Source organism: Streptantibioticus rubrisoli (assembly GCF_024436055.1).
GTDB classification, from domain to species: Bacteria; Actinomycetota; Actinomycetes; order Streptomycetales; family Streptomycetaceae; genus Streptantibioticus_A; species Streptantibioticus_A rubrisoli.
This window is the reverse complement of record NZ_JANFNH010000009.1, coordinates 111,033-153,902: the sequence shown is the minus strand read 5'-3', so window position 1 is coordinate 153,902 and position 42,870 is coordinate 111,033. Positions and strand designations below refer to the sequence as shown.

Here is a 42,870-nt window from a genome sequence, read left to right as displayed (position 1 = left end):
GAACGGGCCGGTCGGTTCGGCGTTGTCGAGCCGGGTCATCTGGTCGAGGACGAACCGGGTGGCGGCGGACCACAAGGCGATCAGTCTGTCGCTGCGGAGGTCCTGCTCGGTAGTCGACAGGCGGGCCTCGCCCGGGTTGCCCGCGGCCGTCTTGGTCACCACCTGGCCGTCTGAGAGCACGACCACGGTGGTGCTGTACGGCGCGTCCATCCCCACCACGACGTAGCCATGGCTGGCCAGGTCCTCGGCCAGGGTGGTGTAGTCGGTGGCCAGGGCACCGATGCCGGATCTCATGCGACCTCGGGCGGCGTGCCCTGGAAGCCGGAGTCGATGCCGTTGTAGCCGATCCAGCAGATGAACAGCGCGCTGACGGTGATGGCGGTCCAGCGCAGCCACACCGGCGCGGCGCCCTTGACGATGAACCAGCATGCGGCGCGCAGCCACTTCCTGCGCATCGGCCCGGCCTCCGCCACGGCGGCCTCGGCGAGCATGGCCCGCCCCAACTCCTGCCGCCTGGTCGGTAGGAACCGCAGGCCCGCCTCAGCGGCGCGCCCCACCCGGTCCCCGGTCATGACTGGCCGTCCGCGAGTCGAGTGCGGTAGCCGACCGTCTTGGGGGGCGTCACCGGCTCGGCGGCCAGGTTCGCCGCGTGGACCGCTCCCTCGGTGCTGAGCCGGTACAGGTGTCGGCGCGGTCGGCCGGTGGGCGGGTCCTGCTCCCACTGGCTCTCCAGCAGCCCCCGGTCCGTCAACCGGGCGAGGATCGGGTACAGGGTTCCGGGCGCCAGACCGGTCTCGCTGGCGATGTCGTAGCCGTACCGCCAGGTCTGCCCCCCGGCCCGCAGCGCCCGGAAAACCAGTCTTGTCTGCGCGGAGTCACGTCGAGTTGGCATGAGCAAAACTCTATATAGGTAGACTTCCTCCCGGCAAGGGTGTCGAGCAGGTCAACGTGAACCTGGACCGCGGCCACGACAGCGACAAGTCCCGTACCCCCTGGCAGAGTTCGGCTTCACCGGCGAGATCGCCCGCAAGGGCCTGCCCGCCCCATCCAGGCCAGCAAGCGCTGAGGGGTCGAACGCGGGCACGCGTGGATGAACGGCTCCGGCATGCTGCGGCGCGCACCGAAAGACGCGGCCGCATCGTGGACTTCTACCTCTACCTGTCCGCCGCGACGGTCACGCTGCGCATGCCCATCCGCCGCGCGGCCCCGCGCTACCGCTGGGACAACCGGCCCACCAACCGGCGCCTCAGGTAACGCCTACTGCCGGACCCTCTCAGCGCTTCAGTTGGCGACCACGCGCGAGTGAAGCAGGCTGCGTAGGGGGCGACCCGGCAGCATCAGCTCACAGGCTTCGAGTCTGTCTCGGCGGGGCCGACGCGTGGCCCGTGCTGGAGCATGGGCGCCTATTGGCCATTCGCCCTGCGCGACTTTCGAGCGCAGATGGCAGCCGGTGCTGCACGGTGCGCCCGGGCATCCCATCGGATACGGTGACGGCGCCGTTGCGCCAGTGTCGGCAGACCAGTGGCTACCGCTTGACCCGACCCCGCAATGGCAACACCGCCAGGCAATACCAACACCACCAGTAGGAGCAGGAACGGCTCCAGCAGCCAGGAGGCGACGTTTGGACTTTCCGACGGCGGTTTGCCGCGACCGCAGTGTTGGGCAGGGTGGCAAGTAGAGGCTGATTGTGATCCTCTTGGCCAGGTGATGGACAGGTCGGCGAGTTCGGCGCTGCACAGGCTGACGGCTCCCGCGCGGGCCGAGTCGGACACGACGGGGGGCTCTTTGGTGGGGAGTTGGCGCCCGCAGACGCCGACGGTCTCGTCGTCCAGCATCGAGTGGCGTTGGATCGCTTGGCCCAAGCGGGCCTGGGTCCGGCCGGGTTCGCGCTTGAGGTGTTTGCGATCTCGCTCGGTCCGGCCGCGCAGCCCGTACATCTGATGATTCCGGCTTGTCATGTCGGCGGGCGGCAGCGGCCAGTTTTCAGGGCGTGGCATCGCGGCAGCGTCGGGTGACATGGCGTCAACGGCCCCGATTGGAGGGGGAGGTGTATCGCATCTGCCGGATGGTCTGCGATGGTGTGCGGGCTTTGCCCCGTCGCGGTCATGAGTGGGGTGTTCGGATCGGCAGGCACTCGTGGCAGGGTGGGAGTCGGCTGGTGAGGCATGGTGTGCGGCGCGGGCAGCAGCGGGTCGATCCGCCGGTCGTTGAACCACTCGTGATCCCACGGGAACCGGGACACACAGCAGTTGTGCGCATGGCAGACAAGAAGGTCACCGAAAGCAGGCCGGGCCGTCTTCAAGTCGGCCTGGCGCAGGGGAAACAGAAGGCCGCTGATTCTGGGCTGCCCACCGGTCGGATGCAGGACCGCATCCTCCCCCTGTCTCAAGAAGCCAAGATCCGGAACACCATCTACCGATCCCGGCGAAGCACCGCAGTTCCACCGGACGCGGTGGGCGTGTGACCGGCCAGTCGGCGCCCGCGCTGCTGCCGCTATCGCTGCGCGCGCGGCTCGGGCTGATCGCGGCCCTCGCCACGCTGGTGGTCGTCGTGCTCGGTGTCCGGTACGCCGGTCAGAGCGAGCCCAGCAGGGTGGACAGGTGGATCATCCAGCCGACGGCGGACAGTGTGCGGCCGCCGTGGCGGCGCTTCGCTGTGGTCCTGGACTTCTTGGGGCAACCCGCCGGAGCGGTGATGCTGGTCGTGGCCACAGTGATGGGCTGCCTGCTGCTTCGGCGTCCTCGCGCAGCGGTGCTCGTCGTTGCGGGCGCCGCCATGGCCGTGGGGACGGCGTCGCTGCTCAAGCATCTGGTGGGACGCACCATCCACGGCGGCGGCAACCTGTCCTATCCGAGCGGGCACACCGCCTTCCTCACCGCGCTGGCCCTTGTGCTGGCGCTGCTCGCGACCGGCCGGTTCGGCCTCGGCAGGACGGTCGGCACGTCACTCGTGCTCGCCGCGGCGCTGGGTGCCGGGGCCGCCATGGGCTGGGCGCAGGTGGCCCTGGGCGCGCACTACCCGACCGACGTCCTCGGCGGCTGGTGCACCGCGCTGGCGGTGGTACCGGCGACCGCGTGGCTGGTCGACCGGATGGCTGACCGGCTGGTCGATCGGATGGCCGAGGCCGGTCGGCGGGAGCGTCGCTGACGTCACGTCACGCCAAGCGGCGGAATACGGGCTTCACCGGTCGTCCGGCCAGGTACGGGGTGGGGTCAGCGGCGTCCAGTGCTTTCCGGTACACCGCACATGCCTGGGCCACCACGTCGACGGTGCGATCGATGTCGGCGTCGTCGAGCGCGCTGCTCACCACGAACGACGGGGCCAGCACACCGCCCGCGAGAAGCCAGCGCAGGAACAGGGTGCGGTACCGCTGTGACGGCTGCCGGTTCTCGTCGAGGGTGGCGAAGACCAGGTTGCTGGCCCGTCCCCGGACGACGACGTGGTCTCCGACGCCCATGGCTGCCGCGGCGTCGCGAACCCCCGCGGCCAACCGCTCGCCGAGGGCGTGCAGCCGCGCGGTGACGCCCTCTTCGACGTAGGTGGTGAGCACGGCCATCGCGGCTGCCAGGGAGTGCGTTTCCGCACCGTGCGTGGTGGACAGCAGGAACACCCGGTCGCCGCGGTGACGCAGCCCGCCCCGCTCCATCAGATCGCGGCGCCCGGCCAGCGCGGAGACGGCGAACCCGTTGCCCAGCGCCTTGCCGAACGTGGAGAGGTCGGGCACGACGCCGTACAGGCCCTGGGCGCCCGCCTCGGACCAGCGGAAGCCGGTGATCATCTCATCGAAGATCAGTACGCAGCCGTGCCGGTCGGCCAGCTCGCGCAGCCCGGCGAGGTACCCGGGAGTGGGGTCTCCCCCGCTCGAACTAAGTGGAGAGCTTGGGGAAGGCTCGGTGTGGGTGGCGGGTTCGAGGATCAGGCAGGCGACCTCGTCCTGGTACCGGGTGAGCAGTTCCTCCGTGGCGGCCAGGTCCCCGTAGGGGAACGCCACGGTGAGCTCGTTGGTCGCCGCCGGAACACCGGCGGACATCGGCGTGGTGCCGATGAACCAGTCGTCGACGGAGAAGAACGGATGGTCGGCGCAGATGGCCACCCGCGGGCGCCCGGTGGCGGCGCGTGCGAGGCGTACCGCGGCGGTGGTGGCGTCGGAGCCGTTCTTCGCGAACTTCACCATCTCGGCGGTCGGCACCGTGGCCAGGAAGCGTTCCGCGGCTTCGACCTCCACGATGGACGGCCGGACGAAGTTGCTGCCGCGGTCGAGTTCCCGCCGCACCGCCTCGATCACGCGCGGGTGGGCGTGGCCGAGGCTGACGGACCGCAGGCCGGAGCCGTACTCGATGTAGCGGTTGCCGTCGATGTCCCACACGTGGGCACCGCGGCCGTGACTGATGACCGGGGCCAGGTTCTCGGGGTACTGGTCGTCGCCCTTGGCGTAGGTGTGCGCGCCGCCGGGGACCAGGGCGTGCAGCCGCTCGTTCGCCATCCGCGACCGGGGCAGGAGGAACCCGCCTGCGTCTTCGGTGTCCACTCCGACCTCAACTCTCCTGTTGCCGCAGGACCTCGGCGAGGCTCGGCGCCTCCCGGTCCCGTGGGGACATCGATATGACCGGCAGCGGCCAGGCAATGGCGAGCTCCGGGTCGTCGAAGGCGATCGTCACGTCCTCGGCCGGATCGTGCGGGCGGTCGATCCGGTACGAGACGTCGGCGGTTTTGGTCAGCGCCTGGAAGCCGTGGGCGCATCCCGCCGGGATGTACAAGGTCATCTGCGTGTCGTCGGACAGCTCGAAGAAGGCCCGGCCCAGGTATGTCGGCGAGTCCGTCCGCAGGTCCACGACGACGTCGAAGATCTTCCCGTACGAGCAGCGCACCAGCTTGGCCTCGCCAGCGCCGGAGCGCAGGTGCAGGCCGCGCAGCACGCCTCGGGCCGAGCGGGACACGCTGTCTTGGACGAAGGCGTGCGGGTCGAGGCCCACCGAGCGGACCGCGTCGGCGTCGAAGGTGCGGCAGAAGAAGCCGCGCTCGTCGGCGTGCGGCGTCGGCTCGAAGAGGTACGCTCCGGCGATCTCCGGGACTTCGGTCGCTTTCACGGGGCCTCCTGCCGGGCGTGGGTTCGGGCGTGGTCGGCCGCCGGGAACAGGGCCGTGGTCAAGGCGGTGAACTGGCGCTCGAGGTGCCGGACGGCGGCCAGGTTCCGCTCGGTGAGGGTCTGCCGCAGCTGTGCCGATTGCTGCTCCAGCGCCCGGAACTGCTCCAGCAACCGGTCGGCGTCGACCTCGCGAGCCGGGTGGCAGTACTCGCCGAGGCCCATCCGCGCCATGAGCGCGTCGCTCTTCGCCGCATAGCAGAGTGCGAGCGTCGGCGTGCCGACCTTCAACGCGCAGACCAGGTTGTGGTAGCGGATCGCCACCACGGTGTCGGCAGCCGCCGTCTCCTTCATCAGGTCGGCCAGCGACGCCACGTCGGCAGCCGAGACCAGCGGTGAGTCCACCGCGTCGAGGACCGCGGCGGCCACCGGCGCGTCGACCCGGTCTCCGGTGAGCAGCCGGACCGGCCTGCCGTCCTCGACCAGTGCGTGGACGAACCGAATCGTCCCGTCGAGGTAGCGCCGGTGGATCTCCTCGGCGCGGGCGCGGTCGTCGTTGCTCCCGTGGAAGGCCATGACGCCGACGCAGACTGTGCCCGGCGGACCCGAGGGCGCGCTCGCCGGCGGCGTCGGCAGGCAGAACGCGAGGTCCGGGTAGACCTCGTCGCGTGCGGTGTCCACGCCCATCCTCCGCATCGCCTCGCGGGACGGGGTGTCCCGGTACGACCGGTACACGGCCAGCCGAGCCGACCAGCGCACCAGGGCCCGGGTCGGCCGGTTGCCGATCGCGGCGGCGCCGACGCTGACCAGCGCGACCCGGGCGCGAAAGAGCCGACCGGACGCGCAGAGCAGGAACAGGGAGTACGGGAAGCCCCACGGCCGCAGCGGCAGCGTGGCCTCCAGGACGCCCATGCCCGGCACGATCACCACGTCGTGCCGTCGCACCCAGGCGGCGGTGCGGAAGGCGTCGACGAGTTTGCCCAGACCCTTGGCCGCGATCGCGGCCACACGCGACGCGGTCCGGTACTCCCCGCGATACCAGTGCAGCCGCGTCGCGGGGATCTGGTACCGGGTCGAGACGACCTCGGGTCCGCCGCACAGCGCGTCCACGATCGCCTCCGGGTGCTCGGCGCGCAGGTACCCGAGCACGGCCTCGAGCGACCCGTCGTTGCCGAGGTTTCCGGAGCCGAGCAGGCCGAACACCCCGACGCGCACCGTGGGTTCGTTCGCAGGCTTCATGCCTGCCTCCCCTCACGGCCGGCGACGAGGGCGTTGACGCAGACCGTGAGCTCGGCCGGGTCGACCGGGGCGCGGTCCTCGACCCGCTCGCCCGCGCCCGGCCGGACCCGGCTGGTCATCCATGCGGCCAGGTGGCGGTAGCACGCGCGCCGGTCGGCCGGGGACAGCGGAGCCCGCCCGATCGCCGCGACGAAGCCCCAGACGTACTCGGCGAGCAGCCGGGGTGTCGGGTGCAGTGGGCCTGCCCGGCGCGGGTCCAGGTTGACGCACCGGGAGCGCTTGGAAGGGTTCGCCCGCTCGGCGCGGGTGGGGTGGTCGCGGCGGAAGTACAGCAGCTCCGGCACCTGGTGGAAGGGCCCGTGCAGGGCGATCTCGGCGACGAACGTGCGGTCGGCGTGGTGGTAGCTGTCGTGCGGCTTCACCCGGCGCAGCACGTCGGCCCGCATCACCCCGTAGAAGTCGTCACCGCCGGGCTCGAACAGCATGCTGCGGAAGCGCTCCGGCGCGTGCGGCGAGTCGGTGGCGAGCCCGTACTCGTACGGGACCTTCACCTGGCCGCCGCCGTCGATGACCGCCTGGCCGGAGTGCGCGAGCACGACGTCCGGCCGCTCGTCCAGCGCCTGGACGCAGCGCTTGAGCAGGTCCCGGGCGTACAGGTCGTCGTGCGAGGCCCACTTGAACAGTTCGCCGCGGCACTCGGTGAACACGTGGTTGTGGTTCGGCGCGGCACCGATGTTCCGGGGCAGCCGGATGTACCGGATGCGCGAGTCCCGCGCGGCGTAATCGCGGCAGATGTCTCGCGTCCCGTCGGTCGAGGCGTTGTCGGAGATGACCAGCTCGAAGTCCTCGTAGGTCTGGCCGAGCAGGGCGTCGAGCGATTCGGCGAGGTACTCCTCGCCGTTGTACACGGGCAGGCCGATGCTCAACCGGGGATGGGCGGTCATGGCGTCCTCACTTCGCGGATGGGGATGTGGTGGCGTTCGCGCAGGGCGGACCGCAGTTGCAGCCACCACACGGCCGAGCCGCCGACGGTCGCGGCGGCGACGCCCCAGGCCGAGCCGACCGTGCCGCCGACGGCCGCACCGCCGAGCCCGCCGATGACATAGCAGGTGGAGGCGGAAAGCTGGCAGCGCAGGCTGCGCCGCGCCGCGGCGAGCGCGCGCAGCCCGGCCGCCGCGCCAGTGCCGAGGCCGGCGCCCGCGACGCCGAGCGTGACCGGCACGATGAGCTTCGAGGCGAAGTGCCACACGTCGCCGAGCACGAGCTCGCCGAACCGGTCCGGCATCAGCAGCAGGGCCCCGCCCCACAGCAGTGCGGCGACGGCTTGCCCGCCGCCCAGCACGAGGCAGAACGCGCCAAGGCGGTGCGGGGCCCGCCGCAGCACCTGTGCGGCCTCCGCGACCGTGACCAGGGAAAGCCCCATCAGCACAGCCATGAACGGGCCGAGCAGGAGCTCGGCGCCCCGGACCACACCCACCGCGCTGACCCCGACGATCGCGCCGAGCCCGTACGCCCGCAGCTGGCTTGCGCCGCTGACGCCGACGTTCTCGACCAGGTACCGGTAGCCCAGGTCACGGTGCTCGCGAAGCCACTCGCGCGCTCCGGTCATCCGGGGCCGGATGCCGGACTGGAAGCAGCCGTACCCCGCGGCTACCGCGGCGGATCCGCCCCAGGCGAGCACGAAAGCGGCCACGCTGCCCACGCGGGCCGCCAGCACCATGGCCGGGACGAGCGCGACGCCCCACACCAGGTCGTTGACGAACGCCTTCCGCCCGGTACCGGCGGCGAAGAACGCGAACCGCCAGGCGTCCTGCAGCAGCAGCCCCGGCACCATGACGCCGAGGCCGGCGAACGCGGACCCCACACGGCCGCCGACAGCAAGGCCGACCATCAGACACGCCGCGCCGATGACCCCGCCGACGCCGAGCGCGGTACCCGACGAGCGGGCCACCGCCCCGCGCCAGGACACGTCCGACACGCCGCTGAAGCGCACCACGAGCGGATCGGTGGCAAGGCCGCGGGAGACGCTGAGCACCACGCCGTAGGTCACCCAGGCCAGGCTGAACACGCCGAACGCGGTCACCCCCAGCGAGCGGGCCACGTAGACGCCCACCACGAAGTTGGACAAGCTGGAGGCCGCCTGGTCGGCAAGTCCCCAGGACAGCCGGCCGGCTATGGCACGTCTGGCCGGGCCTGTCGGTGCCGTCGTCTTCTCCCCCTGGGCGGACATCGCCGTCATGCCTTGACCAGCCCGGCGCCGTGCAGGGCGTCGGCCGCGGCGGCGACGGTGTCGAACGGCAGCCCGGACCGGTCAGCGACGTCCAGCAGACTGTGCTCGCCGTCGGAGAGACTGAGTACCCAGAGCATGGCCATCTCGGCCTGCTTCGCGTCGCTGCGGCCGCCGAGCGAGTCGTACAACCCGCGTCGCCCCAACTGCGGTTCGCCGTAGGGGCTGAGGTTGACGTACCGCCGGTTTCGGTCGAGGACGGCGAATGCCTCGCGGCAGACGGCGAGCGTGTCCGCCATCGCCTCCGGGGAGACGAAGTCCAGGTTGTCCGCCGAGGTGTGGTACTCGGGGTAGCGGGCGTACGGTGTCCGGCTGAGCGAGCCCACGCCGAGATCGAACCCGGGCGAGCAGAACTGCCGCTCGTCGTAGCCGTACGGAGTGAACACGGCGATGTGGTGCGGGCGTTCGGACGCGCGCAGCACGTGCCGCATCACCCGGTCGATCTCCGCGTCGCCGCGCCTGCTCTGCTTGTACGTCAGTTGGCCCGGGTCGCCCGCGCAGGCCAGCACCAGCCCGTGCTTGACCCGCTCCACCCGCTCGGCGTTGCGGGCCAGCCAGGTGATCGCCCCGATGGTGCCGGGCACGAAGAGGAACCGGTAGGTGTAGTACGGCGTCCGCTCGGCCAGCGCACGGGCCAGGAACGTCGCCACCGCGATGCCGGCCAGGTTGTCGTTGGCCAGCGACGGGTGGCAGACGTGGCAGGAGACGATCACCTCGTCAGGAACCCGGCCCGGGACCACATGCTCGGCGTAGGTGAGGTGGCCGTCCGCGAGTGTGGAGTCGATGCGTACCTCGTACTCGCCGTCCGGCAACGCGTCCAGGGTCTCCTGGGCCAGGCAGAACCCCCATTCCGGCTGGTAGTAGCTGGTGCGGTACGGCACCCAGGACGGCTGGTCCGGCAGGGTGTGCAGGTGCGCGCGAAGCTCGGCCAGCGGCATGGTCGCCGACACCGGCACGCTGTAGCCGAGCACGTGCAGGCTGGACGCGGCGAAGTCGACGATCCGGTTTCCGGCGGTGTCGGCGATGTACGCGTCGCGGATGTTCCACTCCTGCGGCACCGTCCAGTCGAGCACCTGGGTCCCGGTCGGCACCTCGTGCACCCGCAGCGGGACGTACTCGCCGACGATCTCCAAGGTGGCGCGCACACCGTCGCCGGTGATGCTCCGGCACAGCGGGTACAGCCGCGCCACCAGCGCGTGCATCGCTTCGCCGGGCGCGGTCATCGGCGCCACCGCAGGGTGTCGTCGACGGCGCCGGTGTCGGACGCCGCGCGCAGCACGGCAAGCCGGGTGAAGCGTTGCTCGAAGTCCTCCCGGGTCAGTCCGTGTTTCCGGTAGGCGTCGGCGAGTTCGAGCGCGCCCCGCTTCACCGTCCACTCGCAGTCGAAGCCGGGTATCGCGGCGCGGAACCGGGAGAAGTCCACGCGGTACGACCGCGGATCGGCGCCGGTCTCTGCGGTGATCACCACCTTCGCGCCGGGCACCGCCTCGGCGACCTGCTCAGCGATCTCGGCGACCGTGACGTTGTTGATCTCGCTGCCGATGTTGAACGCTTGGTCGTGTACCGCTTCGCGCGGCGCGGTCAGCGCGGCCGTGAAGGCCCGTGCGATGTCGGCGGCGTGCACCAGCGGGCGCCAGGGGGTGCCGTCGGAGAGCACCAGGACCTCGCCGGTCAGGAGTGCGTGGCCCACCAGGTTGTTCAGCACGATGTCGGCGCGCAGCCGGGGTGAATAGCCGAAGGCGGTGGCGTTGCGCATGAACACCGGGCTGAAGTCGCCGTCGGCCAGCACGTGCAGGTCGTCCTCCACCCGCACCTTGGACTCCGCGTACGGCGTCACCGGGCGCAGCGGGGCATCCTCGGCCACCAGACCGCCGCCACCGGCGGCGCCGTAGACCGAGCACGTCGACGCGTACAGGAAGCGCCGCACTCCGGCGTCGCGGGCCAGCCGGGCCAGCCGCACGGACGCGTGGTGGTTGATGTCGTAGGTGAGCTCCGGCGCCAGCGAGCCGAGGGGGTCGTTGGACAGCGCGGCCAGGTGGATCACGGCGTCCACCCCGGCCACGTGTTCGGCCGTGACGTCGCGCAGGTCCACCCGCTGCCCCGGAGCGTCCGCGGGCGGCGGGCCAAGGACGCAGTCGGCGAACAGGCCGGCGTCCAGACCGACGACCTCGTGCCCGGCGGCCGCGAGGACAGGGGCCATCACGGTGCCCAGGTAGCCCTGGTGCCCGGTCAGCAGTACGCGCAAGGTTCAATCCCCCAAGGTGAGAGCGAGTTTGGTGACGGCGAACGCCTCGGCGTAGCGCGCGTGGCATTCGATACCGCGGATCCGGGCGAGACCGAGGAAGACCTCGCGGTCGTACCAGGGCCGGTGCCGCTGCGAGGGGTAGTGCTCGTGCAGCAGCCGCACCTTCTGTTCGGCGATCTCCGGCGCCAGCGGCTGGTACGCCGACGGACGGCCGAGATCGCCGTCCCACTTGACGATCTCGTAGCCGAGCACGAGGTGGTCGCGGAACGCGGTGGGTATCAGCTGCGCCAGGCCGCGGTGATCCTGGTGCGCGTCATCGGTCCGCGGAGCCAGCACGAGATCCGGCTCGGTCCCCGCGCGCAGTTCCTCGACCGCGGCCTTGGCCTCCTCCCAGTAGGCGGGCAGTCGGCCATCGGGCAGTTTGTGCACGGTCAGGCGCAGTTCGGCGCCCGGGCAGAAGGCGGCGAGCGCGGCCTGCTCCTCCTGCTCCCGCTCGCTGCCCCCGCCGGAGAGCACCAGCGCGTCGACGCGGATGCCAGGGCGCGCGAGGCACAGCGTCAGCAGCGTGCCGCCAGCGCCGATGGCGATGTCGTCGCAGTGCGCGCCCACCGCGACGATCCGCTCCAGGCGTCCGGCCCCGAGCCGGATCACGCGCGCACCCCCGCGCCGTCCTCTTCCCACACGGCCCACGGGCGGTCGCCGCGGGCGTAGGCGGCGTCGAGCGCGGCCCGCTCCTTCACGGTGTCGGTCGGCTTCCAGAAGCCGCGGTGCTGGTGCGCCACCAGGCGCCCCTGCTTGGCCAGTTGGGCGCATCCGTCGGCGACCAGGTCCCCGTTCTCCGGTATGTGGTCGAAGACCTCCTGGCGGAGCACGAAGTAGCCGCCGTTCTCCCACAGCGGCAGTTCGCTCACCGCGGTGATGCCCCCCACCAGGCCGTCCTCGCCCAAATCCACGCAGTGGAACGAGGACTGCGGCGGCACCACCATCATCGACGCACCGGCGTCGCGCCGCGCGAACCGGTCGATCATCTCCGGCAGCGGGGCGTCGGTGAGCACGTCGGCGTAGTTGGCGAGGAACATCTCGTCGCCAGCCAGGTGGTGCCGCACCCGGCGCAGCCGCTCCCCGATCGGTGACTCGATGCCGGTCTGTGCGAACGTGATCGTCCAGTCGGCGATGTCGGTGGACAGCAGCTCGGTCCGCCCGCCGCGCAGCACGAAGTCGTTGGACGTCGTCTCCTCGTACTTGAGGAAGTAGTTCTTGATGTGGTGCGCCCCGTAGCCGAGACACAGGATGAACTCCGTGTGCCCGAAGTGCGCGTAGTAGCGCATGACATGCCAGATCAGCGGTCGCGGGCCGACCATCGCCATCGGCTTGGGCACGTCGTCGAAGGCACCCTCGCGCATCCGCATCCCGTAACCGCCGCAGAACAGAACGACCTTCATGACTTGACCTCGACAATGCTCAGTTCGGGGATGGGGAAGACCAGCCGGCCGCCCCAGTCGTGCACGAAGGACAGCTGCTCGACCAGTTCGGCCCGCAGGTTCCACGGCAGGACGAGGACGTAGTCCGGTCGGTCGGCGGCGATCCGCTCGGGCGGCAGGATCGGGATGCGGGTGCCCGGGGTGAACCTGCCATGCTTGTAGGGGTTGCGGTCGACCGTGTACGCGAGCAGGTCGGGCCGGATGCCGCAGTGGTTGAGCAGGGTGTTGCCCTTGCCCGGGGCGCCGTAGCCGACCACCGTCTCACCGCGCTCGGCCGCCTCGATCAGGAACCGCAGCAGGTCCCGGCGCACCTTGGCCACCCGAGCGGAGAACTCGGTGTACCCGGACAGCTCCTGCAGCCCGGCGGCCTTCTCCCGGTCCAGCACGTCGGCCACCCTTCCCCAGGCTCTCGGCTCCGTCGGCTCACCGGCCACCTCGACCGGCCGGGCCCACAGCCGGATGGAGCCGCCGTGCGTGGGCAGCAACTCGACGTCCACGAGGGCGAGTCCGCCGCCGGCAAGGGCTCGGATCGCGGACGCGACCGTGTAGTACTGGAAGTGCTCGTGGTAGATCGTGTCGTACTGGTTGTCCTCGACCAGGGTCAGCAGGTGCTGCACCTCTATGGAGACCCACCCGTCGTCGGCGACCAGGGCGCGCAGCCCCTGGGTGAACCCGACCACGTCGGGGATGTGCGCGTACACGTTGTTGGCCACGACCAGGTTCGCCGGGCCGTGTTCGGCACGGACGGCCGCCCCGGTGGCCGGGCTCAGGAACTCCGTGAGCGTGGGCACGCCCGCCTCCCGCGCCGCGGCGCCGACGTTCACCGACGGCTCGATGCCGAGGCAGCGGATCCCCCGGTCCACCACGTGCCTCAGCAGGTACCCGTCGTTGCTCGCGACCTCGACCACGAAGGCGTCGGTGCCCAGACCCAGCCGCGCTGCGGTGTCGGCGACGAACGTGCGCGCGTGCTCCACCCAGGAGGTCGAGAAGGAGGAGAAGTACGCGTACTCGCTGAACGTCTCCTCCGGCGTGATCAGCGGCGGGATCTGCGCGAGCCAGCAGTCGGTGCAGACCCGCAGGTGCAGCGGGTACGCGGGCTCCGGCTGGTCCAGTTGGTCCGCGGCGAGAAAGCTCTCACATGGTGGCGTCGCCCCAAGGTCGACGACGCTCGCCAGTGTCGCCGAGCCGCAGAGTCGGCATCGTGTCATTGACTGCCCCCCATTGATTCCGACCGAGCCGCGATCGCGGTGCGGTACTCATCCACCAGGCGCTCAAGGCCGACGGCCGGGCTGAAGCCCTGCTCGTAACGGCGCCGGGCCGCCTGGCCCATCTCCCGGTTGCGCGCCGGATCGGCCGTGATCCGGCGCAGGCAGGACGCGAGCGAGACGGGCTCGCCCGGCCGGTGCAGCAGCCCGGTCACTTCGTCCTCGACGAGTTCGACGAAGGCGCCGTGACCTGCGGCGACGGCCGGGACGCCCGCCGCCATCGCCTCCACCACCACCAGGCCGAACGCCTCCAGCCACGTCGAGGGGGCCACCACGGCCACCGACCGCGCGACGGCCATCCGGCACTCCTGCGGGCCCAACAGGCCGGCGTACCGCACGTCGTCGCGGCCCGCCGCCCAGGCGGTCACCTCGCGCTCCAGTGGCCCCGCGCCCGCGACCACGAGCGGCACGCCCACACCGCCGCTCGCCGCGATCTCGTCCCACGCGGCCATGAGCAGCCGCACGCCCTTGGCCTGCGCGAGCCGGCCGAGATAGAGCACATGCTCGCCGGCGTCGGCTCGGCAAGTGCCCGGCTCCGGCACGAAGTTGTGCTTCACCACCAGCCGCTCGGGCGGCATTCCCGCCCGCACCAGGACGTCGCGCTGCGCCGCGGAGATGCACAGGAACCGCTGCACGCCGGACCACCACCGCCGCCGGTTGACCGACAGGCTGACCGCGAGCGGCACCGTCGCAAGCCGGGAGTTCCGGTAACAGCCGTGCCGGACGGCGGGCAGCGGTGCGGAGCCGACGCACTCGGTGCACGGTCGGCCGTCCCGCTGCAGCGTGCCGGGCGGGCAGATCTGGGTGTAGTTGTGCAGCGTGGCGACGGCGGGCACTTTGGCGTCGGCGCAGGCGGCGAGGACCGCGGGCGACAGGAGCGGGAAGACGTTGTGGACGTGCACCACGTCCGGTCGCTCGGCGCGCAGTCGGGCGGTGAGCTCCGCGCGGACCGCCGGGTTCCAGGGCACGAGGAGCGGCACCGCGGCCTTGGCGAGGAGGGACCGGGCGGCGATGTCGTCGCTGCGCCGCTCGAACACCTCGACCTGGTGGCCTGCCGCGCGCAGCAGTCCCACCTCCTGTTCGACGACCTTGTTCTCCCCGCTCGGCTGCGCCGAGGAGTAGTGGTTGTGCACCACGAGGACGTGCATGCTCAGGTCAACTCCGGTCTGCGGGCTCAGTGTGTGATGGGTCGTCGAGGAACTTCGGGCGTCGGGAAGGGCGTGGCCGCGGCGGGTGCCGCGAGCAGTGCGGCGGCGACGGCCAGATGCAGCAGATACGGCGAGGCGTCGCCGAGTCCGGCCTCGGTGTACGACGCGATCGCGCAGTAGCTGATCAGGAAGATCGCGCAGGCCCTCTGCAGTGACGGTGGCCGCAGCAGCGCGACGCCGCCAAGGACGATGATGATCACCGCCACGAGGGCGACACCGATCAGACCCTGCTCGTTGTAAACGGCCAGCCAGCTGTTGTCGATCGGCAGTCCGCCGAACGACTTGTCGCCCAGGCCAACGCCGAAGAACTGCTCCACGGTCGACCGGGGTGCTGCCAGCAGGGCGTCCCAGACCTTGGCCCGACCGGTGAGGCTGGAGAAGTTCTCCTTGCTCTGCCCGCGCAGGAACCACGCCTGAAGCACGGAGCCGAGCGCCACCGCGGCCACCGCGGCGCACAGCACCGCCCAGGTGAAGAACCGGCGGGCGGCGGCGCTGGTCAGGATGAGCGAGCCGATCGCCAACGCAAGGCCGATGAGCAGGCCGAGCGTGGCCGTGCGGGTATGGGTCAACGCGAGCAGGACGAGTGACGGCACGATGACCACGGCCGCGCTGGTCCTGTCGGTCCGCCGGTCCAGGACGAGCAGCACGGTGAGTCCGGTGATCACCGCGGCGTACTGTCCGATCTGCGGGGGGGTGAGCGGCCACAACGCGCCGACCAGCCGCCCGCCGTAGAGCTCGGGCATGGCCGCGCCCGGCGAGGCGACCAGGCCGGCGGCCACTGTCCCGAGCACCGCGAAGTACATCCGGATGTGGTGCCGGACGAAGGTCAGGCTGCCGTTCCACCAGCGGCTGACCAGCCACAGCGTGCCCACGAAGAGGGTCAGCCGGAAGCACCGGAACAGCGCGCCGAGCCCCGACTCCAGCTGCGCACTGGAGATCACGCTCGACACCAGCAGCACAGTGAGCAGGAACAGCAAGGCGCTGGGTCGGACACGCAGCCGGAGATTGAGTGCGAGCGCCAGCGCGAACGCTAAGGCCAGCGCGCCCATGGTGACCAACTGGATGACGGAGCGGGGCAGCGGAATGATGGTCTTCGCCCCGGCGGAGCCGAGCGTGTTGAGGACGAGCAGCCCCCAGACCGTCCCGACGACCTTCGGCGTGTGGTCCGCGCCCATCTCAACCACCGTCCACTGCGCGGAAGGTGCTGTCCGCGTCCTGCTGGTACGGCGTGCTCTGCCACTGCCCGGAGTCGAGTATCCGGCTCGGGTCGTGGGCGACGAATTTCCATGGTCCGACGTAGACGTTGTCGTGCCAGCGGTTGTGCTGCTTGAGGGTGATCGCCTCGGCCACCCGCTCGCCCTGGTACGGCGACCAGTCCGGATAGGTGCCGTAGTTGGCCAGCACCGCCATGCGGTCGCACTCCACCGTGCAGTCGACGACGGACTTGTCGAGCACGAAGCGGTTGTCGTGGATGTCCACCCGCTGGGTCTTCCACCGGCAGTCGGCGTAGAGCGGTGCGGTGGCGATGGCTGGCTGTGCGCAGCGGTCGGTGTTCTTCACCAGCAAGGTGCAGTCACCGGACGAGGTGTTGGCCGGGCTGTGGCAGAACCGGTCGGCGTTTTCCCACAGGGTGATCCCGGACCAGTTGTTCTCCAGCACGTTCCGGTAGATCTCGATCTTGTCGGTGCGGGCTGGGATCCGTGGTTCGCCGCCGGACTCGGACAGGTAGATGGTCGCGAACGGGAAGGTGTCGCCGCTGTCGGCGTACTTGCGGCCCTCGACCCAGTTGTTCCGCCGGAACGTGTTGTTTCGGATGACCGCGTTGTAGCTGGTCTCGTAGATCAGCGCGGCACCGTCGTTGGCCTCGAGCACGTTGCCCTCGATGCGGAAGTCGTTGTTGTTGGTGTCCGCCCACAACCCGGCTCCGCGGTTGTCGTGCACCCAGTTGCCGCGTACGTCGGCGCCGTTGACGGCCCAGAACTTCACGCCTCCGGTGCAGCCGCAGCCCGGCTTGCGCCGCTCCCAGTCGCCGGTGTTGTTGCCCACGATCTCGTTGCCCTCGACCACCAGGTCGCTGATACGGCCGGTGGTCTTGTAGGCGTTCATGCCGTACTGGCCGTTGCCGCGCAGGCAGTTGGCGAGGACCCGCTGGCGGGCACCGGCCATCAGCCCGGCGCCGGAGTTGTACTGGATGGTGGCGTGCTCGATCACCCATCCGTCGGCCGAGTCATGGTTGACCACGCCCTCGTCCTGTGGCGCGACGAAACCCTGCACGCTCAGGTAGCGGATGGTGACATTGCGGGCGGTGCCGCCGAACGCGTACTGGTTGGTCTTCCGGCCGTCGAGCACCGCGCCCGGCGCGCCGAGGTAGCTGTCCCCCTCCTTGGGGATCACCTGGGCGTAGCGGTCCGGCTCGAGCCTGTGCGTGCCCGGTCGAAGCCAGAACGTGGTGTTCGGCGGGCTGCTCTTGGTCTTCGCCGCCAGGTCACCGGCCACCGCGGGGTCGACCGTCACCGCGCCCGTTGGCGCCTTGGCCGGCCCGGCCGCGGGCCTGGCGCACACCCGGGCCACAGGCATGGATGTGGGTGTGGATGGCGCAGCGGTCGGCTTCTCCCGGCCGCTCGGCGTGCCCTGACAGCCGGTCACCGCCAGCAGGGCAAGCGTCAGCAGTGCCGCCGCCCACGCCCAGTGCCGCCTCTTGATCCCCACGCGTCCCCCTAGCCGCGGAACCTGAGCACGGTGGTGAAGCCCTCCGCGCCGTCGGCGAAGCCGGTACCGACCAGTGTGGTGGCGGGTTCCTTGCGCCCGAATCCGGCGGAGTACCAGCCCAGCGGCGGCTGGGTCTCGCCGCGATGAGCCCGCCAGGAGAGCTGCCCGGGCAGGTCGAGCACCGCAAAGCGGTCCTCGCCGTCCCGGGTCCAGGTGAGCACGGCCTGGTTCCCCACGAGGTCCGCGGCGATCGCCGGGCCGAGGTGGAACGCCAGCCGCACGGTCCGGCGCGGGCCGCGCACCTCGTCGACCACCCTCAGCTCCTGGCTCGCGGCCGTCAGCTCCACCCAGCGGCGGTGTACGCAGGACGGGTAACCGTCGTGCTCGGCACACCAGCGGGCCACACCATCCCCGGAGGTGTCCACGGCCAGGACCCGGCTGCGGGCATGCCGGGTCCACAGGAAGGGGCCGCCGGAGACGGACTGGTCACCGCTGTCCAGTTGCAGGGTGTTGTGGCCGAGGGTCGACCGGAAGTACTGCCGCCACTCGGGCTGCCCGTGGTAGCAGTACGTCCCCGGGTCGGCGAGCACGTCGACCCCGTCGTGCCGGACCTCCACGGACAGCGCGTCGGCATGGGCATGCGCGGCGATGGACAGGAAGCCGTGCGGACCACCGTCGCAGCGGCACCAGATCTCCTCCGGACCACGCAGGATGGTCATGCCAGCGTCGGCGAAATGCGCCGGTCGGCTTGCCGGGCGGGTCACGGCCGGTGCGGTTCCACCTTTCGCGTACGGCTTGATGAGCGCGGCCAGCAGCGGGGTGCGCACATCGGTGCCGGTCACTACCGGCCACCAGCCGAGCCGACCGAACACGGCGTCGCCGGTGGCCAGCAGCGAGGCCCGGCGGTCGGTGCCCGCGCCGTCCACGACCAGACCGTGCCCGTCGTCCGCGTCCCCCTGTCGCGGCGGCCGTAACCGGCTGTCCACGACGGCCGCGAGCGCGTCGGTCATCCGCAGCAGCACAAGACGGATCGACGTAGGGACCGGCGTGCCTGCGGCATCCGCCTCGGCCACCGCGGCCAGGCCGAGCTCAAGGACCAGTCCGTGATACTCGGTGGCCAACTCGCGGTTGAGGCCGGAGCCGAAGGTGTTGCTGCGCAGATGCCGCTCCAGCGACCGCAGCGCGTCGGCCCGCCAACGTGCCGAGGTGGGGAACCACCCGAACGCGCAGGCTGCGGCGAACTGCCCGGCGGCCTCGGCGATGACGTGGTTGTTCGCCGACGACCCCCGGCTGGGGAAGGCGGCCAGCCAGCGCTGGTGGTGCCAGATCTGGTTCAGCGCCACCGGGTTGTCCTCGAAAAGACCGGCCGCGCCCGGCCAGCCGTCGAGCAGCCTGCGGATCCACACCCAGGAAAGGAGGCGGATCCCCAGCTCGATGCCGCTGGTCCAGTGCACTCCGCGCAGCGGCGCGTTGGCCGCCCACCACGACCGCAGGTGCTCGGCCACTCGTTCGGCGTACCGCTCGTTCCCGGTGATCGCGTAGGCGGCGGCGAGCACGGTGAGGTACTGGTGCCGGGACAGCTCCCAGATCTGCTTGATGTCCCCGACCTCGTCCTCGTTCCGGTACGGCACGTCGAAGGCGTAGCCCCCCGGAGCCCGGCGCCCGGTCTTTGGGTCGTACCACCAGTCCGGGTCGGCCAGGTCGTCGCGGACCACCCCGAAATACCCGGCGTTCCCCGCCATCAGCCGGTCCGCCTCGGCGATCAGACGTTTCGCGGCGTCCGGAGGTATCGCGGCGATCGTCCCGGCGGGCAGTACCGCGGTGAACCGGGCGCCGGTCACACGCGGGCTCTGCGGCCGCGCCGACCGCCACCGACGCCTGCGCACCGCGTCGCCCACCCGGCCGCCGACCTCCCGCGGTCCCATCCGGGACAGCCGCCGCAGGTACCAGCCCGGACTCCCCGACCTCACAGTCATCGCGCCCTCGCCAACGTCACCGGCGCGCCCCCGGCCAAGCCGGCCTGCACGGCGAGGGTGGCCGCCGTGGTGGCGACCAGCGACTCCAGCGGCACCGGCATCGGCCCGCCGGTCCGCACGGCCTTGATGAACGCTGCCAGTTCGGCGGACTGGCCCTTGTCCCGGGCCTTGGGCAGCCGCGAACTGACCCACCGCTTGCGGCGGCCGTCGTAGACAGAGGCACGGACGAAGTCGTCGAGCCGCAGCACCTTGCCGTCCGCGACCAGGTCCAGCGTCTCCTTGGGGAAGCCGGGCGCGCCGGTGGTGACGTAGCTGATGGTGGCGGTGGATCCGTCCGGGTAGCGCAGCACGACCTGCAGGTCCTCGTGGCCGGACGTGGCGACCGCGTACAGCGAGACCGGGTCGGCCGCGAGCAACCAGCTCGCCGTGTCGATGAAGTGGCCGCCCTCGCCGGTGAACCGCGAGCCCTCGGTGCCCTGTTGGAGGTACCAGCTGCCATGCTGCAGTCGACCCGCGTTGACCAGGTAGCGCAGGCTCGCCGGACCGGTCCGGGCGCTGAACCGCTTCCTGCCCTCGTTCAGCAGGGGCGCGAACCGGCGGTTGAAGCCCACCTGCAGCCGGTCGTTGCCGGACTCCTCCACCGCCGCGAGCACGCCCGCCAGCTCGTCCTCGGTGAGGGCCAGGGGCTTCTCCACGAACACCGTCTTGCCAGCCAGCAGCGCCTTCCGGGCCAGTTCGGCGTGCGAGCTGTGCCGAGTGACCACGAACACCGCGTCGATGGACCCGTCGCCGAGCACGGCGTCGAGATCGGTGGTCGCCTCGGCGAAGCCGAACTTCCGCTTCGCGTTGGCCGCGGACAGGGCCGTCGTGGTAACGACTGTCGACAACATGACGCCGTCGCGCTCTGCCAGGTGCGGCAGCAGCATCGACGTCGCGTAGTTTCCCGCGCCGACGAACGCAAGCCGCACCGGCACGTTGGCAGACCGGGCCGGAGTGGGCGCTCCGCCGCTGGGTCTGTTCACCGCGGGTACGGCCACTGCCGGGGCCTGCGCTTCCCCGGCTTCCCGGGCGTGTTCGGGGTATCGGAACAGCACAGCCACGGCCTTCAAGTCGCCGTCCTTCAGGCGCTGGTACGTCTCGACGGCGTCATCGAAGGCGGCGATGTGGGAAACCAAGGGCTCCACGTCGACGCTGCCGCGGGCGAGGAGATCGAGGAAGCACGCCAGGTTGCGGCGCTCGGTCCAGCGCACATAGCCGATCGGGTAGTCCCGCCCCTCCAGCTCGTACTCCGGGTCGTAGCGCCCGGGGCCGTAACTGCGGGAGAACCGTACGTCGAGCTCTTTCTCGTAGTACGCGTTCCACGGCAGGTCCAGGCGGCACTTGCCGATGTCGACGACCCGGCCGCGGTCCCGGCAGAGCCTGGCGGCCAGCTCGACGGGCTGGTTGCTGCCGCCACCGGCGGCCAGATACACCTGGTCCACGCCGTGCCCGCCAGTGAGCTCCGCGACAGCGGCTTCCACGGCGGCGGACGCGGGTTCACCGCAGGCCGCGGCGCCCAGGCGCTCCGCGAGCTCGCAGCGCACCGGGTCGGGGTCGACCCCGACGACGCGGACTCCCGAGGCGGCGAGGAGCTGCACCACCAGCTGCCCGATCAGGCCGAGGCCGATGACCAGCGCCACGTCGCCCAGTTGTGGCTCGCCGCGGCGGACGCCCTGCAACGCGATCGACCCGACGGTGCCGAAGGCCGCGTGCCGCGGCGCGAGGCCGTCCGGCACCGGGGCGTACAGGTTCTTCGGCACCCAGTTCAGCTCGGCGTGCAACGCGTGCTCATTACCGGCGCAGGCCACGAGGTCGCCGACCTTCACATCGTCGATCCCGGCGCCGACCTGCTCGACCACCCCGCACAGCGAGTAGCCCAGCGGCGTGTAGGAGTCCAGCTTGCCCATCACCTTGCGGTAAGTGGCGGGGATCCCGTTGGTGGCCACGCTCTGCATGACCTTGGCCACCTGGTCTGGACGGGAGCGGGCCTTGCCCAGCATCGACATGCCAGCCTCGGACACCTTCATGAGCTCGGTCCCGGTGGATATCAACGAGTAGGCGCTGCGGACGAGCACACCGCCCGGCTTGCACCCCGGCACCGGAACGTCGAGGACCGCCAGCTCGCCGCTCTTGTAGTTCTGAACAACCTGCTTCACCCGAACTCCTCTGATTCCTAAGCCGTTAACCGAGTGCTCTGGCCGGACCCAGAGGTCGCGTCGCGATACCAGTACTCGAGGGTCAGCACATGCCACAGATGCTTGGAGAAGTCCCGCTGCCCGGCGGCGTCCTCGGCGACGAGCCGCGCCAGCGCTTCGCGGCGCAGGAACCCGGAACGGACGAGCTCGCCGTCGTTGACCACCTCGCGCACCAGCGGTGCCAGATCCCGGCTCATCCAGGCGCGCAGCGGGGCGCTGAACAGGCCCTTGGGCCGGTACACGATCTCCCGGGGGAGGATCGAGACGGCCGCCTCCTTGAGGACGGCCTTGCCCTGCCGTCCGACGATCTTGCGATCGCCGGGCACGGCGAACGCCGCCTTGACGACCTCGACGTCCACATACGGCACCCGCACCTCGGTCGACGCGGCCATGCTCGACCGGTCCGTGTACGTGAGGTTCAGGCCCGGCAGGAACATCCGGGCGTCGCCCAGGCACATGCGGTTGACGAAGTCGTCGAGGTCGTTGTCCTGGTAGATGTCCGTATGTTCGGCGAGCACGTCCTCGACCGTCCCGGCCAGGTCCGGATCGAGCAGGGCGAGCAGCTCGTTCTGGTCGTACATGGTGTAGCTGCGCCGGAACGCGGTCTCCTCCGGCAGATCGGCGAAGGAGAGGAACCGCTTGGCGAATCGCACCGACCGGTACCCCCGGCGGGCCGAGGCGACCGGCAGCCGGTCCACGGCCGCGGACACGCCGCGTCGTAGGGGTCGCGGGACGCGCTGGTAGCGCAGCGCGATCAGGTTGGCCAGGTGCTTGCGGTATCCGGCGAACAGCTCGTCGGCGCCCATCCCCGAGAGCATCACCTTGACCCCGGCCTCCCGGGCGGCCGAGCAGATCAGGAACGTGTTGATCGCGGCGGGGTCGCCGATCGGCTCGTCCAGGTGGTACGTCATCCGCGGCAGCAGGTCGAGCACGTTGGGAGCGATCTCGATCTCGTGCAGGTCGACACCGAACCGCTCGGCCACCCGCCGGGCGTAGCGCAGGTCGTCCGGCATCGCCTCGAACTTGGCGTCCTCGGCGCGGAACCCGATCGTGTAAGCGGAGATCCCTGGCTGGTGGCGGGCCGCCAGCGCGGTCAGGTAGCTGGAGTCGAGTCCGCCGGAGAGGAAGGTCGCCACGGGTACGTCGGAGAGCAGGTGGCGCCGAGTCGACTCCTCGACAATCGCGGCTATGTCCGGCTGTTCGCCGGTCCGGGTCCGCTCCCGGCCCTCGGCGGCGACGTCCTTCAGGTTCCAGAACCGGCCGCGCTCCGCACGGCCGTCGGGCCGGCACCTCAGCCAGCTCCCCGGCGGCAGCTTCTGTACTTCGCGGAACGCGCACCGTGAGTCCGGCACCCAGTAGTACAGCAGTGAGGCCACCAGCGCCGCATGGTCCACCTCCAGCGGCCCGCCGGTCGCGGCGGCGAGCGCCTTCAGCTCGGAGGCGAACACCAGTCCCTCGCCGCGCCGGAGCAGGAACAGCGGCTTGATACCGAGCTGGTCGCGGGCGAGCACCAGCTCACCGGTGCGCTCGTCGAAGATCCCGAACGCGAACATGCCGCGCAGCCGGGGCAGACAGTCGGTGCCCCAGCGCCGCCAGGCCTCAAGGAGCACCTCGGTGTCGGAGCTACCGCGGAAGCGCACTCCGGCGGCTGCCAACTCGGCGCGCAGCTCGGGCGCGTTGTACAGCTCGCCGTTGTACGTCAAGGCGAGGCCGCCCGAGACCATCGGCTGGGCGCCGGTCCCGGACAGGTCGATGATGGCCAGTCGGCGGTGCCCGAGGTGCACTTCGCCGTCACCGGCGGGGTGGCTGTACCGGCCCGCCCCGTCCGGACCGCGGTGGGCGAGGGTATCGGTGAGCCGGTCGGTCACGACCTTCCCGTCCGGCCATCGGTACGCGCCTGCGATGCCACACATGTCCTACCGCGCCTCCTGGTCGCTGTCCGGGACTCGTGCGGCCCACATCGGCAGCCGCTCGGTCCGCACCTGGCCCGTCCCGTTCTGTCGAGCCAGCCGCTCGCTATGGCCCCGCAGCGCGATGTGCAGCCCGTCCCACAGCGTGCCGTCGGTCCGGTCACGCGGATCGGGGTCGATCAGCACCACACCGATCACCGGAATGCGCTGGTCCGTGAGCTGCCGCGCCACGGTGTGCAGCCATGCGGCGCTGCCGTGCCCGGCACGCACGACGAGCACGGTCTGGGTGCCGAGGTACTGCAGGTCGGTCCACGTGGTGCCGGGTGCGACCGAGCCGACGCCGAGCAGGCGCTCTTGAGGCGACACTGCCGCGGCACGCTCGCCGCTGACCACCGTCGGGTCACCTGGCTTCGGGCGGCGGCCTGCCAGCTGCGGGCCGGGCAGGCCGTCGACGATGGCCACCGGCCCCTGCGCCGCTAGAGCTCGGGCGACGTCCAGGGCGATCACGCACGTGTTGCGCGCACAGCCCAGTTCCAGCAGCGACACCGGTTCCGCACAGTCGCGCACGGTGCGGGCCAGGGTCCCGGTGAGCCGTTCGCGTGCCGCCCGGGTCCGTCGGCGCTGCCACCTCCTCCCCGACCGCGAGGACGCGCGGGGCAGCTCCGCGATGACCGAGGCGCCCAGGTGCGCCGCGATGTCCCGGCGCAGCACGGGGCGGTCCGCCACCACCGAGCCGACCGCGGCCAGCGCGAGCCCGAGGACGAGCCCGAGGGTGAGCCCCATCGCGGCGTCGGTGGCAGCGGCCTTGGGCAGGGAGTGCCGCACCGCACGCGGGGCGTCCACGATCTGCGTACCGGCGATGACCTTGGGCGTGCCGGTGCGCGCCTCCGCGGCGCGCTGGTCGAAATCGGTGATCCGCGAGTTGAGTTCGGCCCGGCGGGCGAAGAGCGATTCGATGCTCGCCGACGCCTTCGGGTTGCTGTTCAGCGGCAGGTCGCCGATCGCCTTGTTGACCTGGGCGAGCTCGTCGCGCATCCGGTCACGCTGGTCGAGCAGGGCCTTGGCCTCGGCATTCGCGGCTTCCTGCATCCGCCTCATGTGGTCCGCGACGAACGCGTCGGCCAGCGCCTTGGCCCGGGCCACCGCTTCGGCGTCGCTGTCGCCGGTGACATCGATCTGCAGCAGGTTGTTGGTCAGCCCGGTACCCCGGTAGTCCCGCATGAAGTCCTCAGGTTTTTCCGGTGACTTGAGGGATTGCAGGGCGGCACCGGCGACCCGCGTGGTCTGCAGCAGCGCGACGTCGGTGCGGATCAGCGTTCCGGTGTCGTTCGGCTGGTCCTCCGCATGCGCGACCAGCACCTTGGTCACCGCGCTCGGCGGCGGCGGCATCAAGGCCGCCACCGCCGCGCCGACGAGCAGGCCAAGCAGCGCCAGGGCGCACCACAGGCGGCGGCGTCTGCGCACCGCCACCACCAGCGCCTGCAGGTCGAGGAGCGGAACGGCGGCCGACGACTGCGAAGTCGTGCTCGTCGTCACGCTGAACCTCCCGTCGCGTGGCCGCGCACCGCGAGCGCCAAAGTGGCGTCGTCCGGAAGTTGGCCAGCAGACCGCGTGGGGTCGGCCTGGACCGTGTGGGCGACGACGAAGCCGACGACCTCGTGCCCGCCGTCCGCGCACGCCTCGGCGATGCCGACGAGCTCCTGCGCGGTCCAGCTGCCCGCGCTGAGGACCACCAGAGCACCGGACTCGGTGTCGCGGTCCGGCACCATCGGCCGCTCCACCGACACCTCCACCACTCGCAGCAGCGGACCGCTCTTGGCCTCGGCGACGAGCTGGCCCGCGGCCCGGCAGGCGATCTCGTCGCCGTCCGGTACGACGACCAACAGCCGCCGGGCGCCCGGCAGTCGGTCCCTCAGGTGAGCGCACACCCGCCGGTAGCGAAGCCGTCTGCCGGCCTTGTCGCCGGACTTCTGCGGGGCCGGTAGGTCCCACCGGGTGTCGACGCCGAGGAGTCTGCGGATCCGGGCTCGTACGCCCCCGCCTTCCGGCCGGTGAGCGCGCCGTTCACCGGGCACGTCGACGGTGCCCAGGAGCGTCGAGCCCAGCGCCGCGGCGATCTCCGGTTCGCTGCGCAGTCGGCGGTTCATCCGTGCGGCGACGAGATGGCCGATGACCGCGAGCAGGAAGAACAGCAGCGCTCCGGCGCCGACGAGCTGCGTCCTCGTCGGCGGTGCCTCGCCGGTCGGCCGGGCGGCCGGGCCCATGACGACCATGCCTGCCTTGTTGGCCGCCGGGTTGGCCTGGGCCAGCTTCTTCATGGCGTCCTCCAGCGAGGTGCGCAGGTTCTCTAGCGCGGTGCGGGCCTGCACGCTCTCCACGGTCTGTCCCGGATCGGCCGCCTTGGCGAGGTCGGTGATGCGGCGGTTGGTCTCCTCCACCTTCTGCCGCAGCGCATCGGCTCCCGTAGCCGCTTCGGTGTCGGTGCCGCCGCCCGCGATCTGCGCGGCGAATGCCACGAATTGCTGGGCCACTTGGTCGGAGAGCTGCTGCGCGCGCTCCGGGGTGTCGGCCGTGCCCGAGATCGTGATGATGTTCCCGTCGGCGGCCTTGGCGCTCACCCGGTCCCGCAGTTGCGTGCCGCTGACGCCGGACCAGTGGAGAGCGGCGGCCGCGCGGTCGACCACCGCCGAACTGGTGGCGATGTCCACCTGGGTCAGCAGCTCGCGCTCCTCCCACAGCCCCGGCAGCAGTACCGATGCCGACGCGGTGTATCGCGACGGGAACGCCACCACCGAGGTGCCGTAGCCGACGAGTGCGCCCGCCATGGCCAGGACGGCGAGAAGTCGCCACCTGCGACGGAGTATCCGCCCGATCATGACGAGGCGGATCGTGTCATCGCTCAACGGCGCTGCCTCTTCCTTGTGCGGACCGGGTCGCCTGCCGACACCGCAGTGCGGTCACGGCACGCGGCGGCGTAGGCGGCGAGCAGCGATGCCTGCGAGTTCCGCCAGGAAAGGTGCCCGCTGATCCGCTCTTGGCCGATCTTGCCCATCCGGGCCCGCTTCTGCGAATCGTCCAGCAACTCCGAGATGAGCTTGGCGAATTGGGCCTCGTCGTTGGCGGGCGCGTAGACGGCGGCGGCACCGGCGGAGACGCGCGCCTCCTTCAGGTCGAACGAGACGATCGGCCGACCCATCGCCATGTACTCCAGGACCTTGTTCATGGTCGACACGTCGTTGAGCGGATTGCGCGGGTCGGGGGACAGACACACGTCCGCGGTGGACAGGTAGCGCACCAGATCGGCGTCCGGAACGCGCCCGGTGAACCGCACCTGCTCCGAGAGCCCGAGCCGCCGGGACAACTCCACCATCGCGTCGAAGGCGTCGCCGGAGCCGACGAACGCCGCGTGCCAGTCGGTCCGCCCGAACTCGTCGCGCAGCGTCGCAAGGGCGCGCAGGGCGTAGTCGACGCCGTCCTGCGGGCCCATGACGCCGAGGTAGCACAGCAGATGAGGCTTGCCCAGCTTCAACTCCGGCTGGGGCGGCACGGGTTGGAACCGGTCGATCTGTGGCGCGCTGCGCACCACGAAGACGTCCGCCGGCCGCCGACCGCCACGGCGCACCGCGACGTCCCAGTAGCTCTCGTTCGTGGCGAGCACGATGTCCGCGGCCCGGTAGGTCCACCGTTCCAGCGCGCACACGGCGCGGTAGAGCAGATCCTCGCCGCGGTCGAACCGGGACAGGTACAGCTCGGGTACCAGGTCGTGCTGGTCGAAGATGAACCGCGCGCCGCGCCGCTTCAGCCACAGTGCCGTCAGGAACAGCAGGTCGGGCGGGTTGCAGGCGTGGACCACGTCGACCGGGCCGACCTTGCGGGCCAGCCGGGCCGTGTGCCACAACGCCGATCCGTACTCCCGCAGGTAGCCGGCCGGTCCTCCGGTGGCCGCGCGCAACGGGTAGCGGTGGATCCGCACCCCGTCGATCTCCGCCTCCGGCTCCGTGTCCCGCTGGCTTCCCCGGGGACAGATGACGTGCACCGTCCAGCCCGCGTCGCGCAGCGTCGTGCACTCCTGCCACACCCGCCGGTCGAACGGCACCGACAGGTTCTCCACCAGGACCAGCACGCGCCGGCCCGACCCGTCACCGCTTTTCCCGTTACCAAGCAAGGCCCATGTACCCCGGTTCGGCCTGGCGCGCCTCGGCGTCGGGGAGTCGGATGAGGTCGACGATCACCGGGCCGTCGCCATGCGGCAGTGCTGAGAGGACGGCCGGATCCCTGGTCCCGACCAGGCACACCTCGGCGTGCTCGAGCACCTCGTCGACGGAGTCGGCGAGCAGCTGCGCGAGGTGCGGCAGCCGGGTCTCGATGTACTCGCGGTTCGCGCCGATCAGCCGGGAGAGGCTCACGTTGGCGTCGTGGATCCGCAGGTCGTACCCCTTGCCGTGAAGCCTCTCCGCCAGCTCCAGGAGCGGGCTCTCGCGGAGGTCGTCGGTGCCGGGTTTGAAGGACAGACCGAACAGGCCCACCCGGCGCTTGCCGGTGCGCTCGACCAGCTCCACCGCGCGCTGCAGATGTGCGGAGTTGGAGGTCAGCACGTGGGCGAGGATGGGCACCGAGACGTCGGCCCGCTGCGCCGCGTGGACCAGACTGCGCAGGTCCTTGGGCAGGCAGGAGCCACCGAAGGCGAAGCCGGGACGCAGGTAGGCGGGGCTGATGTTCAGCTTGCGGTCGGCCAGGAACACGTCCATCACCTGGTGCGAGTCCACCCCGAGCGCCTGGCACACCGCGCCCAGCTCGTTCGCGAAGCCGATCTTGAGGCCGTGGAACGCGTTGTCCGCGTATTTGATCGCCTCGGCGGTTGGGACCGGCACTCGGAACACCTCGCCGGGCAAGCCGTCGTACAGCGCCACCACCGCGTCGCCGCTTGCCGGGTCGAGCTCGCCGATGACGGTCTTGGGCGGGTCGAAGAAGTCCCGCACGCTCGTGCCCTCGCGCAAGAACTCCGGGTTGACCGCGACCCCGAAGTCCACCCCGGCCGTGCCGCCGACGTTCTTCTCCAGGATCGGTACCAGCAGGTTCAGGCACGTGCCCGGGAGCATGGTGCTGCGGAACACGACGGTGTGCCGTCCGCCCCGCTCGGCCAGCGCGGCGCCGATCTGCTCGGTGACCCGCTCCAAGTACGTGGTGCACAGGCTGCCGTTGGGCTCCGACGGGGTGCCCACGCAGACCAGCGACACCGCGCTGCCCGTGATCGCCTCGCGCACGTCGCCGGTGGCCCGTAACGCTCCGGTCCGCACGACCTCGGCGGTGAGCTCGCCGATCCGCTCCTCGACCACCGGGGCCCTGCCGTCGTTGACCAGGTCGACCTTCACCTGGTTCACGTCCACCCCGATGACCTCGTGACCCATGCTGGCCAGGCACGCGGCCGACACGCAGCCCACATAGCCGAGCCCGAAGACGCTGACTCTCATGACCCGTTCCTCCCCCCAGGCAGGCCCTCCCGGCCTGCGGTCCGCGCGCTGGCCGGATGACCCCCGCGCATCAGTAGGCCCCCTGGCCGTAGAGCACCGCACGCAGCGTCTTCCACAAGATCACTGTGTCCAGGGCGAGCGACCAGTCCTCCACGTACCGCAGGTCGAGACGGACCGCCTCCTCCCACGGCAGGTCGCTACGCCCGCTGATCTGCCACAGGCCGGTGAGCCCGGGCTTGACCAGCAGCCGCCGCCGGATGTCCGGGCCGTACGCGGCGGACTCCTCCGGCAACGGAGGCCGGGGACCGACGAGCGACATCGATCCGGTGAGCACGTTGAACAGCTGCGGGAGCTCGTCGAGCGAGTACCGGCGCAGCACCGATCCCACCCGGGTCACCCGTGGATCCCGGCGGAGCTTGAACAGCAGCCCCGCGCCCTCGTTGCGGTCGGCCAGCTCGGCACGCGCCCCGTGGGCCCCGGCGACCATGGTGCGGAACTTCAGAATGGTGAACTCGCGGCCGTCCTTGCCGACCCTGCGCTGCCGGTACAACACCCCACCCCGGCTGTCCCCCGCCACGAGCAGTCCGACGAGCACCATCAGCGGCGCGAACAGCACCAGCAGGATCGCCGCGCCCACCCGGTCGACGACCTCCTTGATCGCCCGGCGCGCCCCGGTGAAGGTCGGCATGCTGACGCGCAGCAGCGGGATCCCCAGCACGGCGTCGACGTGCAGCCGCGGGCCGGCCACCTCCATCAGCACGGGCGCCACGACCATCTCGGCATCGCTGCCTTCGAGGTTCCAGGCCAGCCGCTGCAGCCGGTCCGGTGTCCAGTGTGGGTCCGGTGTGACCGCGACGACACGGTAGCCGTCGTGTCGGACGTGCTTGGCGACGTCCGCCAGCCGGCCGACGACCGGCACTCCATCCAGTTGGTCACCGTCGAGCCCGAGACCGTCCGTCGTGCACGCTCCGTCCACCCGCCATCCGAGGTGCGGCGACTTGCGGGTTCGGATGATCAGGTCGCGCACGGTGTCCGGGCTCCCGGCAGCGAGCACCGGTCTAAGACACCGCCCTTCCTTCCGCTGTTTGTGCAGCGAGAGGCGGAGCAAATACCGCGCGGTCGTGGTGACGAGCGCGATCGCGGGAATCGCGACAAAGATCCAGAGCTTGATGTTGCGCGAGGCGAGGGCGATCCCCCCGAGCGCAAGTACGACGGTCGCCGTGAACAGTGAGCGTCCGAGCCGCCGGAATTCCTCGGCGCCCTGGCCGAGCAGGGCCGGAGCCCACGCCCGGCTCACCGCAAGCGCTCCCAGCACCAGCAGCTGCGTGCCGAAAGCGAGAATTCCCCACTTCTCGTGCCAGTTGGCTGCGTCCCGGGCCCCGAAGAAGTTGCCGATCGCCGCCACCACCAAGGCGGTGGCCACGGTATCGCTGATGATCACGGTACGGCGGTACCGCTGCTCCCAATCGTTCGCGGGCTGGCTGGTTGCCCCATTCGCCAGACGCCCACGCGCCGACGAAAAAGGGTCGGCTAATCCCCCCTGCTGCACAAGACCCCCCGGTCCTCAGTGGTACGACGTGTTCGCCCAACACTGATTTCTCGCCTGGGAGGCACCCCCTGCCCCCGGCGCATGACATCCCGGTATTGCGGCGCTACTTGAACAACCCAACCTGGCGGCAGCGGACTCGCAGGTGCTGCCAGACTCTCGAAGTGCGCGGGAGCCCGTCGAAAGCTCGGGTGCTCCCCGCACCCAAGGCCCTCTCTCGGGCTCCAAGCATTGATCAAGCCCCCGTCTGGCGCCGGGCACGAGACTGCTGGCTATTTGTGGCGCCAGACGTATAGATCATCATTGGTCGCTTCATGCCCGAACGACTGAAGCACCGTCAATCTAGACCATCGGAGCCAATATGAAGAGAGGATGTGTGGAATTTGTGTTCACCTGCTGGACCGACCGGTGATCGTCTATGGGTGCCTTGCCGCCACCGCCCGCTTCAGCAGCTCGTCCGGTCCGATGGTGTCCTCAACGTCGTTGCAGTTAGCCGACGTTGGCGCTGCCAGGGCCCCCGTGGTTTGCAGCCGCTGATCTGCTCGAGGCCGGTCCAGTGACCGGGAGTTGGCCAGGCGGTTCAGGGTGACCTGGATGTCGGCGAGCCGCTGACGACCGGCGTTGGCTTAAAACAGCCGACACGCGCTGGCCTCCAAGGGTCCCGGCGGCGACCGCTGCAACTGCGCCGACTGGAGACGGTGTTGGATGCAGACCCGGCTGCGTTCGGCTGGCCTGACCAGTGCTGGACGCTGACGAGGATCGCCGAAGTCGTGCGCCGCCGGTTCGGCATCGAGTACCCCCTGACCGGGCTACCGGCGAAGGGGTCGGGCGCGGTCGGACGCTCATCCAGTCGCCGAGGGCCGTGCGGTCCAGAAGTAGGGGGCCATCAAGGCGCGGTCCACCGTGATGGTGCTGCGGTCCAGTAGCCATGGCCGCCAGGCCGATCCCTTGAAGTAGACCAGGACGGTTTCGTCTTCTCCGTACCGGTCTTCTCCCATCCACGCTAAGACGCCGCAGTCGATCCAACTGGTCATGCCTGGCAACATAATTGGCGCCACTGACATACCAGCACACGAAGCCGCCACTGAACGCACTTGCCTCATCTGGCTTTGTTCATGACTACCGCTCGTGAACAAAGCCAGCCCGTCGATCTATGCCGACGTCAAAGGCCCTTCAGGACACGATCAAGCGCCGACCGGCCTGCGGGCCCCCAGTTCGGTTTGCCACCGGGCAGGCCGCGGTCCCCGGCCTGGCCCATCAGCATCAGGAACAGGCTCTTCACCGCGGCCAGCCCGCGGGCACGCCGGATCGCCCCCTCGTCCGCCTGCGCGTACTCCTCGAAAAACCGTGCAGCCGAGCCCTCGGGAAGCAGCACCCACGCGGCCGCGAGGTCCCATGCCGGGTCGCCGGCGAAGACGTCGCCGAAGTCGACCACGCCCGCCAGCGTCCCGTCCGCGACGACGACATTCGCGGGATGCAGATCACCGTGCACCCACACCGGCGGGTCCGCCCACCCAGGCGCCCCCACCGCGTCGTCCCAGACAGCACGGATGTCTTCGGGGGCAAAGGCATCATCGAGGTCTACGGCCTGCAGAAAGTCCTCGAAGCCGTCCGCGCATTCCTTGGGGTGACCGCCGCGGTCCGTGGCGTGAGGCGCGTCGGCGGGCGCCTGCACATGCAGCGCCTTGAGGAAGGCCGCCAGCATGTCGGCCGCGTGGCCGCCGCGGGTGATCGAGCCGTGGTCCAGCGGCGTGCCTTCAACCCATGTCATGACGGTCCAGATCTTGGGGAAGCGCTCGGACGGCGCACCGTCCCGGACGGGGACAGGGATCGGAAGCGGCAGACGCGAAGCCAGGGTCGGCAGCCACCGGCGCTCCTTGAGCTGCAGATCGGGGCGCTTGTCCATCCGCTGCATCCGGACGGCCAACTCGTCCCCGAGGCGCCACATCTGGTTGCCCCAGCCGCCCGCCACCTCGCGGATCGGCAGCTCGGCCAGGTCTGGATGCTGGTCCCGCAGCAGATCGCGGACCAGATCCTCGCTGATCTCAATCTCAGATTCGATCATGCGCAGCCACAGTACTTGAGGCAGGCGAAGCCGACCTTACCCTTTGAGAGTTCCAGCTCCCCGGCTGGATCTCCCAAGTTCTCTGAAGACCCTGCCGATAAGCGCCGCAGGCCGCACCCCGTCCCCCCGGAAGTGCTCGGCTGCGCCAACTCTCGCGCGCATCCGCCAACTGAAGCGCCAAGCTCGGCGGTCATCTCATAGAACAGGAGTGAGAGGCGAAGGAGTTGGTTACTTCCAGGACAATGCCTTGTCCAGGGACTTGCTGATCCGTGAGGCTGTGTCCTGCACGGCGACGAGCGCCAGCACACCAGCGACGATCAGCGTTCAGCGCGTGCTGGATGCTGCAGCAGGCGCCACAGAAGCATCCTGCGTGACTGTTCTGTCGCAGGGAAGTTGTACCGTGGATCTTGCCGTGAGATGCAGACCTGCCAGGCTGGTTGGGAATCCCGCCGGGCCGCGCTCTTAATAGAGTGGGCTGGCCATGCTCGAGAGGCGTGCAGGCTGGGCGAGCAGCGGTCTTGTGTATCACTTCCTCAGCCGCCCTATCATCCGGATTCTCGCGCGAGGGTCTTCAGTTACGCGGCAAACCGGTCGAGCGATGGCAGGAAGCCGACTTTCGCTTCTGCGCTGCGGAACGCCTCGCGGCCGTTGCGGTGGCCGACACCCCTCGAACACCGGCGAAGCTTGCGCTGAACATGACGTACAGGCTGTGAATCCGCCGGGCCCGTCAGCCGCTACGCTCTGCGCGGTCCCCGGACGGCGAGGCATGACCGCGCACGATCGAGCCCCGCAGGCTGGTCAGGCATCCGCCGTGCGATAGCCGAGGAGCTCTGCCAGCTCCGTCATCCGGCGGCACATCTCCGCTGGCAGGCCCCAGGCGGGGTCGAAGGCCACGGGGCCGGGGTCGGGGACCGCGCGCAGGGCCGGGTGGTACATGAAGACCGCGTCGCCGCCCAGGAGCCGGCCAGACTCGCCGCGGCCCGCGTACTCCCATCTCTCGGTGTGCAGCATCCGGGTGAGCACGGCGTCGTCGTAGGGCAGGTCAAGCCAGTCGAGGATCCTGGGCAGCCAGGTTCGGGGTTCGCGCAGCAGGTTCTCGGCGGTCACCCGCAGCCAGCGCTCGGCGGGCAGCGCGGAGAGCGTCCGCACCGTGCGGCTGTGGCCGAGGTACCAGGTGGAGGCGGCGGCGACTATCACCTGGCGTCGGCTGTGAAAGTGCGTCAGGTCCTGCCAATGGCGATGCATCGAGCGCTGGGTGGCTTCCGGATGCCTGGTCAGGTGGAGGAACCGGGCCCTCGGGTAGGCAGCCAGGCAAGCGGCCACCGCCTGGTCGCTGCCGATCGTGTCCGGCGACTTCTCCAGCCCGATCCGCGGGGCCACCTCGGCGAGCAGGTGGTCGAACAGCCGGGTGACCGGCCAGCCGGCGTGTCCGTGCAGCCACGCGCGAGCGCGGTCGATCGCCGCGTCCGACTGACTGCCCTCGTGCACCTGGGCGAGGGCCCGCAACGGTCCGCTCTGCCGTGCCTCGACGTAGCGGCGGTCCAGGTCGGGCGCGCGCTGCCCCTCGGTGAGGAGTTCGCCGACCGTGGTCAGGGGGAAGAGCAGCAGTTCGGGGAAGCCGTAGATGCCGGGGTGGCCGGCCAGCAGCGCTAGGCATACTGTCGAGTACGAGCGTGGCGGAGCGAGCATGAAGACCGGCTCGGGCCGCTGCGGGCCGGTCATGCCGGCCGTCCTTTCGCGTCGGCGTCCGCCGCGTGCTCGTAGCCGAGCACCAGGGTGAAGAGATGCCGGAACCGGTGGTCAAGCCGACTCGCCTCCGCGCTCACCGCTCGCTGTGCACCGCCGAAGACCGCTCCCGCCAGCCCGGCGCAGACCGCCGAGAGCCAGGCGGCGTATCCCAGGCTTGCCGCGCGCATAAGCAGCGTGCCGTAGCCGCCGCCATCGCGCCCTGCGGCGCTGATGTCGCCGCAGATCAGCAGGATCGCCGGTGCGGGCGCGTACTCGGCCCGCAGATCAGCCAGCCAGGGCGGGTTGCCCAGCGGGCCCTCCGACTGCGGCACGAAGGGAACCGCCTGGTGGTGCAGCCCCGTCGCCAAACCCTGGACCGCGAAGGCGGCGGTCAGCACGGTGAAGTCGACCGTACCGTGCAACCGGGCAGGCCAGAGGGTGGACTCGGCCCGGTACCCGTCCTCGATCGCGGCGGACAGGGCCGCCGGGGCAACTGGCCGGCCCGCGAACTGCCGCACGGACCGGCGCTGCCGCACCGCGTCCCCCAACTCTGACGACCACTCGGCACTGCCGGGCACCGGCGAGCCGGCTGGCACCCGGACCGGCTGTGGGAGTGGCCCCCGGCCCTGCCGCAGGGCGTCCGCGATCGTCCGGCTTGGCTCACCGATCGGTACGAGTGGCATCACCGCTCCTGCGGGGTGCGAAGGGTCACGAGGGCGGTGACGAGTTCGCGGTCGGAGTGCAGCTCCAGCAACTCGGCCAGGTCCGCGCGCCAGGCCGGGGCGAAGACGGCGGCCAGCCCCTGCTCGGCGGCGGCCACTGCAAGGGAGACTGCGGCGCAGCCGGCGTCCAGGTGCGCCAGGCGGTGGGCGAACCGGCCGTACTTGGCTCCCAGCCTGCCCACCGAGGCGACCAGCACGACCACCGCCCGCACGCCCTCGGCCGGCAACCCGCTGTCCGCCAAACAGGCCTCCATCGACACCGGTTCGGCGTGCACCGCCACCGCCTCGTCGCTCTGGTCGTCGTAGCGCACCACCGCGCCCGGGAGATCGAACAAGCCGTCCTCGGCGATTACATATGCCTCGACCGAGCCCAGGTTTCCGCCGCTGGCCGTCCACCGGGCCAGTGGTTGGCCCTCGCTGGGCCGGCGGCCGGCTGTCCTGCGCAGGATCGCCGCGATCGCTGACAGCAAGGGTGCGGGGTGCGCTGAGTCCGAGGGGCGATCTGAAGGCAGCGCCCGGCGCGGCGACAGTGGGAAATCAGGCCGAGACCGCTGCAACTGCGCGTACCGCTCCTGGTCGGCTCGGGCTACCCGGCCGGCCGATGCCAGTCGGCGCGGCGGGCGTTCCATCTGCCACTCGTAGATGTGGGCTGGGCCGAAGGAGCCCCCGCCAGCCGCCGACCCCAGACAGCGGGCGCAGTCAGGGTACGGAGTGACGAGCAGCTGTTCGCGAGCCAAGCCGAGTACGTCGACGGTGGTCATGGTGCGGAACGCGGTGGGCTCGGTGAGGCCGGCGAGCACGGCGAGCACTTGGTCTGCCGCCAGCGCGGCCAGCAGGGCGTGGGCGAGCGCCTCCGGCCGCCCGTTCGGCGCCGCGAGTGGTGCTGGGGCCGCCACTGCCGCGTGGAACTCCTGCAAGCCACGGTGGAAGCAGTCGGGGCAGGCCGTGAAGCCATCGAGGAAGAGCGGGCCGAACTGGACGACCCCGGTGTCGACCGCACAGCGCAGGACGGGCGTGGCCGTGGGCGCGCAAACGGTGACCAGCTCCCTGAGAGGTGCAGCGCGGTCCTCGTCGTCGAAGACCACCACTAGCTGCGAGCGGTCCGCGGTAAGCAGTCGGGACAGGCCGTGCGCCGTGGATGCGGGGTGGGACAGGCGGGTGAGGCGGCCTACGCCCACCTCGGCGAGGTCGTCGGCGAGCAGGTCGGCGGCCGGGGAGCGGCCCACGATGACTGCGGCACTGCCGGCCAGCACGTGCACCACCTCTTCAGCACTGCGGTGGCCGACGACTGCGCCGAGAGTGCGGGACAGGTAGTCGCGCACATGGCCGGGCGCAGCAAGCGGCCGCGTCGGCTGGGGCGACACGTACTCCAGCAGGCCGCACTCGTCGAGCAGCTCGACCACCTGCTCGACGACGGGCGCGGTCAAGCCTGCGGCGGCGGCGAGTGCGCGAGTGTCCCTACGGCCGTCCAGCAGCGGGAGCAGGGGCAACAGGGCCGTGCTGACGGACTTGCCGGTGAAGCTGTGGCGCCGGACCGCTCCGTCGATCACCAGGGTGTCGCTGGCGGTCGCCACCGCCAGGCTCTGACAGAACCGGGGCCCCGGGCCGCTCATCGCTCCTCCCCTACGGCCAACTCGGGCACTGGCACGGTCGGCGCCAGTGGCGAGCGGCCGAGGCGTTCGAGCACCGGCCCGATCCTTTCGACCGGGCCAGCCCCCTCACCTGGCCCGCAGCGTCGGCAGTCGTGGCACGGGACCACCCGTGACAGGTGCAGCCGCTGATCGAACAGGTTCAGCTCCCGGACCTCACCGACCGCCGCCATGCCCGCTGCCGCCAGGTCCGCCGCGAGGGCGGCGGCCATCCTGGCCTGGTAGGGGAGGTAGCCGCGCGGCCCGAGCCCGGAGTCGCCTTCGTAGGCTGCGTGCAGCAGCGAGGTGGTGCGGTGCTCCGCGTCGTGCTGCAACTGCCGCCGCCTGAAACAGCGGTAGCAGGGCGCGCACGGCGGCTGAACCAGTGGGCCCACCCTCAGTACGGGGTGGTCCAGCACCACCGGCAGCCACGCCGTGCCGTTGCGGAAGGCGTACTGGTCGGCCAGCTCGCAGGCGCCCGCGACCGGCCGCCATGCGGCGAGCGCCACCAGTGCGGCGGGACGCTGAAAGGCAGCCGCGAGGTCTGCCACCCGCCGCGCCTCCTCGCCCCGTCCCTCAGTCAGGACATCAACCAGGAAGTCGGCGGTGCGGACACCGAATTCCCCGACGCCCAGGACAGCGACCGGGGCCGGACCCCTTCCGTTCACGCCAGCGGATGCGGCCACAGGTTCTGTTCCTCCTCGTTTCGGTTGGGGTATCCCAGCGCCGGCGGCAGTGCGGACAGCCGCGGGTGCGCTCGGAACTGGGCCAGCGGCGCCAGCGAGAGCGGCTGGAGGTCGGGGATCACCACGCTGACCGCGGTCAGGCCCACCGCCGCGAGTTCTCGCGGGGTGCGGTCGACGGCCAGCACCTGCATGCCCAGCCCGGTGAGCGTGCTGACGAGCCGTTCGAGCATGGTGGCCGGATCCCTCGGCCAGGGGACGTGCTCGCTGCGTGGACGCCGTGCGGCACCGTCAACCAGGAAGTCGAACGCCGCCCGGCGCTCCGCCCGCCCCATGAAGCGCGCGCCGTGGTCCACGTTGGCGAAGTCCGCCGGGCTGTCCGGCACCGGATCCTCGCTGGTGTAGATGGCGCGGACGGTGGTCGCCTCCAGCAACGCCTTCTCTGCGGCCTCCACGATCGTGCGGCCGGTGCCGCAGCCCATCGTTTGGTGGGCCCGTGGGTCGTGGTGCGCGACCTGTAGGCAGCACACCGTGGGCAGGCCGACATCGGTGGTGGCGTCGAAGAGGTAGCTGTCCAGGAAATGCCGCGCGCCCCAGGAGAGCAGGTGGTCCAACTGCTCGGACCGGGCATTCTCGACGATCAGCGGCAGCGGCAGGCACTGCAACCAGGCGACGGCCGCCGCATCCCGCTCGACCACCTCGCACACCCCTTGGACCAGGGCCTCGGTCGGGTCGGTGTGTACGGCGTAGCCGGTCGACAGCCTATAGACGAACGCCTCTTCGGGGCGCACGTCCCGCAACGCGTAGCAGGCCATCACGGCAGGCACCCAGGTGCGCTCGCCGGTGGCGAGATCGAAGCCGAGCACCCAGCGGATGGCTGCATCTGCGTCGAACGGCCGCACCGGGCACCGTGGGTGGCCATACTCACGCGGCGAGCAACGGGCGATCCGCCAGGTGTCCAAGGTAGGGCCGTCCAGCTCGCCGGCCCGGGCCCAGACCACGGTCTCGCGCAGGAAGTCGCCGGCGGCGTACCGCTCGGCCGCCTCCGCGACGGCGATCAGCCGACCCAGCGCGGTGTCGTCCAGCACCCGCCCGCAACCGTCACCGCTCTCCGGGCGGCGACTCGCGGGCGGCACCCCGGGCGCCCTGCCGCCGCCCAACGCCACGTAGTTGGCGAGCCTGGCGAGGCCGCGCGGCGAGCGGAGCCGCCGCACTGCGGAAACCACCCCGAACGGCGAGACCAGCTGTTCCAGCGCCCCAGACGGCGGATCCGTCCGACCGTCGTCAGCCATGGGCGGTGCGCTGTCCACCGGCGCGGTCGCGGCCCATCGAGCCGCGGAGGGCAACACCATGGGCCATCCTCCCCCATCGGTCGGGTCGTGCAGGCGGTGGCGGAGGCTCACCCTTCGGGCATCGACTGCTCTGGCGCCGCACACGAGATGCAGGCCGTGCACCCGCTACAGATGGCGCCGTTGCTGGTCCCGCAGCCGAGGTTGCAGGGCGAGGTGTAGTTCGGCCCGTCGTACATCTCCGCCGCCAACTCCTCCCAGGTCAACGTGGTTACGTCGGTCACGGTGAGGTCGAGCGGTGCACTGGCGAGCGTTTCCTCGATGGGCATGAGCGCCTCCCGCGCTGTCGATGGTGCCGGTCGTGAGCCCCGGCTGACCTGGCCCAGCATGGCTGCACCGGTTGTGTCGGTCCACGCAGAAGCACTGGCAGCTTCGCCGGGCACGGGCCTGCCAGGTGTCCTGAGTCCTTGATGGGTCGCCGTTCAGCTTGCGGGACGCCCCGGGCGGGACCTGGCCGAACTGGTGTTGCCGGATCACGACCGGCAGGTGCTGGGGGCAGGCGTGCCGGACCAATAGACGCCGCACGCCTTGGCGTTGAGGGCCCACGGGCACGGATGTGGCGGGCTCTCGGCCTGTAGCCGCACCAGGCTGAGTGGCTCAGGAGAAGCTGGCCTGGCGCGAGATGCTGCGCCGCCAGTCCTCTCGCCGCATCGTCGTCGAGCACGCCAATGCCGAGATGCGCCAGTGGCGACCGCTGTAGCGCTACACCGGACGCCCCGAGGACTACGCGCAGACGCACCGCGCGATCGCGGGCCTGGTCTCCGATCGTGCCCGCAAGGCGAGCCACCCGACCCGTCCACCGCACCGAACTGGTACTCGCCCGGTAGGTCACCTGTTGATCAACCACCAGCCGAACCGCCGGGCCAGCATGCCGCAATCCCAAGCGCCGACGGAGTCGTAAGCGCTCCGCTGGAAGCGCCGCAAGGTGCCGTCGATCGGCTGCGGCACCATCGTGGCTGGTCGCGCAGGTCCCCCCGGCCCCTTCAAGGCGCCGCCGAGCCGCAGCGGACTTCGCCCGGCTTGCTTAGAACGCCGTCAGTTCGGCGAGGCTCGGGCGGTGCCGGGCCAGCAGGTATACAGGCCGCGCGGCGGCCACCGCCCGCGACACCGACCCCAGACCGCGATCCAGGGCGTGCAGTTCCAGTTCCTCGTCGTCGGAGACTCCCCACCGCTCGGCCAGCCAGGCGACGATCCGCCGTTCGTTCAGCGTCTCCAGCCCGAACCGCGACTCCAGTTCCCTGGCCTGCCTATTGACCTGGTCCGCCGCCGTGACCACCCTGCGTGCCGCCGCGAATTCGGAGCTTTCGCGCAGCGCGGCCAAGGCGCCCATGTCGTCGATGATTCCTGGTTCGATCCGGAAACTGCGGATCAGGAACCGCTCCACCTGCTCGTGACGATCGAGCGACCCCCGCTCCGCTTTGGTCAGCCAGTCGGCCAGGAAGTCGAAGTCCGCCACCGAGTCCAGTGGCGGATACAGGCCGCGATGCGTTCCGTGGGCGACCGCCGCTCGGGCTGGATCCGGCTCCTGAGCATCCGCACACTCGCGGCGGCAGTCCTGGGCCAACCGGCCGAGCGCGAAACGCCGATAGGCGTCCGGATAGGAGGGGTCCAGGATCTGGCAGGCCCTCAGCAGCGCGAGGTCGGAGACCCAGCCGTGCCCATCGCCGGTGTCCGTGCCGACGGCCAGCAGCTGCCAGGAGTAGAGGAAGCTGGTGCGGGTCAGCGGCGGCGCTGGCTGACCCGAGCCCTCGGGCTCCGCCCGCAGCGCTTCGACCAGGAGGAGTGCGTCCTCGCGTTTGACGTCAACCAGGTGCTCGTCGCAGTAGGCGCCGAGCGCGTGCGCCGCCGCCGTTTCCAACCCGCAGGAACGGGCGGCCGATTCGACGGCCTGGCAGGTCCGCAGCGGGTAGGGGGAGCGGGCGAGCCGTTCGATAACCGCCTCCCGCAGAGCGGTGCTGAGCAATCCCCGCCGCTCCGCACGGGCCAACGTGGCCCGCAGACAGACCAGTGGGATCGAACCGGCCCGGTATCCGCTGTCGGCGTCGCCGTGCGCGAGTGTCACCTCGTCGTCGGCCGTCAGGGCACCGGTCTGGAAGTCTCGGTAGATCCCGCCGATCCCGATCATCCCGAAGCGGTGCAGTTCCGCCGCGCGTAGCGCGCCCATACTAGCCGCCCCCAGCACACGGACACCCGCCGAGAGCACCGCGAGAATCTCCTTGTGCCGCACCGTCCGGGTCTGGTGGAAATAACCGTCAACGATGCCCACGGCGTCGCCAGGGCGCAGCGGCAGCCGCAGTAGGTCGCCGGCTGCCACCGGCGGTAACACCTCGATCGGGCTGTCCCCCACCACCTGCCGCGCATCGGGCAGGCTGGGTCCGCTGAACAGGAAGCGTCGCATCGAATCCCCTCTCAGACCAGGTCCGCGTCGAACAGCAGCCGCGGGCAGACCACCCGCACCACTGGAATGCCCACGTCCGCACGGGTGTGGTCGACCACCAGCGGGTCCCGGCCGGTGGACCGGTGCACCTGGGCGGCCACCAGGCCCAGGTCGTCCGCCAGCGTCGGCTGACAGAGCGTGGGCAGGTCCCGGTAGGAGACTCGCTCCGCGAGGTTGAACATGCTCTCCAGGTCGGGAGCTGCCGTACGACCGGCCCGGACGGCAGCGGCCCGGTGGTACGCCTCTGCGGACATGTCGTCGCGCGAGCCCGCGATGGTGGTGACCCGGGACTGCACCGCCTCGGTTAGTGCTCGGCACAGCGCGACGTCCCGGTCCAGGTGCGCCCCCATGCCCAGGAAGAGTTCGGGGAACGGCTCGCTGGTGATCCGAGCCCGTAGGCAGGGCAGGCCGAGCGGGCTCTCCAGCACTTCGATGACCACTTGGACGCCTCTGCCCGCCACCTGCTCGATCAACTGCCGCGCGCTCCCCTCGACACTGTCCAGGTCCAGCACCCGCGGGGCGGGGCCGGGGCCGGTGCGGACCAGGGAGTCGCGCTCGATGGTCTCGTACAGGCCGTGCAGCACCGCTTCATCGAAGGTGTTGCCGCTCGCTAGCCCGTTGCTGGACGCCAGGAACAGCTGCGGCGCCCAGACATCGCGAACCCGGCCGTCCAGGCGCAGGTACTGGGCCGGAATCAGCGAGGGGCCGCCGCTGACCAGGTGCCGCGCGGAACTCCATCCCAGCCGCACCGCCGGGTTCAAATGGTTGCGTGATCGCAGGCCCGCCAACTCGTCGACGGCATACTCGAGTTCGCCCTCGACCTCTCCGACCGTCGCGGTGTGCTCGCCGGGCCCCAGCCGCTCTGCGTGCCACAGCTCGATGGCCTCCATGACCGCTGAGACCTCGGCGAGCGCCGGGGTCAGCCCTTTGCCCTGCGCCACCGACAGCAGGTAGGAGTTCGGCCGGACCGCCTGGTACACCGGTACGCCGGTGTCGTCCAGCCAGGTCACATCCGCCACCCTGGTCACGCCCAGGTAGCCCAGTAGCGGCCGGAGACGCCGAAGGGTCTCTTCGGGTGGGCAGACCCGGTGGGTGCCTTCGAGGTGTGTCTTCTTCGACGGCTCCGCGCCGTCGGACCCGCTGTGCGCTGCTCCCATGTCCCCTCCGCGCGGGGATTGCCCCGCGTTGCCTGATGGTGTGTCACTTCTTCTGGCTGCGATCCGCTGGTCGGACGGTCGTGCGGTCAACGCCCGGGCGCACCGCCCCCGTCACGACTGAACAACTGCAGCGCCTCCGTCGCCGTCTGCTCGGGGTCGGCCGCGGCCAGATGCGCCGCCAGGCCCTCGCGCACCAGCCGGACCAGCTCGGCCGACCGCGGGCCCGCTTCGGCGCACAGCCGCCGCCCTTCGGTGCTGGCCGCGAACGTGGCGAGGTACACGTCGAGCAGATGGCGGGTGGACGGCGCTTCGACGTTCACCGACAGGTGCAGTGACTCGGTGGACCTGGCCAAGGCGTAGTGGGCGCAACCGTGCGGCACATAGAGCACCTCACCGGGGCGCAGCGTCACGTCAAGGCGCCCGTCAGGTGGCAGTTCCGGGGTCGGG

36 protein-coding genes and 3 pseudogenes (1 of these 39 cut by a window edge) are annotated in these 42,870 nt (G+C 70.9%); 4 read left to right on the top strand and 35 right to left on the bottom strand.

Features of this window, described 5'->3' with window-relative positions:
* The 3 genes and pseudogenes from NON19_RS12475 to NON19_RS12465 all read right to left on the bottom strand — a co-directional run.
* Nucleotides 1-294, bottom strand: a pseudogene (locus NON19_RS12475) (hypothetical protein); the annotation flags it as partial.
* Complete coding sequence (locus NON19_RS12470; RefSeq protein ID WP_255927342.1) at nucleotides 291-572, bottom strand: hypothetical protein; 282 nt, start codon at nucleotides 570-572, stop codon at nucleotides 291-293. The gene NON19_RS12470 and the pseudogene NON19_RS12475, both read right to left, overlap by 4 nt.
* Nucleotides 569-892 carry a PadR family transcriptional regulator gene (locus NON19_RS12465; protein WP_255927340.1) on the bottom strand — a complete coding sequence of 108 codons (324 nt, stop codon included), beginning with the start codon at nucleotides 890-892 and terminating at the stop codon, nucleotides 569-571. Before NON19_RS12465 ends, NON19_RS12470 begins: the two co-directional genes overlap by 4 nt.
* A gap of 5 nt (nucleotides 893-897) precedes the next feature.
* Between NON19_RS12465 and NON19_RS12460 the strand changes: the two are divergent.
* From NON19_RS12460 to NON19_RS12450, 3 genes and pseudogenes are all read left to right on the top strand, one after another.
* Nucleotides 898-1,254 (top strand): annotated as a pseudogene (locus NON19_RS12460) (IS5/IS1182 family transposase); the annotation flags it as partial.
* Between the two features lie 1,003 nt (nucleotides 1,255-2,257).
* Nucleotides 2,258-2,464, top strand: a complete 207-nt coding sequence (locus NON19_RS12455) for a hypothetical protein (RefSeq protein WP_255927338.1) — start codon at nucleotides 2,258-2,260, stop codon at nucleotides 2,462-2,464.
* Entirely contained in the window at nucleotides 2,461-3,147 is a 687-nt protein-coding gene (locus tag NON19_RS12450; protein WP_255927336.1) for a phosphatase PAP2 family protein, read from the top strand. The genes NON19_RS12455 and NON19_RS12450 overlap by 4 nt, the downstream gene beginning before the upstream one ends.
* 7 nt (nucleotides 3,148-3,154) lie before the next feature.
* Here the strand turns inward: NON19_RS12450 and NON19_RS12445 are convergent, their stop codons facing one another.
* From NON19_RS12445 to NON19_RS12345, 21 genes are all read right to left on the bottom strand, one after another.
* On the bottom strand, nucleotides 3,155-4,528 hold the full coding sequence (locus tag NON19_RS12445) for a glutamate-1-semialdehyde 2,1-aminomutase (RefSeq protein ID WP_255927334.1): 1,374 nt from the start codon (nucleotides 4,526-4,528) through the stop codon (nucleotides 3,155-3,157).
* A 7-nt stretch (nucleotides 4,529-4,535) separates the two neighbouring features.
* Complete coding sequence (rfbC, locus tag NON19_RS12440; RefSeq protein WP_255927332.1) at nucleotides 4,536-5,087, bottom strand: dTDP-4-dehydrorhamnose 3,5-epimerase; 552 nt, start codon at nucleotides 5,085-5,087, stop codon at nucleotides 4,536-4,538.
* Nucleotides 5,084-6,322, bottom strand: a complete 1,239-nt coding sequence (locus tag NON19_RS12435) for a polysaccharide pyruvyl transferase family protein (protein WP_255927330.1) — start codon at nucleotides 6,320-6,322, stop codon at nucleotides 5,084-5,086. Before NON19_RS12435 ends, rfbC begins: the two co-directional genes overlap by 4 nt.
* Nucleotides 6,319-7,266: a glycosyltransferase family 2 protein gene (locus NON19_RS12430; protein WP_255927328.1), complete on the bottom strand. Its 948-nt coding sequence runs from the start codon at nucleotides 7,264-7,266 to the stop codon at nucleotides 6,319-6,321. Before NON19_RS12430 ends, NON19_RS12435 begins: the two co-directional genes overlap by 4 nt.
* Nucleotides 7,263-8,552, bottom strand: a complete 1,290-nt coding sequence (locus NON19_RS12425; RefSeq protein WP_372514113.1) for an MATE family efflux transporter — start codon at nucleotides 8,550-8,552, stop codon at nucleotides 7,263-7,265. Before NON19_RS12425 ends, NON19_RS12430 begins: the two co-directional genes overlap by 4 nt.
* A gap of 5 nt (nucleotides 8,553-8,557) precedes the next feature.
* Nucleotides 8,558-9,841: a DUF4910 domain-containing protein gene (locus NON19_RS12420; RefSeq protein WP_255927324.1), complete on the bottom strand. Its 1,284-nt coding sequence runs from the start codon at nucleotides 9,839-9,841 to the stop codon at nucleotides 8,558-8,560.
* Nucleotides 9,829-10,854, bottom strand: a complete 1,026-nt coding sequence (locus NON19_RS12415) for an NAD-dependent epimerase/dehydratase family protein (protein WP_255927322.1) — start codon at nucleotides 10,852-10,854, stop codon at nucleotides 9,829-9,831. The genes NON19_RS12420 and NON19_RS12415 overlap by 13 nt, the downstream gene beginning before the upstream one ends.
* Before the next feature lie 3 nt (nucleotides 10,855-10,857).
* Complete coding sequence (locus NON19_RS12410; protein WP_255927320.1) at nucleotides 10,858-11,505, bottom strand: PIG-L deacetylase family protein; 648 nt, start codon at nucleotides 11,503-11,505, stop codon at nucleotides 10,858-10,860.
* On the bottom strand, nucleotides 11,502-12,296 hold the full coding sequence (locus NON19_RS12405) for a glycosyltransferase family protein (RefSeq protein ID WP_255927318.1): 795 nt from the start codon (nucleotides 12,294-12,296) through the stop codon (nucleotides 11,502-11,504). The genes NON19_RS12410 and NON19_RS12405 overlap by 4 nt, the downstream gene beginning before the upstream one ends.
* A complete protein-coding gene (locus NON19_RS12400) occupies nucleotides 12,293-13,543 on the bottom strand; it encodes a class I SAM-dependent methyltransferase (RefSeq protein ID WP_255927317.1) in 1,251 nt (416 codons plus the stop codon). The genes NON19_RS12405 and NON19_RS12400 overlap by 4 nt, the downstream gene beginning before the upstream one ends.
* On the bottom strand, nucleotides 13,540-14,748 hold the full coding sequence (locus tag NON19_RS12395) for a glycosyltransferase (protein WP_255927315.1): 1,209 nt from the start codon (nucleotides 14,746-14,748) through the stop codon (nucleotides 13,540-13,542). The genes NON19_RS12400 and NON19_RS12395 overlap by 4 nt, the downstream gene beginning before the upstream one ends.
* Before the next feature lie 26 nt (nucleotides 14,749-14,774).
* Entirely contained in the window at nucleotides 14,775-15,983 is a 1,209-nt protein-coding gene (locus NON19_RS12390) for an O-antigen ligase domain-containing protein (protein WP_255927313.1), read from the bottom strand.
* Nucleotide 15,984: 1 nt separating this feature from the next.
* Nucleotides 15,985-17,517, bottom strand: coding sequence for a right-handed parallel beta-helix repeat-containing protein (locus tag NON19_RS12385; protein WP_255927311.1), 1,533 nt, complete (start codon nucleotides 17,515-17,517; stop codon nucleotides 15,985-15,987).
* 8 nt (nucleotides 17,518-17,525) lie between these two features.
* Nucleotides 17,526-19,493, bottom strand: a complete 1,968-nt coding sequence (locus NON19_RS12380) for a heparinase II/III family protein (protein ID WP_255927309.1) — start codon at nucleotides 19,491-19,493, stop codon at nucleotides 17,526-17,528.
* A complete protein-coding gene (locus tag NON19_RS12375; protein WP_255927307.1) occupies nucleotides 19,490-21,688 on the bottom strand; it encodes a bi-domain-containing oxidoreductase in 2,199 nt (732 codons plus the stop codon). The genes NON19_RS12380 and NON19_RS12375 overlap by 4 nt, the downstream gene beginning before the upstream one ends.
* 17 nt (nucleotides 21,689-21,705) lie before the next feature.
* Complete coding sequence (gene asnB, locus NON19_RS12370; RefSeq protein ID WP_255927305.1) at nucleotides 21,706-23,640, bottom strand: asparagine synthase (glutamine-hydrolyzing); 1,935 nt, start codon at nucleotides 23,638-23,640, stop codon at nucleotides 21,706-21,708.
* A gap of 3 nt (nucleotides 23,641-23,643) precedes the next feature.
* On the bottom strand, nucleotides 23,644-25,173 hold the full coding sequence (locus NON19_RS12365) for a Wzz/FepE/Etk N-terminal domain-containing protein (RefSeq protein ID WP_255927303.1): 1,530 nt from the start codon (nucleotides 25,171-25,173) through the stop codon (nucleotides 23,644-23,646).
* Entirely contained in the window at nucleotides 25,170-26,540 is a 1,371-nt protein-coding gene (locus tag NON19_RS12360; RefSeq protein WP_255927301.1) for a GumC domain-containing protein, read from the bottom strand. The genes NON19_RS12365 and NON19_RS12360 overlap by 4 nt, the downstream gene beginning before the upstream one ends.
* Nucleotides 26,537-27,802, bottom strand: coding sequence for a glycosyltransferase family 4 protein (locus tag NON19_RS12355; protein WP_255927299.1), 1,266 nt, complete (start codon nucleotides 27,800-27,802; stop codon nucleotides 26,537-26,539). Before NON19_RS12355 ends, NON19_RS12360 begins: the two co-directional genes overlap by 4 nt.
* The gene (locus tag NON19_RS12350) at nucleotides 27,792-29,108 is read right to left on the bottom strand and encodes a nucleotide sugar dehydrogenase (RefSeq protein ID WP_255927297.1); all 1,317 of its coding nucleotides are present in this window, start codon (nucleotides 29,106-29,108) and stop codon (nucleotides 27,792-27,794) included. The genes NON19_RS12355 and NON19_RS12350 overlap by 11 nt, the downstream gene beginning before the upstream one ends.
* 70 nt (nucleotides 29,109-29,178) lie before the next feature.
* Nucleotides 29,179-30,657 carry a sugar transferase gene (locus NON19_RS12345; protein ID WP_255927295.1) on the bottom strand — a complete coding sequence of 493 codons (1,479 nt, stop codon included), beginning with the start codon at nucleotides 30,655-30,657 and terminating at the stop codon, nucleotides 29,179-29,181.
* A gap of 523 nt (nucleotides 30,658-31,180) precedes the next feature.
* Between NON19_RS12345 and NON19_RS33910 the strand changes: the two are divergent.
* Nucleotides 31,181-31,466, top strand: a pseudogene (locus NON19_RS33910) (IS630 family transposase); the annotation flags it as partial.
* A 30-nt stretch (nucleotides 31,467-31,496) separates the two neighbouring features.
* Here NON19_RS33910 and NON19_RS12340 read toward each other — a convergent pair.
* The 11 genes from NON19_RS12340 to NON19_RS12290 form a co-directional block, all read right to left on the bottom strand.
* Nucleotides 31,497-31,688 (bottom strand): hypothetical protein, encoded by a 192-nt coding sequence (locus NON19_RS12340; protein ID WP_255927293.1) that lies wholly within the window; start codon nucleotides 31,686-31,688, stop codon nucleotides 31,497-31,499.
* 128 nt (nucleotides 31,689-31,816) lie between these two features.
* Nucleotides 31,817-32,719: an aminoglycoside phosphotransferase family protein gene (locus tag NON19_RS12335; RefSeq protein WP_255927291.1), complete on the bottom strand. Its 903-nt coding sequence runs from the start codon at nucleotides 32,717-32,719 to the stop codon at nucleotides 31,817-31,819.
* A 798-nt stretch (nucleotides 32,720-33,517) separates the two neighbouring features.
* A complete protein-coding gene (locus tag NON19_RS12330; protein ID WP_255927289.1) occupies nucleotides 33,518-34,441 on the bottom strand; it encodes a sulfotransferase family protein in 924 nt (307 codons plus the stop codon).
* Nucleotides 34,438-35,130, bottom strand: a complete 693-nt coding sequence (locus NON19_RS12325) for a nitroreductase family protein (RefSeq protein WP_255927287.1) — start codon at nucleotides 35,128-35,130, stop codon at nucleotides 34,438-34,440. Before NON19_RS12325 ends, NON19_RS12330 begins: the two co-directional genes overlap by 4 nt.
* A complete protein-coding gene (locus tag NON19_RS12320) occupies nucleotides 35,130-36,782 on the bottom strand; it encodes a nitroreductase family protein (protein WP_255927285.1) in 1,653 nt (550 codons plus the stop codon). The genes NON19_RS12325 and NON19_RS12320 overlap by 1 nt, the downstream gene beginning before the upstream one ends.
* Nucleotides 36,779-37,348: a TOMM precursor leader peptide-binding protein gene (locus NON19_RS12315; RefSeq protein WP_255927283.1), complete on the bottom strand. Its 570-nt coding sequence runs from the start codon at nucleotides 37,346-37,348 to the stop codon at nucleotides 36,779-36,781. The genes NON19_RS12320 and NON19_RS12315 overlap by 4 nt, the downstream gene beginning before the upstream one ends.
* A gap of 113 nt (nucleotides 37,349-37,461) precedes the next feature.
* Entirely contained in the window at nucleotides 37,462-38,832 is a 1,371-nt protein-coding gene (locus NON19_RS12310; RefSeq protein ID WP_255927281.1) for a YcaO-like family protein, read from the bottom strand.
* Nucleotides 38,833-38,879: 47 nt separating this feature from the next.
* On the bottom strand, nucleotides 38,880-39,098 hold the full coding sequence (locus NON19_RS12305; RefSeq protein ID WP_255927279.1) for a hypothetical protein: 219 nt from the start codon (nucleotides 39,096-39,098) through the stop codon (nucleotides 38,880-38,882).
* Between the two features lie 755 nt (nucleotides 39,099-39,853).
* Nucleotides 39,854-41,227, bottom strand: a complete 1,374-nt coding sequence (locus NON19_RS12300; protein ID WP_255927277.1) for a TfuA-like protein — start codon at nucleotides 41,225-41,227, stop codon at nucleotides 39,854-39,856.
* 11 nt (nucleotides 41,228-41,238) lie between these two features.
* Nucleotides 41,239-42,423: a YcaO-like family protein gene (locus NON19_RS12295; RefSeq protein WP_255927275.1), complete on the bottom strand. Its 1,185-nt coding sequence runs from the start codon at nucleotides 42,421-42,423 to the stop codon at nucleotides 41,239-41,241.
* Between the two features lie 86 nt (nucleotides 42,424-42,509).
* Nucleotides 42,510-42,870: the final stretch of a JmjC domain-containing protein gene (locus tag NON19_RS12290; RefSeq protein ID WP_255927273.1), read on the bottom strand. 524 nt of this gene lie beyond the right edge of the window; 361 of the gene's 885 nt are visible here — the last part of the coding sequence; its start codon lies beyond the right edge, outside the window; its stop codon occupies nucleotides 42,510-42,512.

Excerpts from the sequence above, each read along its gene's own strand:
- NON19_RS12470 (WP_255927342.1), bottom strand. The coding sequence starts at position 572 with ATGACCGGGGACCGGGTGGGGCGCGCCGCTGAGGCGGGCCTGCGGTTC.
- NON19_RS12465 (WP_255927340.1), bottom strand. The coding sequence starts at position 892 with ATGCCAACTCGACGTGACTCCGCGCAGACAAGACTGGTTTTCCGGGCG.
- NON19_RS12455 (WP_255927338.1), top strand. The coding sequence starts at position 2,258 with ATGGCAGACAAGAAGGTCACCGAAAGCAGGCCGGGCCGTCTTCAAGTC.
- NON19_RS12435 (WP_255927330.1), bottom strand. The coding sequence starts at position 6,322 with ATGAAGCCTGCGAACGAACCCACGGTGCGCGTCGGGGTGTTCGGCCTG.
- NON19_RS12430 (WP_255927328.1), bottom strand. The coding sequence starts at position 7,266 with ATGACCGCCCATCCCCGGTTGAGCATCGGCCTGCCCGTGTACAACGGC.
- NON19_RS12425 (WP_372514113.1), bottom strand. The coding sequence starts at position 8,552 with ATGTCCGCCCAGGGGGAGAAGACGACGGCACCGACAGGCCCGGCCAGA.
- NON19_RS12405 (WP_255927318.1), bottom strand. The coding sequence starts at position 12,296 with ATGAAGGTCGTTCTGTTCTGCGGCGGTTACGGGATGCGGATGCGCGAG.
- NON19_RS12400 (WP_255927317.1), bottom strand. The coding sequence starts at position 13,543 with ATGACACGATGCCGACTCTGCGGCTCGGCGACACTGGCGAGCGTCGTC.
- NON19_RS12395 (WP_255927315.1), bottom strand. The coding sequence starts at position 14,748 with ATGCACGTCCTCGTGGTGCACAACCACTACTCCTCGGCGCAGCCGAGC.
- NON19_RS12390 (WP_255927313.1), bottom strand. The coding sequence starts at position 15,983 with ATGGGCGCGGACCACACGCCGAAGGTCGTCGGGACGGTCTGGGGGCTG.
- NON19_RS12380 (WP_255927309.1), bottom strand. The coding sequence starts at position 19,493 with ATGACTGTGAGGTCGGGGAGTCCGGGCTGGTACCTGCGGCGGCTGTCC.
- asnB (WP_255927305.1), bottom strand. The coding sequence starts at position 23,640 with ATGTGTGGCATCGCAGGCGCGTACCGATGGCCGGACGGGAAGGTCGTG.
- NON19_RS12350 (WP_255927297.1), bottom strand. The coding sequence starts at position 29,108 with ATGAGAGTCAGCGTCTTCGGGCTCGGCTATGTGGGCTGCGTGTCGGCC.
- NON19_RS12340 (WP_255927293.1), bottom strand. The coding sequence starts at position 31,688 with ATGACCAGTTGGATCGACTGCGGCGTCTTAGCGTGGATGGGAGAAGAC.
- NON19_RS12335 (WP_255927291.1), bottom strand. The coding sequence starts at position 32,719 with ATGATCGAATCTGAGATTGAGATCAGCGAGGATCTGGTCCGCGATCTG.
- NON19_RS12330 (WP_255927289.1), bottom strand. The coding sequence starts at position 34,441 with ATGACCGGCCCGCAGCGGCCCGAGCCGGTCTTCATGCTCGCTCCGCCA.
- NON19_RS12325 (WP_255927287.1), bottom strand. The coding sequence starts at position 35,130 with ATGCCACTCGTACCGATCGGTGAGCCAAGCCGGACGATCGCGGACGCC.
- NON19_RS12320 (WP_255927285.1), bottom strand. The coding sequence starts at position 36,782 with ATGAGCGGCCCGGGGCCCCGGTTCTGTCAGAGCCTGGCGGTGGCGACC.
- NON19_RS12310 (WP_255927281.1), bottom strand. The coding sequence starts at position 38,832 with ATGGTGTTGCCCTCCGCGGCTCGATGGGCCGCGACCGCGCCGGTGGAC.
- NON19_RS12305 (WP_255927279.1), bottom strand. The coding sequence starts at position 39,098 with ATGCCCATCGAGGAAACGCTCGCCAGTGCACCGCTCGACCTCACCGTG.
- NON19_RS12300 (WP_255927277.1), bottom strand. The coding sequence starts at position 41,227 with ATGCGACGCTTCCTGTTCAGCGGACCCAGCCTGCCCGATGCGCGGCAG.
- NON19_RS12295 (WP_255927275.1), bottom strand. The coding sequence starts at position 42,423 with ATGGGAGCAGCGCACAGCGGGTCCGACGGCGCGGAGCCGTCGAAGAAG.